Below are 57,671 nucleotides of genomic sequence, written 5' to 3'. Positions count from 1 at the left end.
TGATGCAAAATATTGGTCATCAACCGGATTACTAATGTTTGCTGCTTCAGGTGCAGAAGTTGCCGTTCCATACATTTCAAAGTTACGAAACCCCAATCGAGAATTACCTAAAGCAATGATTTTACTAGCAATCTTAACATCATGTTTGACTGTCCTTGGAACATTAGCATTATCAATGTTCTTTAATGCCAATCATCTTCCTCATGACTTAAAAATGAATGGATCGTATTATGCATTCCAATTACTAGGTCAACGAATGGGATTAGGAAAAGTATTAATGTACATTTTTGCTGTTGTCCAATCGCTATATATGTTTGCTCAATTAGCCGTATTTTTAGATGCTGTAAGTTGGGTCTTAGCTGGTGATACAGACGAAAAATACATGCCAAAATGGATGCTTAAAAAAGATAAAAATGGACGTCCAATTCATAGTTATTATTTAACTTCTGGAGTTTGTTTATTCTTACTGCTAATGAGTGGGACTTTACCAGATATCAACAGTGTATTTAACTGGTTATTAAATCTTAATGGTATCGTAAATCCATTTAAAAACTGTTTCCTTTTTGTTGCATTTATTATGGTTCGACTTCATCAGGAAGAATTTAATTCAGGTTTTATATTTATAAAAAATCGAACGCGCTCACTAATGGTAGGTTGGTTCTGTTTAATCCTATCTTTCACTTGTGCTGTTATGGCATTTTTACCACAAGAAGTCCCATTTGGAACAAGTGCATGGAATAGTCAATTACTAATGAATATCTTTACTGTAGTAGTTCTGTTTGGTTTAGGATTAATCTTCCCATTACTAGCAAAAATCGAAAGAAAAAGACAAAGAAATTAATATAAAGAATCAAAAATAACCCCATAGTTAATAACTATGGGGTTATTTAGTCTCTAAATTACTTAATTAAGAGTTAACACAATTCAATTTTCCATCAGCACCCACTTCATATTCATAAGTTTTGCTTGCTTCTGGTTTAAGTCGTGAGTCTGAAACTGAATATCTATTACTATTTCCTTCAACATCATAAACAATAATTTTGCTTCCTGATTCCAAAGGAACATCTACATCCTGAGCCTTATAATTTTGATCACCATTAATAGCTGTGTCATATACAACTTGTCCATTAGGATTTACTACCTTAATTTCTATATATTTTTTCCCTTTAAACAAGTAATGAGGTTGTCCGCCGTAATATTTTATATGCAACATTTTGTCATTATTGTATGTAAGTGTTGCTACTTTTGAAATTGGACCAGATATATCAATTTCATCAATCATAGCAGCAGCTTTATCTAACAATTGTTCATTATATTTACGTTGCTTTTCATTTGTTAAACTTTCAATTTTCTTCTTTAAATCTTCTATTTGTTGATGAGTTGTACCATCCTTGACCTTTGTAAAAGTATCATCTTGGAAAATATTTTTAACATCAGACAAAACATAATTATTAATCACATTCAAGTTTACAGTACCATCGCTAGTTACTTTCAAATATGGATCGGTAAATGTCCAACCATCATTTCCACTAATAACTAATGTATACATTCCCATTGGAAGATTACCTAAACTTAGATTTGACTTTGTAATTCGTACTTTTTTAATTACCTTTTTGCCATCATAAACTGTAAGGTAGCGATTCTTTATTTTAGATACATCTTGAATATTTACTGTAATATTGCATTTATTTGTCTTGTTATTCAATTGACTATCAGTTACTAATGCCATGGAATTATCTAATGTTGTATTATCTTCCAAATTCCATCCTAATTTATTAGCAGCGGTAGTGATCTGATCTTCAGAAACCATATTACATAAAGAATTAATAATTGAATAATGTTGCTGTTCAATTTCATTAGCAACTATGCTATTTACAGGAATCCCAACCCAATTTAAGTATGGAATTACGTTTAAATTATAGTATTTAGCATATACAATCGCTATGACTGTACCAAATTGTCCTGCAAATTGACTCTTATTTACTGCAAATTCACGATTAAGCTCATTTAACCGAATCATGACATTCGCATTATCATAGCTTAATAAGTTATATAAAATAATCAAACGTGAATCATACCCTAATCCTTTAGAATAGGAACTTCCATTTTGGATTTGATCAATTGTCTTTTTAATTGATTCAGCTTTATGATTACCCCAAATCCAACCTTTTTGATTCTTAAAATCATCAGTGTATTTACTTTCAAATAATGTACAGTAAACATTATTAAATACATCCGTCAAAGTAATATCCTTTGTACTAAATTCATATCCGTGCCCTATTTCATGCCAAGGAAGCCAGTTCATTGATAAGTATGGCTTAATTGTATCTCCATTATTCGCTGTATGCTCATAACCATAATATGCTGAACCCACTCCATCTTTATTAGCTTTTACAAAATATCGTCCTTGGATATGATCAGAGTAACTCTTATTTGGATCTATTCCTGTTAAAGAATCATAAAGAGGGAATAATTTCTCATCATAATCTTTTAATAATTGATTTAAATCTGTATCTTGAATTAATTTAATATCTTTGATTGGTGCTAAAAGTTGAATGTTATAACCTTCAATTATTGCGTAGGCTGCTTGAGTATCATTCCATTGTTTTATGAAAGCTGCTTGATCTTGATTATATGTAAAATCTGGCAACTCTTTTGCTGTTCCTGAAATAACTTCATATTCTACAGTAGCTTGTCCGTCTGTATCCCATGGAGTATCAACAAAAACAGCTAAATCTGCTTTTTCCGCAGTTATAGTAGTCCAATCATCTTTAGAATTAACAATTGTTGCAGATAGCTCATTTTTGCCGTCATCCCCTAATAATTTAACCTTTAATTTACCCTTAAAGTTCTCATTAATCTGTCTAATATTAAGTGATGAACCCTTAGTTAAAATTATTCCTAGATTCTGTCTATCATGGTGTGTCCCCATTCTACGACCTTCAGCTTCAGTTTGCTTAATACTTTGTGTATTCAAATTATAAAGGCCTTTTTTATGAATCTCATTATTATTTATTACTCCACTCTTTTTCGCAGAATTTAATAATCCTTGTGAAATTGAAAGTAGATTTTTCAATTCATTTATTTGTTCTTTAGTTAAGTTTTTGGAAACTGAAGAAAGGTTCTTTGACAATTCATCTATACTATCTTGGGTAATACCCACTGCTAATTTAGTATTATTTGAATTTGTTTCAAATAGTGCATTTATTTCATTTTTCAAAACAGTATAATCGGTTATATTTTTTAATTGTCCATTTTCAAATTGATAATAAAAATCTTTTGAATTGAGTAAATCATCTTTTAGTTCTGTTTTATTAACAATTAAGCGAGTTGGCTCCGCATGATAAATATGGATAATATCTCCATTATTTAAGGATATTGTTTGAGAAATTTTATAATTCTGATCACCAATAAAGTTTTGACGATATTTTTCACTACCATCAGCGGTTGTAATATCTATCTCAGCATAATCTTTCCCCTGATAATATACATGCGGTGTACCATTAATATTTATAATAAGTTCATTAGATCCATCATTATGAAAACTAATATCTCCAAACTTATTTTCACCTAAGCCATTTAATTGCCAGTCATATAGCATTTCCTCTGCTTTTTTTACTAAGTTTGATTCTTCGTTATATAACACAGTATTAGAATTGATTAATTCCAAACTTTTTTTAGTTTTATCCAATAATTGTTTATTTACATCTTCTGCCAATTGAGTGTGAGTATCATCTTTAAAAAGCTTATCAACTGAACTGACTACCTTTTTTTCTGTTGGAGTATAGTCATCATGTGAAGCTTGACTACTATTATTTGAACTTGAATGATGATCAATCACTGGTTTAGTAGATACTGCACTGCTAGAAGATGAGACTTTTTTACTTGTACTCTGACTTCTATATCCGCTTGATTGTTCCGCAATTATATTTTTATTGCTTGAAACTACTGAGCTCGAGCTACTCTTTTGTTTTGAAATAGATGATTTACTGTTAATACTAGAATTAGATATTTTTGATGACGCGTTTATATTGCTTGAACTGACTACCTTCGAACTAGTTTTAACACTAGACATTTCAGCAGAACTTGATTTTTGATTTGAATATATTGACAAAGTCTGTGAACTCGATGACATTAAATCACTGGCATTCTTGTTAAGATTATCAGCATGGATCTGTCCATATCCCCCTCCTAACAAAGAAAAACCTAAAATCGTCGAATAGAGAGACTTTTCCCACATACTACCAGAATTTGACTTACTCATTTTTTTCATATTCACTTACTCCTTAATTAGTTAGTCCTTTTAACAATTTTATTTTATCACTTATAATTTAATTTCCAAATCGTACTTTTTGATTATATATTCTATATATCTTTTTAGATTCTTTTCATAGTTTTTAGCATTTAGCATTTTAAAAATATTGAGTGCTTTTTGGATCTCCTCTAATCCTCTAACATCTCTTCCCTCAATTAAATTAATCACTCCAGAAAAATATAATTTTAGATTTTTTTCGAATAACATATCTTCCTTTAATTGATAATTATCAATTAATCCCCCAGTTATTCTGATATCTTTATACGCTTTATTATCTATAAAAATCATCAAAATATTAAGTAATACTCTAAAACTTTCATTCCCATATACTCTCAAACTTTGGTATCTTTCAATGTTATGAACTACTTTTGTTTGAAAAGCTCTTATTTGATCAGCAGAAAATATAAACATAGCATTATTAAATATCATAATTTCATAATGCGTCCATGTTTCACACTCTATCAAATACTTCATGATTATCTTTTTAGCTTCTTGATTCAAAGATTCATTTTTTAATTTATTTATTGTCAATTCAGTAATACAAGCCAAATGTACATACTTGTCATTATCTTCATAAATATAACAATTATTAATCACTCTTTTTAACAATTCAGAAAGTCCTTCTATATCTCCAACAGAGATGCAATTTTGCAAATCATTAATAAATTTTTGCTCCTCATTAATTTCAAAATCATTGGAAATATATTGAAACTCAGTAAAACTGACATGTAATTTATCTAACAGTTTCATAAAAGTATCAATTGATGTACTATTTTTTCCTTTAACAAAATTTGAATATGCTGTTCTTCCACAAATTCCCGTCAATAACTCCTGAACAGGAATATTTTTTTCCACTCTAATCTTTGCAATTGTTTTGCCATAGTTACTATCCATAAGCTTACTTTCTCCTTTTGTGTTCACAATTGTGTCAAATATGACATTTTTGTGAACATTTTTCTTCTTTTATAAGAAAAACAACTATCCTAATAATACGTTGTTAGTAAATGAAGGGAGGTTGATAATATGATGTTCTTATTATTCTTCTTATAAAATTAAATTTCCATTATATATATATTAGCAAAAGTGAGGTTAATTATGAAAAAATCCAAGTTTTTTAGTTTATTTTCTACAACTTTAATTTGTTCTTCTTTAATGACAACTATTCCGGTATCAGCTGCAGATGCTAAAAACGGAAATGTTTCTGTAAACCCTCAAAATCAAGTTGAACAACAAGAAAAGAATGTTCCTAACACAACGACAAGTTTTGTTTTAACCAAAAATGATGATAAAAAAACTGTCGACAACACTGTTAACTACATTAAGAGTCAAGGTATTAAGGTTAAGTCTGTAATTCCTGAAATTGGTTGGATTGAAACTGATCGGACTAGCCAACAACAAGAAAAAAAGATTGAAAAAAATACTAATGCCGATGTTCAAACACCTGATAAAAAAGCAAATGATTCATATACACCAACAGCAATTCCTTCTAGCTCTGATCCAGATAATCCTATGAATAAATACTTATGGGATCGTCAATGGAACATGCATATGATGTCTAAAGATCCTGAAAAATATGTTAACGATAAAAATTCACATGTAAAAGTTGGTATTATCGATAGTGGGATTACAAGCGATTATCGTAATGAATTAGGTAGCAAAGTTAGATATACAGAAAACTTTGTTCCTCAAGGTGGATTTAATAATCAAGATAATGATGAAAATGGTAACGCCAATGATGTTGAAGATCGTATTGGACATGGTACATCTGTTACTAGTTTAATTATGGGAACAGACGAAATGGTTGGTGTTAATCCTAACGTAACAGTTGACGAATATCGTGTATTTTCTCAAAAAGGATGTAATCCATCTTGGGTACTAAAAGCATTAGTTAAAGCCGTAGACAATGGCGATGATGTTATTAACATGAGTTTAGGTCGATATGGAATTATTACTGGCGGTTACTATGGTCAAAATGGTTATAACGATTTAGCAGAATACCAAGCTTGGACTCGTGCTGTTGAATACGCAAAGCAACATGGTAGTACTGTAGTTGTAGCTGCCGGAAATGAAAGTCTTAACTTAGATGATTCTCAAGCAATTACTAATTACATCAACAAAAAGAATCCTCAAGTGCATGCACAAGGACAAGGTGCAAGTTTACCTGCTAGTGTCCCAGGTATTATCCAAGTAGCTGCTACTGGTAACCAAGGGGAACGTTCAGAATACTCATGCTACTCTAAAGATTCTGTTTATGCTCCTGGTGGTGACTCAAATCGAACAGGAATAGATAATCCTATTCAACAATACATCCCAACAGATTGGCTTTTAACATACAGCGGTCACAACGGTCAATATAGTTTTGGACTTGGAACATCATTCTCTGCACCTGAAGTAACTGGAATGATTGCTCACGAAATTTCTGAAAATAATTTATACAATAATCCAGATGGAGTTAAATCTAAACTTCAAAGTTCATTAGAAACTAATAAATATGGATTACCTTGTGTTACTCTAAACAAATTAGTAGGCAATAATAGTAATTCTAGTTCTAAGAATAACTCTAGCCATAATTCAAGTTCTAAAAAAGTAAATAATTCTAGTTCATCTGCAATTATTAATAATAGTTCTAGTTTGATTTCTTCTAATATCATTTCTTCAAACAGTTCTTCAAATAAGAGTTCTAAATCATCAAGCATCAGTAGTTCTTCAAGTCAATCATCATCTTCTGACGACGGCGACGATGACTGGTGGAACAGCAACTGGTGGTGGGGATACTAAAATTAATATAAAAGGATAAAAAATAGAAGAGGTAAGACTTAACGTCTTACCTCTTTTAAAAAGGAAAAAATATGAAAAAAAATCGTCATTATTTTACTACTGGAATTTTAATTATAGTTGCATTAATACTTATCTTTCATATTCAAATTACAAATTATATGATTAATAGTTTCCATCCTCATATCGATGAAACTGAAGTCTACGATGTTCCCTATAATTTAGATGATATAAAGTTAATTAATTTTTTTGATGTTATGAAAGCACGTATAAATCATCCTGAAATTCACGTGACAGGAATTGTTTACAATGAGAATTTAGGACTAAATGTACCTATTGCAAATGGCGTTGATAACACTATACTCTGCCTTTGTGCAGCAACACTTTCTCCTAATGAAAATATTGGAAAAGGCGATTATACATTGATGGCACATAATCCGCAATATAGTAAAACGACATTGTTTAGTCCGCTTTATCATAACGCTCACGTTGGAACAGAGATATACGTTACAGATTTCAAAAAGAATTATACTTTTCAAATTGTATCTCAAAAAACGATTTCCAAAGAAAAATATTCATGCCTATCATCTGATAAGCATCCAACACTCACGCTCATAACTAACAGTCATAAAAACAAGGAAAAAGAAATCTATATTGGAAAGTTAACGTCTGTAACCGATTTTGATAATCTTTCACAACATACAAAACGTTATTTAAAACAAAAAATATCTTACTAAATAAGTACAGGAGAAATTGTAAAATATGAAAACTAACAATATATTTAATCTCTTAAAAAATTCTGTAATATGGGTTCTGTCGATCTGTTTCGTTTTATATCTTATTTCTTTAAAAAGGCTTTTTTCAATCACTTTTTCATTCCTATATGTTTTGATATTAGGATTGCTTATTATTTGCATTAATATAATCAACAAAGATTGTAAAAAATTATCGAACCTTTTCAAAAGCATTTTTAAGTACTCACTTATTGGATTATTAATATATAATGCAGGAATATTTGTCCTTATAAAGTTTATAGAATTACTATCTCCGCAACAAAATTTTCATCCTACATCCATAAACTTAATAGGCAATACAATGAATTTAGTCCTTTGTTCTTTGTTTTTATATATTACAATGTGCTTTTGCTCAATTAAACTTAACGACAAAAATAAAAACACATATAAAGTAGCTACTGGTCATTTATTATTATCACTATTTTTATTTTTAATTTTACTCACAAGTATTATTGAACAAACTGATAATATGAAAATATATGGTATCAGTCAAACCGCTGATATTATCTTTATTGCTTCATTTCTATTGGCACTAGAAATAAATAATATATCTAATAAAGGATATATTTTATACCCAGTATTAATAAAAAAAGATATTATTTTACCTTTATTATCAATTATTTTATTAGTTCTTTCACTTTTCATGTGAAACAATTTGATTAATTTTCCAAATGGTTTAAATTTCCAAAAAAAATTTGATTTTTTATTTTGATTAGAGCATACTAAAAAATAGAGGAATAAAATTCCTCTATTTCACACACTCAATATTCCATTTATAGTCTGGTATTAATATATCAGACTATTTATATATTTTCTTTTATTAATTATTAATTTTTGTATTAAATTTCAAAAATTATATAACGAAATCATTGTTAATTTCCACAACTAATATTCATATAAACTGATTAAAAAATAACGTATCTGACATATAACTTCAATTAATAGGACATCTTTAAATTAAAATGACAAATAAAATGTATTTTTTATATATCTCGTGGAGAATAAGAGTATAATCTTTAAGATAACAAAAATAATGGAGTATAAAAAATCATGGAAAAAAGATTAACTAATAGCAGATATATTACTGGTTTTGATGGTATTCGAGCTTTAGCAGTCATTGCTGTTATTTCATATCATATTTTACCAGGAAGTATGCAAGGAGGCCTTTTAGGTGTCCCTATTTTCTTTGTTTTATCAGGGTATTTAATTACAGATCTATTATTACAAGAATGGGAACAAAATGAAGATATTAGCATTAAAAATTTCTATAATCGCAGAATCCACCGTCTATACCCTGGATTAGTGGTTATGCTTTTTAGCGTAACTGCTTGTATTACCCTTTTTCAACGTTCATTGTTGAAAGACATTAAATCAACAATCTTTTCTAATTTAGTGTATGTATACAATTGGGTCGAAATCGCACATCATCAATCATATTTCAATAATTTTGGTGTTAGTTCACCTTGGACTCATTTATGGTCACTGTCGATTGAAGGTCAATTCTATTTAATTTGGCCCATTATACTGTTAATTTTATTAAGATGTAATTTTAAATATAAAAATATCTGTATTGGAATTGCCACTACTGCTGTCATTTCAGGAATCTTAATGGCTCTTTTATATCGTTCTGGGCAAGATCCATCACGTGTTTACTATGGCACTGATACAAGATTATTCTCAATCTTATTTGGCGTTGGCCTTGCTTTTGTTTGGCCAAGCACAAAATTAAAAAAAGAATTGAAGATTCATAATAGAGTTATTCTAGACGCGATTGGTATTATTTCTCTTATTTTAATCATACTAATGTTCTTCAATATGAATGGAGAAACTGCATTTATGTATCGTGGTGGGATGTTTATTTTCTCCATTTTTTCAATGTTATTAGTAGCTGCCGTCGCTCATCCTGGTGCTGACTTAAATCGTCTTTTAACTAATAAATTATTTACATGGTTAGGTAAAAGAAGCTACGGTATTTATATTTATCAATATCCAGTAATGGTATTTTATGAATCAAGAGTCAATGTCGGCAATCATCCTCTAATGAGCGCTATAATCGAAATCGCACTTATTTTAATCATTAGTGAATTATCTTATCGTTTTGTTGAAAAACCACTACGTAGATTTAAATTCAAAAATACCTTCAAAGTGCTTAAAGCACGCTTACAAAATGGTATAAAACCACGCCAATTGCCATTATTTATTGTCTTAATTCTATTTTGTATTGCATCATATGGTATGTTCTTCTGCAAACCCACTGTTAATAGTGCTGACCAAAAAGATAAAGTTTCACTACAACATCAAATTGCAGATAACCAAAAGAAAACAGCTGCTCATAATAAGAAAGTTAAGTTTTCTACAAAACAAAAAATACAAAACAAGAAAGTTCTAATTAAAAATGGGCAGATCACTCCTGCTGGAAAAGATTTTGCTGCTAATTTACAAATCACTGGTGTGGGTGATTCTGTAATGGCTGATGCTTCTAATACATTACAACAAGAATTTCCTAAAATTGTAATTAATGCACAAGTCGGTAGACAAGCAAATGCTGCTCCAGATATTTTACAAACTATGAAAGATCAGCAACAACTTGCTTCTACTGTACTAATCAGCTTAGGAACTAACGGAACTGTTTCTCAAGATACTATCTCCAAGATTATGGATATTGTTGGTTCTGATAGAAATGTATTTTGGATAAACGTTCATGTCCCAACTAAGCCATGGCAAAATGATGTTAACGACACCCTTCAGAAAGCTCAGAAACAATATCATAATCTTCATATCATCGATTGGTATGATTATTCAAACAATAAATCTGATTGGTTCTATGCTGACAACGTGCATCCCAACGAAAATGGTTTGAAATACTATGGTGAATACATTTTAAAACAAATTCTAACATTCTATAATAATTAACAAAAAAGGTATTAGTTTAAAAACTAATACCTTTTTATTATTCAAATCTATATATTACAAATATAACTGTCATGTTTTGCTTGATCAAATTCATTTTCTGACTTTCCGATTACTAAAGTGGCTGTTACATTTCCAATTACATTTACTACAGTTCTCCCCATATCAACTAACCGATCTATTCCTGCTATTAATGCCAATCCAGAAACTGGCACACCAATCGCAGTTACTGAAGTCATTAATACAATAAATGAAGCTCCAGGCACTCCTGCCATTCCTTTAGAAGTTATCATCAACGTAACAAGTAATGTTAGTTGTTGTGCGATACTTAAATGAATATGATATGCCTGTGCCATAAATATGGCAGCTAAAGCTTGATAAATAGCAGATCCATCTAAGTTAAAAGTATATCCTGTTGGTATGACAAAAGAAGCAATAGATTTGGATACTCCTAATTTCTGCGTTTTCTGAATTAAACTTGGTAAAGTAACTTCGGAACTAGCAGTAGTAAAAGCCAAAACTAGCTCTTCTTTTACTGCTTTTAATTGATCAACAATTCGTAACTTAAAGATTCTAGAAGTAATCCCTAAAACTACAAAAATAAAAATCAACATCGTCAAATATGCTAAGGCAATAAATAGAATAAGAGGTTTTAAACTAGAAATTCCCAATTTAGCGATGGTCGAACCAATAAGTCCTGCAACACCGAATGGTGCAAAATGCATAACCCAATTTGTTATTTTAAACATTACAGCAGCTATTGCATTTAAGAAGTCAATAATTATTTGCCCTTTGTCGCCAATTGAAGCAATCCCTAACCCTAATAAAACACAGAAGAAAATGATTGGAAGCATTTCTCCCTTCGACAAGGCTGAGAAAATATTGGTTGGAACAATTGACATTAAAATTGTACCTAATCCAGAATTTTTATTTGCTTGAGCTGTATGTATATATTGTGAGATGTCTGCACCTTTTAATTTGCTAAGATCTACCATATAACCTAAATGTGCAACGTTGGATATAAAAAAGCCTAAAATAAAAGCAATTGTTGATAGAATCTCAAAATATATCAACGTTTTAAGCCCAATTCTTCCTAATTTTTTTATGTCACCCAAATTGGCAATCCCTACCGTTAAACTAGAAATAACGATTGGCAAAACAATCATTGAAATTAAATTAATAAATGTTGCACCTATCTCATTTGATAACTTAATAAATTGATTATTGTCATAGAAAATACATCCTAAAATAATCCCTACAACTAATCCAATTAAAATTTGCCATCCTAATGATAAACGCCAAACCTTCTTATTCATATTCAGTTACCCCCTAAATTAAAAAGCTTATTTCATCTAATTGTTTGGAAATCGACTTCCATGTTGATGGTTGTACTTCAGCAATATGTTGCTTTTCAAGCATAAACATACAAAGCCTTGACTGACCAATTCCACCACCAATGGAATATGGTAACTGCTTTTTAATAATTTTTTCATGAAACGGTAATTCTAAACGTTCTAAGCAGTTACATTCTTTTAGTTGTCGTTTCAATGATTCATCATCTACTCGAATTCCCATCGATGATAATTCTAAACTGCTATCTAATACAGGATCGTAAACTAAAATATCGCCATTTAATTCCCAATCATCATAATCAGGTGCCCGCAAATCATGTCTATTACCTGACTTTAGTTTTTTGCCGATTCCAATAATAAAAACGGCCTTCTTTTCTTTTGCAATTATATTTTCACGCTCTTTAGGAGTTAGGTTTGGATATCTATCTTCTAATTCTTGAGTGGTTATAAATGAAATTTCATCTGGAAGTTTACGTGATAGGTTTGGTACTTTTTTAAGTAAAATATCTTCGGTTGTCTTTAATGCTTGAAAAATTTCTGTTACCGTTTCTTTCAGAAAGGCTAATGAGCGCTGTTCCTTTGAAATCACTTTCTCCCAATCCCATTGATCAACATAATACGAATGAATCGCATCTAAGTCCTCATCTCGTCGAATTGCCCTCATATCTGTTACAATGCCATGTCCTGATTCAATTCCAAATTTATAAAGTGCATAACGTTTCCATTTAGCTAAAGAATGAATTACTTCTAAGTCTTCTCCTCCTTTGGTCATGAATTGTACTGGGCGTTCGACCCCATTTAAGTTATCATTTAAACCTGATTGTTTATCTACAAAAAGTGGAGCTGGTGTCGGAATCAACTTCAAATTTTTACTTAACTCTTCGCTAAAAGTTTGTCTTAAAATGTAAATGTCTTTGAGTATTTGATATTTATCATCCATAATATAATCCCTCCAAAAGAAAAAAGGTTATCTGCTTCTGCAGATAACCTTTGAATACAATCATCTAAATAATATGAAGATACAAAAGTATAGAATTATAAAACATGATTATCCGCAATAATATTAATAAAATATGTACGATTATTATTATTAACATTATTGTAATTAACCATTTTAACTCCTCCTTTATATCCCTTGATTGTATTATATTTTTTAATTTTTATATTGTCAATATTTAATATGATTAAATTTAAATTAAAAGCAAATTAAATTAATGACCAACCGCCTGAATATCATTTTCCACTATTGAAAACGCTTTCCTAACCTGTTAAAATATAGTTGTTCCCGGGGATAGTTAACAATTAAGGGGAGTCAATATTATGTTTTCATTTTTAAAACCTGCACCAGATTCTAAGAAAAAAGTGCCGGCAAATAAAATCAAATCTACATATATTTGGCGGCAAACAGGGGTATTATTAGCAATTTGTATTGGTTATATTGGATATTACATTATTCGGTTAATTTTTACGACCGAACAAACTCCAATTATGAAAGCATATCATTTTTCGACGGCACAAATCGGACTTATTTTGTCATGTTTCGGTATTGGATATGGTATTTCTAAGTTATTTATGGGTGCTTTAAGTGATAAAAGTAACCCTAATCATTATTTAGCAGCTGGTTTATTTATCTCAGCAGTCTTAAATATTTTTCTTGGGTCTACTCAAAATTTTTATGTGATGATGTTTTTAATGCTTGTAATATCAATAGCTCAAGGAATGGGAGCTGCAGCATGTCAACGTACAGTACAACTGTGGTGGGGAAAAAAACGACGTGGTGCAATTTATTCCATTTGGTCATCAGCACATAATGCAGGAGCGTTTGCGTGTGTAGCAATCGTTCAATTTGCAACTTTCTTATTCACTGATTCTATTCGTGATGTTTTTTATACTGCATCAGCGGTAGCAATTATTATTGGAATTTTCATTTTATTAGTTGGCAGTGATCGGCCAACAACAGTGGGTTTACCAAGTATTACTGAGTATACAGGGGATGTTATTCAGTTAGACACTGGTGAAGAAAATAATAAGGAAGTTTCGAGTTTAAGTCTACCCCAAATCTTTATGAAATATATTCTTAACAATAAAATGGTTTGGGCAATTACTTTAACTTCAATGTTTTTATATCTCGTTCGTTATGGCATTATGAGCTGGATTCCAAGTTATCTTGTGCAAAAAGGTTTTAGTCCCGATTTTGCCAAGTGGCTAGTGGGAATTTTTGAGCTATCAGCAGTTCCTGGCGTCATTTTAATTGGCGCAATTTCGGATTTATTAAAAAATTATCGTGCGATAGTATGTATCGGTTGTGTAGTAGGTTTGATTGCATGCTTAACAGCCTACTTTTTCAGTCAAAATCATGTTTTAATTGTGGTAATCCTACTTATTATGGGGAGTTTAATCTATGCTCCACTTACACTCGTAGGTCTAATGGTTAATGAAGCTGTTCCTAAATTTGCAGTTGGCTCATCTACTGGATTTATGGGATTTTTCCAATATATTTTTGGAGAAACACTTGCAACAGCCTTAATTGGCATTCTTGTATCAAAATTTGGTTGGGTTGCAAGTAATACAGTTTTGTATGCAGCAGCATTTATTGCATTATTCTTACTAATATATATTCTTATTCGCGAAAAAAAGGATATACAAGAAGAAGTTAAGGAAGCATAATTAAAAGACTTGCTTATTCAAGCAAGTCTTTTTTGTTAAGTAATCAACCTACTTTTGATTATAGGTTAAGCATCAAAATTATTTTCATTAGTATTAATTTGCAATAGAAAGAACTTGATTAATTCTCTTATCAAATAACATTATAACTGACACAAATAACATAATACTTCCAACTGCAAACACAGTTATTGAGTTTATATGATGAATTAAGCCACTTAATCCTGCTGCTATAGGATTCAAAGCACCAAACGCTGAAAATACAATTCCCAAGGTTGTGCCAAGTTTTGCTCTATCTACTAATTGTTGAATTTTAGTAATAAGAATCAGACTTGATAGAAAGTTAAAAATGCCATATATAAGCCAAGCACTAATTAATATTATTAATTTTTCAAATTCGTTTTCTAAAAAGATAAAAATAAGTGGCATCATTACAATCCCAACAGATTGTGCAATTAAGTAACTAGTGTATAATTTAGCTTTTTTTATAAAATAGTCTGAGAACTTGCTTAACAGTATGCCACAAATTAACGCTGCAATTGCAATTGTTAATTCTTGAATTGAATATGCAAACTTAATTTTTTTGAACTCTTGCCCTAAATAAATTGGCATTAGATAGTAAAACATCCAATAACTTAAATTAATCACACAAGCATATGGGAATAAAACCTTTATGACTGGAAACTTCCAGATACTTTTTAGATTGAAACTAATTTTTTGGCGACTTTCTTTTTTTAATAAATCCCTTATTGAAAAAGAATTTATTTTGCCTTGAACACTTTTTTCAAAAAATTTAACAACAAATAAACTTGATAAAAGAACTAAAAAAGCAATAATCAGATAAACAATTGATGGCTTAAATATTAAAATTAATAAGCTTCCAATTCCTGCACCAGCTACTGCGGCTAACTGTCCTGCTAGATTAAGATATGTGTTGTTTACAAACAATTCATTTTCATCAATAGATAATTCAGGAATAATAGATTCGGTAGCTGGTGTATAAAAAGCACTTAAAATACTCAATAGACCTGATATTAATATGACATTAAAATCGACATTTTTAGTAGCTAATACAATAATGAATAAGCCAACAAATAAAACTGATCTAATATAACTAATTACTTTAATTATTTGTTCTTTTGAGTAATTATCTGAAAAAATTCCTCCGATTGGTGACAATAAAATATCAAAAATGCCTACACTACCAAAAAGTGCAATTAGATGTTGATTTCCTGTAATATGTGCAATGTACCATATAGTATATATGTCAAATGCTTGAATTGCAGTTGTACTTAAAAAATCGTTTAATACTAATTTCCAAATTTTATTCAAATGAATACTCCCCCTACTACAATACTGTCTTTTTTATTTATATATCCTTTTCATTTTGCTGCTTTTTCTCCATAGTAGTAAAAAGCAACATCACTACTGCAATTAATGTTAATAAAGCAAATCCCATTTTTCCACCTAACTTTAATGCTTCATTTCCCGAAAACTTCCATGTGGATAAAATTGAAATAAAGGTTGCCATTAGAGTATTTCCAATTGATCCAGAATATTGTTGGAAAGTATTAAATAAAGCACTTAAAGTTGAACGATTATTCTTAGTAACATATTTACCTGCATCAGCCATCAAATTTCCAAATCCCATAGAATATCCAACTCTAAAGATAACGTAAATTAAAACTACTAATTCAATACTTAAATGTGGATAAAGTAATAAAAATAAAATCAAACTTATTACAATAAAAGTATTTGAAAAAAGAAATGTTTTAAAAGCTCCATATTTATCATAAAATTTACCGGTTAATGGCGAAATTAATGCCCCTACTAATGTAATAATCCAGCCAAAAATGGTGTCAAATGCAAAAGTTCCTCACAATAGATTGGCAAAAGAAACGCAATTGATAAATTAATAAATTGTAAACTGAAAAAATTAAATGCTCGTTTCTTTACAATCTTATTTTTTAAAACATTGAAATTTAAATATTTTTTTGAAGTATGTTGGTTATTATGGATAAATAGTATTCCTAAGCCGAGTAACATAACACTCATAAATACTAAATTTTTTAAATTTAATGTTCCTAATTGATTAACGAAAATACTAAAACTAACTAGCATCCCACCAAATAAAATTAAGCCTTTAAAGTTAAAAGTACTTAAAAATGATTGCCTATTTGAATCATTTTGATGAGGTAACGCATACATCCCAATAATAAACGCAATTACTAATAATGGAATTGTCCCCAGAAAAATTAATTTCCATGAAAATAAAGAAGTTAAAATGCCACCGTAAGTCGGACCAAATGCAGGACCAAAAGATTTAATCATCGTTACAATCCCATCATATTTACCATAATCTGCTTGATTAACGGTTGAAAATACAATTTGATACATTAATGGCGTTGCTAATCCTGTTGCAATTGCATTAATTAAACATCCAATTAGTAATATGATAAAATTTGATGCTAAAAAACTAGTAATCATTCCAATTAAGAATAAACATGAAGATAATATAAAAATCTTTTTTAATGAAAAGGAACGCATGACAACTGAAGTCGTGCTCATAATGATAGTTGCACAAAGATAATAACCTGAAGAAAGCCATTGAATAATATACAATGGCAAATTAAACTGCTTAATTAATGTTGGAAATGTAACAATCAACGATGTTCCAATCAAAATTCCAATAAATCCAAGACAACTACCAGCAATAACAGCTAATACAGTTTTATTTTTTGAATACATATTTTTCCGCCCTATAATCAAAATTAATCAACTAAATTGTAATTTATTTATCACTCAGACTGAAACAAAAAGATTATATTTTTTATTTTAATCAAATAGAAACATAAAAAATGCCCGAATAAGTTGACTAATCTTAAACGGACAAACTCTCTATATATAATACATATTAGTTAGCATTCTTTATGGTGCTTGATAAATAAAATACAACAAGTATACAGTAATTCACTCTGAAATAAAACAAATTCAAGCTCGATTTATCGCATCAAAATGTTTGATTACCTATGCTTTTTTCAAGAAAATGTTTAATATCTTTTTTACTGCCTTTTTAATTGGGCACCCTTCAAATTTTTCTTTCTCTTTAATATCAGCTAATTGATCACTAATTAATTTTAATTGTGCTTGTCTCTCTAATATCTCTTTGTTTTTTTGTTCTAAAATATCTTGTATATAATCTAAATTATCTGAAATATTAGAATGAATTTGTATAAAATTTAGTATTTCTTTTATTTCGCGTAAAGAGAATCCAAGATAAGTTAGTTTTTTTATTATTCTCAATAGAAAAAGCACATCTTCATCATAATCTCTATATCCATTAGATTTCCTCAAAGGAGATGGAATCAATTCAATTTTTTCATAATAACGTATTGTTGAAATTGGTAAGCCACTTTTTCTTGATATTTCTTTACTATTCATTTTTTTCTCCTTGACTATAAACTATACTTCATAGTATACACTTGAAAAGTATAATCCACTTTAAAAGAGATTCTAATCCTGTTCTTAAATCCACACAAAATTAAAATAATTATAGAAAGAATATAAATTATGAAAATAGCTACTGTTAATAAATATAACAAAAATAACATTCAACTTACTTTTAAAGAAGTTCCTATGCCCCAACCTAAAAAAAATCAAATATTAATTAAATCATTAACTGCTGGGGTTAATCCCGTTGATAATATGATTTCAAGAGGTCAATTAAAGCTTATATTACCGTATAAACTTCCTTTGATTTCTGGAAATGAGGTTGTAGGAAAAGTAATTAAAACTGGTTCAGATGTAAACGAGTTCCAACAAGGAGATCGTATTTTTGCTCGTCTTCCTTTAAATCATATTGGTGCTTTTGCTGAATACATCGCAATAGATAGTAATGCTGTTGCTAAAGTCCCTGATTATCTTTCTGATGAAGAAGCTGCTGCTATTCCTTTAACCGGACTAACTGCTATGCAAGCTTTCGATTTAATGAATATTCAAAAAGGAAAAAGAATATTCATTTCAGGAGGAACTGGCAGTTTTGGTGCAATAGCTATTCCACTTGCTAAATATTTTGGCTTATATGTTATTACAAATGGGAATGGTAACAATTCAAAACAAGTATTAAATCTAGGAGCAGATGAATTTATTGATTATAAAAAAGAAAATTATCTCAATGTTATCTCAAATAAAGTTGATTATATAATTGATACTCTTGGTGGCGAAGAAACCAAAAAACAATTTAAAATTTTAAAAAGTAATGGTAAATTAGTTTCATTAAAAAACATGCCAAATTATGAATTCGCTAAACAAATGCATTTGCCATTATCTAAACGTATTTTATTTGGACTTGCAGGTGCAAAGTTAGATAGACTAGCTGCTAAAAATAACCAAAAATACTATTTTCTTTTTGTGAAAGAAAATGGTCAACAACTTAAAAAAATTGCTACTATTTATAAAGAAAAACAAATGCATCCTCAGATTGATCAAGTTTTCCCATTTGAACAAATTAATAATGCTTTATCTAAAATCGATCAGGGACATTCTAAGGGTAAAACAATTATCAAATTTTGATTTTTGATAAATCAACTATTATAAATATTATTTGACATCTAATTATTGTTTACTATTTAAATCAATATAGATTTAAAAATCTAATAAAACAGGGAATAAAACTATTAAGTCTTGTTCCCTGTTTTTTCTATGAAGTAATTGTCGTTTCTAATAAGAAATAACATAATTTAGCCTTCTCTTTACACAACTATTTATAAATGTAATAATAGGCAACGATTAGATATTCTAACGAATATAAATGCCACAAATTAAAGAAAAGAGGACTATATTTTGTTATCTTTACAAAACGTTTCTAAAACTTTTGATAATCAAATAGCTGTTTCCAACCTCTCTTTTAATTTAAAAAAAGGTGAAACACTTGGACTTGTCGGACAAAATGGAGCTGGAAAATCTACAACTTTTAAAATGATTCTTAATTTTATCACCCCTGATTCAGGAAAAATTCTTTTTAATAAACATAAATTATCATATAAAGATTTAGATTTCGTTGGTTATATGCCAGAAGAACGTGGACTGTACTTAGATATGACAATTGAACAACAAGTTGTATATTTCGCTGAATTACATAACTATCCTAAAAGTAAAACCCTTCAAAATCTTAACTACTGGATGGATAAACTAAGCGTGAAAGGAAACAATAAAAGTAAAATTAAAACACTCTCTAAAGGCAATCAACAAAAAGTCCAATTAATTACTTCATTTATTCATCAGCCTCGTTTACTTATTCTTGATGAACCCTTTTCAGGATTAGACCCAGTTAATACTGAAAATTTAATTACAGCTATCATGGAGCTTAAAAAAAGAGGAACTACAATTATTTTTTCTTCACATAATATGCAAAACGTGGAACAAGTTTCAGATAAGGTACTTATGCTTGTTAATGGCATTACGAAACTAAATGGATCTGTTAATGAAATTAAAGATAGTTTTCCTAAAAATCGTATTTATTTAGAAGGTAATTTTAACAACGATATTATTAATTCATTTAATGGCATTAAAAATGTATCTCCATCATATCCAGGATTTATATTAAAATTTGATACCGAAAAAAATGCTCGCTTAGCAATTCAAAAATTAAAAAGTGATTACTATGACCAAACTAATGGATTTAAAATTTTACTTCCATCATTAGATAACATTTTCAAACATGTAATTACTCAGGAGGGGAAAAATTATGAAGAAAACATTGATTGTTGCTAAAAGTTTATTCACAAGAAGAATCAAAAAACCTAATTATTACTGGATGATCTTTGCTCCACTTTTATTAGTCATAATTGGGTTATTTTGTAATCATTTTATTCAAAAACAAATAGAAAATTCTAATCCATCAATTACAATCATTGCATCAAAAGATATAAAAAATGAAATTCTTCAGCAAAATAAACTAAGCAAATGTCATATTAATTTTACTGACTCCTCCCTTAACTCATTAAGCCAAGCTAAACTTTATTTAAATGATGGCAATTTAGATGGCATTTTATACGTTAAAAGCCACAATCTAAATAACATTAAATACTTTTATAAAAAACAAAATATGTCAGATTCATCTATTAAAAAACTTGAGCAACTTTTATATTCAGTTAAAACTCAAAATTTAGCTACAAAAATGGGACTCTCATTAAGTCAAATACAAGAAATTATTTCCCCGGTTAAAATTCAAACTTCATCAATTAATCATCATCAGACGAAGTCCAAACATTTTCAAAAAATGCAACAAATCAGTCAATTTATCGTAATTGGTGGATTTCTTATTTTAACCAGTTACATTAGTATTACAGGTTCAGAAATTGGAAGCGAAAAAGGAAATCATTTAATTGAAAGTGTTTTATCCTCAACATCAACTAATAGCTATTTTGCTGGAAAAATACTTGGCGTTCTATTTTTATTAATGTTTCAAGTAATGATATATGTATTATTAGTCGGAATCACCAATATTATCTTACCTATGTTTCATCAAAAATCATTGATTAATTTAGATTTCTTAAAAGGAGTTTCAATAAAATATATTGTCTTATCAGCACTGTTTATGATTGTTGCTGTAATTTTATATATTTTACTTGCAGCCATTATTGCTTCTTTTGTTTCAAGAATTGAAGATATTTCTCAAGCAACCAGTTCAGTTGCTTCATTAATATTGATTCCTTATACAATTGGATTAATTGCTTCATTACAACCAAATATTGAATTCATCAAAATATTTTCCTATATTCCATTTGCTAGCCAAAGTATTATGCCTGTAAGAATAGCAACTGGAACCGTTTCATATACACAGGGATGGATTTCATTATTTATTAGTATCCTTACATTGATTCCACTTTTCTTCACTGCAAGTACTATTTATAAACGGAATATTTTTAAATATAGCAATCATAATTTATTTTATAATTTAATCCACTAAGAATGAATAGTTGAATAAAAATAAAAACGGTAAAAAAGAGACTTGCTTTACGGTGGAGCAAGTCTCTTTTTTAGTACAATGTGCTTTTATTTCTCTAATAGGAGTAGAGCAATTCATTTAACTTAAAACAATATTTTTATCTGTTAAATTCTTTTATTTTTTTCAATTCCGTAAGTCTTTATTCATTTTCCCCTATCATTTAATATTAGAATTTTTTTGATTAATGATTTGATGATAAACGCAAGTTGTTAAAAGATAAATACTAATATAACTAAGGATAATTATCAAAATTACAATCCCACTAACTTTAAGAACTAGTGAAAAACTATAAATTGAGAATAGTTTTAAAATACTTTTAAGAGCTGGAAATGCAAATAAACTGTTAATTACAGCACCTATAATCGGTAATGCAAAAACCATCATTACTTGACTATGAATTGCTTTACTTGTTTCTTTATCAGTAAGTCCAACATTTTGCATCATTTGAAATCGTGATTGATCCTCATATCCCTCTGATAATTGTTTATAATAAATCATCATAACAGTAACAATTAGTAATATTAAACTTAAAATTGAAGCCAAGAAAAGAAATCCTCCATACATTTGATTTAGAATCACACTAAGCTCAGCCTTAGAAGAAATTTCCGTATTATCTAACTTTAATTTTTCCTGCATTTGTTTAATAAATTTAATTTGGTCTTTATTCTTTCCCTTACTATTAAAAAAATTAAGACTTAACATTGGTTGTCGAGTAATTTCTGTACAAAGTTGCTGATTTTTGACAATAATAAACACTGGTTGAAATATTGCATGCTGGTAATTAAAGTATAACTTGAAATTTTTTAACGATTTTGTTTTCAATTGAAATCCATTAATTGAAATTTTCCCTTCAACATTTTTATCTGGACTATAAATTAATGCCTCATGTTTTTTTAATTTTATATGATCATGTGTAACCCGATTATAATCACTCAAAGGAATTAATGATAATTGATATTTAGCTGTATTTAAATTGCTATAATCAAATTTTTGGTTAACAAATGAGCCATAAATGGGCGTTGACATTTTACTTTTTTGCCAATCTGTAATTTGTATATGATTTTTTTCAGCGGTTGTTTTTATTGTCTTAATTTGCTGATTATTAAATTGTTTAGGAGTTGAAATAATTACGTCATATGGATTCCATAATTTTAACAAATTACTTTTTCCAACAGCCATGCTTACTCCGCTAATCATAATAACAATTACTGAAGTACATAATAAACATATTGAAGCTAGACTAGCCCCATTTTCTCGCATTCGATGGAGCATTCCCGATATTGCAATAAAATGATTAGGTTGATAATAAAAATTTTTTCTTTTTTGAAGAAATTTCAATAATAAAATGCTAAACGAAGTAAATACAAGATATGTTCCACAAACCACTAAAAGAATTGCAAATGTAAATTTTATAATTGCGGCCATATTTGGCTTAGTATTTATTGCAATATAATAACCTAATCCTAAAAGAATAATTCCAATCACTCCGGAGATAATCGGAGTTCGTGGTTCCTTTTCATTTTTATTTGTTGAGTACCAAAGCTCAATTGGATTTACTTTTTTTAAATTTATAAAACGAATAATTATCATTATTCCAAAAATACTAGCAAAAAGAATACAAGTTTTTAAAATATCAGCAAACGAATTTTGATATACAAATTGACCAGTATTAAGAATTTTTTTCAAAACTAAAAAAGCAAAGTAATTAAAATTCATTCCAAGAATAATACCAATGATAATTGATGCAAAATAACAAATAACTTCTCGAATAAAAATCAGAATTCGTAAATTACTTTTAGTAAAACCAAGCATACTATACAATCCTAATTCTTGACCTTCATTCTTATTTAAAATTTTGTTGATATAGATGGAAAAAGCGAAAGTAATAATAATTGCAAAATAATCAACAATTCTTACTAATCCAATTAATTGTGTACCTAATTCAGCATGGACAATACTTGCATTATTTTTAATTGAAAGAATTATGTAATTAAACGCAACTAGAATTGAAGATGCAAATATAAATGGAAAATATTGTTTTTTATTATTCCAAATTCCACTTATTGCAAGCTTAAAATATGTCATATATTATTTTCCTCCTTATCTTAATAAAGCAGTCGTCGCTGTTGAAATTTTTGTTAGATAATCATCTTGTGATTGATCTCCACAGATCAAATCATGATAGATAATACCATCTTTAATAAAAAGCGTTCGTTGAGCATAACTTGCTGCAAGTGGACTATGCGTAACCATTAAAATCGTTTGTCCTGAATGATTGATTTTTTGAAAAAGTTTTAATAATTTTTCTGAATTAGTCGAATCAAGAGCTCCTGTTGGTTCATCGGCTAAAAGAAGTTCCGGAGAGGTAATTAAAGCACGTGCAGAAGCTACTCTTTGCTTTTGGCCTCCTGAAATTTCATAAGGAAAGCGATCCAGTAATCCAGTAATATTCAAGTTTTTGGCAATTGGTTCTAATTTCGTTTGCATTTCTTCCGGTTTCTTTTTTGCTAGAACTAATGGCAAAAAAATATTATCACGATTATTCAATGTATCTAAAAGATTGAATTGTTGAAAAATAAATCCTAAATGTTCGCGTCGAAATCTAGCACGATCTTTTTCATGGAGAGTCATTAAATTTGTACCATTAAGATTTATTTGCCCACTTGTTGCTTGCTCTAAAGTTGCAATTATGTTTAATAAAGTCGACTTTCCTGCTCCAGACTCACCCATGATAGCAATAAAATCTCCTCGTTTAACTTCAAAAGAAATATCTTTTAATGCTATAACTTGGTCTGGCTGGTGTTCATTATAAATTTTTTGAAGATGATTGATTTCAAGAATATTCATTTAATAAAGCCTCTTTCTTTATAATTCATAAATAAATTATAAAAAGGTTCATGTTAATTTTGTACTTACAGTATTAACATGAACCTTACAATTTGTTATTTTTATTCAATTAGTTGAGAATCTAAGCATAATTTAATAGTTGTTCCAAAATTAATTTTAGAAATAATTTGAATTTGAATATTTAGAATATCACATATTTGTTTGACAAGATATAATCCAAGACCACTTGAATTTTCATTATTACGAGAATTTTCGCCAATAAATCCCGCTTTAAAAACATTTGGAAGATCTGTAGCTAATATTCCAATTCCATTGTCAGTAATTGAAAGTACATGGTTTTGATAATTAATAACAATTTCTCCATTATTACCAGTATACTTAATTGCGTTTAGTAATAGCTGGTGAAAGATGACTTCAAACCATCTTTCATCAGTTAAATAAATCAGATTTCCAATATTATTATAAATTGAGATATTTTTGCTAATTGCTAGTTCCATTAATTTTTTAATAGATTGATTACATATATCTTTTAAATTTACTTTATTAAAATGTAAATCGTTATTAAAGTTATTTAGCCTTTCGTATGATAAAAGAGAATCTAGTTGGTTTTGAATTACTATAATCTGTTCATTTAGCTTATCTGATTGGACTAATGAAGAATTTTGCAACATTAATTTTATTCTTGTAAGTGGCGTTTTAATTTCATGCGACCATAGCTGAAAATAATTTTCACGTACCTGTTGTTTATGAATAATTTCATTACGTTCATTATTATATTTTTTCCAGTTTTTTTCTAATTCATTAAAAAAAAGATTATCTTGAAAAAATAAGTCATTTTTTCGATAATCATGATGCTTTAATTTATTTATTGTACTGTAATAATGAAATATGAAAATACAAATTATGCCTAAAGCAAATGGCCAAGTAAATTGAATAAAAGATAAAATTAATATTTTTTTTAGTTGATAAAGAAATACAAAACTAGCAAAAATCAAAATAATTATTGTATATATTATTAACCCTGGAAAAATTATTTTGATTATGTTTTTTAATTTTTCCATTGATATCCTTTCCCCCGAATTGTAATAATATGATCCTTAGTATCAAGTTGTGATAATTTGCGACGTAAACGACTGATATTAACATCAAGGATATTTTCACTAATAAATTGTTCACTATCCTATAATTGTTTAATAATTTCTTTTCTTGAAATAATCTTTTCCGAAGAATTAAAAAGTATTCTCAAAATAATCGTTTCAGTAGTTGTTAAGTGAAGTGTATTATCTTTTAATTTTAATGTATTTGTTAAGAAATTTAAATGAAAATCTCCTACAACAAACCTTGAATTAGTTAAATCATCTTTTTCTTTTACTAATAAGTTGATTTTAGCAATTAAATAATCCATTGAAAATGGTTTTTCAATAAAATCATTTGCTCCCACTGCTAAAGCACGTGTTCCTTCGCTATTTATATTTTGAGCGGTTAAAAAAATAATTGGAATATTACTAACTTGCCGAATGCGTTGTGTCCAATAAAAACCATCAAAACTAGGTAAAGTGACATCCATTGTAATTAAATCTGGGTCATTTTCAATAATTTCATTATCAATATTCTGCCAGTCACTAACTATTTCAGTTTTATAATTCCATTTTTTCAATGCCTGTGAAATTTCATTTAAGATAAATTCATCGTCTTCAATTAAAAATACTTTTATCATAATTTTTCTTCCCCATAATTAACATTCATTAACATTATTCTAACAAAGCATTATTTTTTCACAATCCATATATTTCGACAAAATTTAATATGTTTTATTGTCAATAATATATATTTACTTCTTTTTTTAAATCCATTAATAAATCATTTTCATCAAAATTAGATAAAATACTTATTCCTTTATCTACTATTATATTTTTATTTTTTATAACTATCCCATGTCTTACTAAAAAAATCGCAATATAATCAAATCTCTTTGTAGAATATATCAAATCACTATATTGTTCTAATATATGGTTACACCCTTCTAGATCATCATTATACAAATAAATAGTTGATAAATTAATGATCAGTCTACATATTATATCCTTTGAATCTTTATAATTATCATATTTTTCCAACTGGTCTAACAACTTGCTTGTTAATTCATTAATAACTGGAAATGGAAAGATAAATAAAATATTATTTAATAACAAAATATCATTAAAGTACCACTCTTCCGATTTTTTTATTTTTTTCCAGATAGATTTAGCTAATTCTTTAGACAACTCATCAAAATCCCTACTTTTTTTCAATCGTTTATCAATTAGTAAAACGTTTAACATTTCTTCGAGATAAAGATCATTATTTGTTTTTAAATATTTTATACAATCATTGATTAATGAATTTAATTCCCCTTCATCATAATTTTGCAAAACATTTTCGATACGATGAATTAATTTATCTCTCAAATTTGGACTATATTCATTACATAAATAGTTAAATTCATCAAAAGTCATGTTTATTTGTTTTAATAAATAATCCATAGTTTGATAACTTGGCATTAGTTTACAATTTTCTATTTTAGATAATGTTGATCTAGACAATTCATCTGAACATATCTCAGATTGAGAAATATTTTTTGATTTTCTTATTTTTTTATATATTTTCCCAAAATTCCACTTCATATTATTGTCTCCCAAATGTGCGTATAATCATCAAATTTATATATATTAAAAATATTAGTATATGATTAGAATGTTAACAAGGGAGAGTTACATATAAAAAAATATTTTTTATTTATATATCTATGTTTAACGCTGTATTCTTAAAATGTGCGTATAATCATCAAATTTATATATATTAAAATATTAGTATATGATTAGAATGTTAACATGAGAAAGTTACATATAAAAAAATAAATTTATTATCAATATGTTCTATAGTTTTATGGTTATTTGTAAACTAATTTCTTTAGAAATGGATAGTAGAGAGGGTGTTCATAGATGACTAAAGAAAAATATTTAAATAGAAATACTTATTTACTAAGTTTATTTATATATAATTTAGCTAGAGTTCTTCCTCATGCCATTTTAACAGTTATCCTATTGAATAAAGGAATGTCAATTTCTGATATTGCTGTCATTCAAAGTTTTTTTATGTTAGCAGCAATCATTTTTGAATTTCCTTCTGGATTTCTAACTGATATTTGGTCAGAAAAATTCATGTATCAATTATCATTGATATTACTAGGAATATCTTACTTTATTACAATGGTTTCAAACAAATTCCCCATCCTGTGTATCTCATGGTTTATATATGGAATGAGTTCTGCTTCCATGAGTGGATCTCTTGATTCATATTTTATACGTAGAGCCAAAAGTGATGAAGAAATTAAACACATCAATGTATTAATTAATCACTCTACATTATATAGTGGTTTAATCGGTGGTGGAATTGGATCATTTATTTATAAGGAAATTAACATTAAAATTTATATTATTTCACTAGTACTAATTTTCTTTTCACTAATATTAATAACTTTTATATTTCATCCCCAAAAAAATATCGAAAAGCCAAGTAATAATTTCGAAAATTTTCATAATATTATCAATGATTTAAAACAAATTACTAAACAACATCGATTAATAATATCAATAGCATTATATGGTGTTTTTGAAATAATTACCCAATTATTTTTTCAATTTTGGCAAATTAATTTTTTAAAACAACATTTTACAAAAGCCTACTTCGGACTTTTATATATTCTTTTTCAAGTTATTGCAATTTTAGGTAATTCATTATTTAGTAAATTCGATTTTTCTAAAAAATTACCATTTCTAGTAGTAAATATTTTTATTTTCTATTTTTCTTCACTATTAATCAAAAATAAAATACTTTTTTTATTTTTAATAATCCTATTTTTACTACCATTCAATTTATACAATAATCAATTAGTAGTAAATATTCAAAAAGAATCTTCAAATAAAATTGTTGCATCAGTCATTTCATTGTCAGAAACCATATCTAGTATAGTTTCTGTAATTATCTTATGGATAATCGGAATTTTAAATAATCATTTAAACTTTTTACTTATTGAAAAAATAATGATATTAATCTTTACATTACTTTCTTTAATGTTAATCAAATTTTATTCCTCCAACGAGAGAAAAAATTAATTTTTTTCAAGCAAATGTGATTTTTTGTCGAAATATAATTAAAGAGAATCATCCTTTTTTCTAGAGTTCTTTTAGTAAATTTTGCATAACAAATCGCCTGATAAAATACCTAATTCTATCAGGCGATTTGTTACTTGTTAACCCATTTACCTAAAGACCGACAAGCGATGACATATATTTTTCAACAAGAAACTAATGCAAATAAATTTATATTATCACTAACATTCTTATGACATATTTTTTAAATAAACTTATAAAAATCTGTTTTATTCATTTTTTCTCCTCTTATCTGTACCTAATCCAAATGGAATAAATAATGCTACTATCCCTGCACAAAGTAAATAAACCTTAGAAAATGCCAATGCAATTTGCTTATTCATTACTGATTTAATTTTTTTAATTACTTTTTGAATTCCATAAAGTTGAGAAAGCATTCCAATTTTACTCAAAATAATCTTTTGAGACTGTGTTAATTTTTCCACTGATAATGAAAATGGCGATTTTTCTTTGATTAAAGTATTAGTTATATTCTCTTCAGCTTTTAAAAGTTGTTCATTGCTACTATAAAGCTTAAAGAAAATTGATTTCGATGTTGGTTTATTTGATTTTTTTATTACCTTTCTTAAAGCATTATCCTTTGTTATCTTACTGTGCGATATTTTTTCAGTCCCATTTTTTGTATATTTTCTTAATTGCGAATTAAGTTCTTTTTTTACATCAATACTTACCGTACTATTTTTAATCTCTGATTTTCCTTTATCATAAATATTTGTCTTAGCTATTGAAACATTTGAACTCAAAAATGTCATTAATATGGCAACTCCTAAGCATGTTCCAAATTGTCGTGCCGTATTCACCATACCTGACCCTAATCCATTTTTTGATACTGGCAAATACTTTACGGATGAAACTAAAGATTGTGATGTAAATCCAAAACCAAAGCCATTAATTATTAAAAATAAAATTGTATTTTCAATTGGTGTACTTATTCTCACTGTCGAAAGTAAAATCAAACTTGTTACTATTAAAACCAATCCTAAACAATTAACAAGATTAGCATTGACTTTTCCTGCAATTTTAGTACCCAATGGCATTGAAATTATCACTGTAAGTGAAACAACTACTGTGATTAATGAAGCTTTTAAGGCTGAATATCGTAAGGCATCTTGTAAAAAATAATTTAAAACTAATGTTGGACAAACTAGACTAAATCCAGTAATTCCATAAACAATACATGAATTAGTAAAGGTTTTTTCTTTAAAAAGCTTAAAGTTAAACATTGGATGATCTGAATGCTCTTCAATTAAACAATATATTATAAAAATAAAGAGTCCTGTAATAAGACTGGTAATTATAACTGCTGAACGCCAACCATAGTCATTACTTTTTAATAATGCAAACACAATTAGTAACATTGAAATTGAAAGTGTGATTATTCCTAAATAATCAATTTTTTTACTAGTCGTTTCGTCATAAGACTCATTTACAAAAAATAAAATAAATAAAAACGAAATAATCGCAAATGGGATATTAATTCCAAAAACCCATCGCCAATTTAAATAATGTAAAATCACCCCTCCAATTGGCGGGCCTCCTGCAGCAGCAAGTGCTGAAATCGCTCCGCCAACGCTTGCAACCATTGGAAGACGTTCTTTTCCAAAAATATTAACCCCAATTGGTAAAATTAATGGTGTAATTATTGCACCACCGATTCCTTGGATAAATCGAAAAATAATCAACTGTCCTAAAGTCTTAGATAATGCACTAGCTAGCGAAAATCCACCAAATAAAATAAGACCAAATAAAATTAATTTCTTTCTTCCATGTTGATCAGCAATTTTCGAACTGGGTAACATAAAAACTGTTACGGATAATAAATAGCTTGTAGAAACCCAAGTAGCATTACTCATTGTTGCTCCAAAATAATTTTGAATACTTGGTAACGTCACATTAATTACTGTACTATCTAAAATCCCCATAAACATTGCAATAACAAGACCAATAAAGCTCAGATATTTTACACTTTTCTTCAAAATATCACTCCTCGTTTGTATATATAGTATTCATTTGTTAACTATGTTTACGTTTGTAGTATAATACATTTGACAGCAGTTTATTCATGCTTAAAGAAAGTTATACAATCAGAGTTATTTTGTTTAGTAAGGAGAAGATTACATGAATGGAAAAGAAAGAATTGCAGAGCAATCAAGAACATGGCTTTGGGAATCTTTGGAAGAATTATTACATCAAAAAAAGTTTTCTCAAATTACTATTACAGAAATTTGTAGTAATGCTGACTTAACAAGAAAAACATTTTATAATTCTTTTAAAAACAAAGAAGATCTTGTTGTATATCAATGTAGAAAAGTTGTAAATCAATATTTTAAAGAATTGCAAAATATTCCTAGTAATAAAAGAACATTAGAGGAAACACTAAAGACATTTTTATATTTTTGGTGGGATAATCGCAATTGGTTATTACTTTTAAAAAGTCAGAATCTTTTTTCAGTATTAGTTGATACATGGTTAGCTACTGCCTCAACCAGATATAATTGTTTTGAGGCTTCTTGGCATATGCCATCTAATAATAAGGAGGAGACTAAATATTTAATGAGTTTTATTCTAGGAGGGTTAGCCAATGTATTATCTGTATGGTTTTCTAATAAACACCCTAAATCCCCTGATAAAATGTATATAATAATCAAGCATATTATAAGTAATCATTAATTAATTACTAAATAATATATCTATGAGAACAAAAAGTTTTCAATAAATGATTTTAAATTAATTTCTAAATAAGTTATCTAAATTAAAAATCTTATTTAAGATTTATTAATAACTGACAATCTTGAAAGAATTACGACTTTTGATCAAGATATCTTATTTAACAAATAAGATCCAAATTATCTTACCTCCTGATATCTTATAGATTAACTTTGTAATATATTTTAAACTCATAAAAATATACGAATAAACAAGCAAAAAATTTTTTATACAACTTACTTAAATAATATAAAGATGGTACACAAAGCTTAATTAGATAATTTCACAAAAAAATTATTCTTTTTCTTAAAGTGCTTTTAGTAGATTTTTCAAAAAAAACGCCCAATAGAGTGTCTAATTCTATCAGACGATTTCCTTATATACGGTTTAAGTGGCAGCAACTACTTGTGCTTGTTTAACCACCAACTAAATAAGGATGTTGTGCAACCTATAAACAAGGGCGCTACAACTGTTGGAAAAATTAAAGAAGATAAAAAATGAAAGTTGGATATGCTCGTGTTTCAACTACAGATCAAAATTTAGATCGTCAATTCGAACAACTTCAATAAGCAAATTGTCAAAAGATTGTTCAAGAAAAGATTTCAGGTAAGAATACTAACCACCCTGAATTACAAAAATGCTTAATTTCATTCGTGAAAATAATGAGATTGTCGTAATCATTATAAGTAGATTAGGACGTAATAGTCGTGATATTTTTAATATTATTGAACACAAATTGCTAATCAAGTTGATACTACGAGAAATACAATTTATCGTATAAAAAAGAACTTTAAATATAACGAAAAGGAAAGAGAAAACTCTTTCCTTTTCGTTATACTGGCCTTCATACTGAACGGTAACTTTCCTTGTTTAATGAGCTACTTTAAAAATAATTTAATAAATTATGAGATACAATCGGTTTTGTTTATTAAGTACTTGATACATCAATAAAAATTAACTAATTACTTTCATTCATTTACATTAGAAGTAATTCTCACATATCCCACTAGTCCAACCAATGCAATTATAAATAGAATACTTCCTAGCATACCTATAATACTAGTTAAACTATACATTCGGCTAAATATGCTAATTACCCATGAACCAATCGTCATTAATAAAGATTCGCCAAAATAGACAACGGACATTGCGGTTGCTCGTATTCCTTCATAAGATAAACGCTGAATCTCTGCTTCAAAAATTGTATTCCAGAGTTCAAAAGCGATGTTAATAAATGTTAATCCTAATAATACAAATGACAAGTGATGCCAAAGAAAGCTTCCAAAACATATACAACATCCCAATTGCAACACAAATGACAAAAACATTGGCCGAATGAATTTTGTGATTTTATAAAGAAAAGCTACAATAATTCCAGCCACTAACGCTATTATTCCGAAAACAAAACCTGCCTGGACAACAGAAAGTCCTTCTTTAGTCAACATTAATGGTCCATATTGATAACTAATCGTAACGGCCGCTGATGAAGTACACATTAGCAATAGTAACCATCGAAAAGCTCGACTTTCTCGTATAAATGCTTCGAAACGATGCCAAATTTGCTTAAATGACTGCAAGTTTTCAGCTTCATCACCGCCAAAATCAACGGGATTAATGCTTAATGCCACTAAGAAAGCTAGTGCTCGTATTAAAATACAACATATAAATAATGCCGTCCATGAGTATTTCGCAATTTGTCCACCTAAAGCATTACTAATTGCCATTCCAAAAATTGCTACCATATTGAAGTAGCCGGAATATTTTAAAAATTTCTTTTTCTCAATTTCTGAGACTGTTTCATACATCAATGAAACGTCTGTTCCAGAAATAAACGCTAACCCAAGAGCAAATAAAATAAAACCGACATATAGCAACCAGTGTTGTGCTGGAAAGAAAAATGTAATTAAATATAAAATACTTAATATTTCACCTAGTAACAACGTATTTTTATGGCCTAAACGATCGGAGATAATGCCTGTTGGAAATTCAAAAATAAATTGACATATAGTGAATATACTTTCTAGTAGTGCAATTTCACCAACAGACCATCCCATCTGTTTTAAATAAATCATCCACATAGCCAACTCTAACATAATATTAGATAGACCATTATAAAGTATTACTTTCTTCATTATTTTTTCTCCTTTCAACGTCATTTAAATATCTGCACTATAATTACCAAAATCTAACGACTGAATATTTCCCTTTTATATATGATTTCCCCCATAGGCATTTGTAGGATAATTTTGCATATACTTTCTCGATTTGATAATTAATCAATTTTATTATAAAAAAATTTATTTTTCAATGATATTTTTAATCTAAATTTAATCTTTTGAACTTGATTTTCTATAAATAAAAAAGATATTAATTTCTAGTCTTTTTTAACTTTATTTATTTCTTCTTCAAATTTTGATAGTACTGCAAAAGGAAACATTACTTTTAAGAGAACTAAAGCTTATGATCATATTTTTTCTGATAACAAAGGACGTAATTTATTGTTTAAAAATATTACCAACTTTATAAAAATGAATCTATTAAACTAATCTGCTTATCCCTATAAATTGTTAGGTCAGTTACTAAATGATTAGGATGACAGTATTTCTAGCAAATTAAAATAAAAAATACAACCAATAGACTAAAATAATAGCCTATCGGTTGTATTTTTATAGCTAAATGTAAACTTACTTTTTTTAATTTAACTGTTGAAAAATTTCTTTTATATTCGCTTTATTTAAAGCATCAACCATCTTAATACTATTACGTTGATAATCGAGTTTTTGATAATGATTTAACACATGTATTTTGGCCAATTCTCGTTTCCTTCGCGAAAAGGATGAAAAACTCACCCTTATGTCCCTTTTAATACACTACTTTAAAGATAAGGAAAATTACCTTTATATTTACTTGCAATTTTGTTTGCTAATTTATATAGCCTATCTATATATTCACTTTGTTTTGTTCCAACATGTCTCATGAAGTAGTAACTCAAGCGATAAATTAACATAGTCGCAACATAACTTGGCAAATCATCCTTTTTTAATTGTTTAACTGCTGTAACTAAAATGCTCTCTAAATAGTCATCTAATTTAACATTTTGATGAACCAATTTAATAGCATCTAACATTTTAGTCTTATCTTCTTCTTTAGACATTAAATGCTAGAGCTCCATTCCAAAATCCATGGTAAGTAATATCACTAATACCATTTTGATTCCAATCAACATAGCAACGATATGTATTGCAATGTATGTCATTGCCACAGTAATTGTCAGCATGTACTCTTGACACACTTCCGTTTAATACACATGTTACAAGCGAAGCTGTCAACACCATCCCTATTTTTTTCATAATTGTCATAAGTAATATTTCCTTCCCCTAAAAAAACAATTTTGTAATTCCTTTCAAAAATTTTATCCTTATTGTACAACGTTTATCATATTTTACAACATTTTCTCTGAAAAAATATCAATCTACTTTTCACAAATTCAATATAAAATTACCATCACATACACCTGTTAATTGTAAAAAAGAAGTCTGTTCATTCAATACAATTGCTCAGTCCTTTTATACAATTAATATAGTTATAACTATTTGTATTTTGATGACAACAATGCTAACTTGTAGATAATTTAGAAGAATGGCTAAAAGAAGGAGGAATAATTATTATGTTACGTTGGTTTTCTGGTGGTCAAGAAAGAGGTAATAATGCTATTGATTTACTAACTAAATTAGCAAAAGTATTTGATAAGAACACACAATCATACAGAATTATAATCAAATTTATCAAAGAATTAGAATCACCCAATAAACCTGTACCTTATATTTTAAGTACCTTCAATTTAGAAATAGCCAAAGCAATACAACAAGATGATATTAACTTGAATAATACGCAAGCTCAACTTTTAAAAAAAATACGTGAAATATCTAACATTAGATATGGGGGCAATATTTAATAACTACTATGAAATATAATAAAGATAAACTACACCAATTGTTATATAATGCAATTGCAGTCATGAAATACCAAGATACTAATACTGCTATCAAATTGGCTCAATTAGATCAGCAAGTTATTAAAGGCAACAATAAAAAAATTATCAGTGCTAAAATTGCCAATATTTTAAGTACATACTTAATGGTGCACCGTTACAAGGCGCCTAAAAGTGTTATTGATTTGCAACAGTATGTCGAAAAAATCGCACAAGTATACAATGGGAACTTTGATCCTATCATGTGGTTTCAATAAAAAAAGAAGATGTCTTCCCCCCATCTTCTTTTTTTATTCTCCTAATATTTCCGGAGAAATAACATAAAATTTTTTAATGGAAAATAGAACCTATTGTAGTTCCTATTCCCACCTGTCCTATATATCTTTGAGCAATTGTGTTAGATACATTATATAATTTTTTTGTTTTATCGTTTAAATGCAATTTCCCCATTGAACGTACATAAAGACTTGAAATATCTTGAGATAAATGCACTGCACTTACCACAAGATTTTTCTTACGTTCAAACTCTCTCGCTACTTCATAAATACTTTCTTTTACTTTTTTATTAAATTCATCTGTGTTTTCTGAAATGGAATTATACGCTTCACTTAACATTGAAAAATAACTTTTATCATCTATCATAAACACCCTTCTTTATTCATTTAACAGTGTTTTAAACATATAATAATCTAGTTATCTTTAATTTAATGTAAGTTTTTTGACAATTATAATCCAATAATATGATTAAATCTAACACGTCAAGTCATATTAAAGAAATAACACAATAATAATTAATGTTGGGAAAACTATCCACCAATATTTTGCAAGGAAATCCCAAAAATTCATTTTTCCATATCGCCGAACATATAAATTGGTCTTAGGATTTAATACAAATTCATCTGTATCAACACTCTTTTTTTGATCATCAACTCCTAGAATTAAATTATCTAAACTAACATTAAAAATCTTAGACATTTTAATGATCTTTTCAAGATCAGGAACAACATCTCCTGATTCCCACTTAGAAACTGACTGTCTAGTTACATATAACATTTCCGCCAACTTGTCTTGAGACATTCCCAATTTTTCTCGATATTTTTTGATTTGTTTGTTTAATAACATTTTTACCACACCTCATTTTTTATTTATATTTTTATTTTTATATAATTTAGCCTATTTAAAAAGCAAAATTTAGGATAATATGAATAACCGCAATTGATTTTAACGCAACTATTATTTTACAGTTTGTTAAATAGTGGTTGCTTTTATTGATATATCAAATTTATCAATAATTATTTTTAAATTTAAATTTTAAATTAATTAATCAAATTCCAAAAGAAAAAATTTAAACTTTATCATATGATAATAAAAATAGTTTTCTCATTTTATTACATAAATAAAATTATTAAATGGAGGATATAACATTGGAAATCAATTTTAAGAATATAAACACTGCAGGTCTTGAAACTTCGCCTTATGCAACTGAATTAGCTGGAGTACGTGCTCACGAAGCACGTTATTATTGGAATCATTTCAAAACTAAATTCGAAACATTTCCTGCACAAGAACATATGGAGATTGTTAGTAAAATTAATGAAATCTTAGCTGAACGTGATCTAAAATTTAACTATCAACCTCTTGAAATTGCTAATTTTATGACTGAAAATATGTATCACCTCTATGTTTTTTACCAAAATGGATTATCAATCAATGTAATGTATGATTTAAATGAACCTAAAAATCGTGCAGTAGGTTTTAAACTTTGTGAACATATGGAAATTCCATCAGAATTTGAAGGTAAATTTAAATTTGCAAAAATGCGATCAAAACTTGCAGGAACAATTCGAGGAACATACTTTAAAATAAAAAAAGAATATTCTTTTGATAAATAATAATAAATATTTATCAAAACTATACACAATAGATAATAGAAAGGGTAAAATATTTAGAGTATCATTGGGGGAATTTTATTTGGGAGAGTGTCTGCTATGAAAAAAAAGAATTTAGATGCACCATATCGTACTTGGGCAAATGTCCCTCTAAATGAAGATAAAGAAACACTTCAAAAAATAGAAGAAGAATATAACGAATTTGTAAACCGTGAACACTTCAAAAAAGTAGTAAAAAAAATACTAATTGGAAGCCTAATTTTAGTTGGTATTTTTTGTTTTGTTATTAATTTAGGTAATCCTACTTTTTTAGCAATTTTTGCAGCATCATTATTTCTAGATTCATTTTCAAATAAGAATTAATAAAGAGGTAGTTAAAATGACAAATAAAGATATAATATATTTGAGTGGCTCATTTTTTAATAGCTCTTATGTATTCACTAATAAACACAACGGTTTATTGTACTTAAAAAAAGATGGTAATTATTATCGTCAATTAAATAAAGATAATCCTCTTGTATATAAAAAAGATGATACTGTAAGTGAATTAAAAGATTTAGTGAATGAATACTGGTATGACCCCATTTCTCCATATAGTGAGACTGGATCTAAAAAGGTTCACCAGTACATTCGCATGACTCTCTCAGAGTTTAAAAAACCTAAAAATTGGTGTATTTATAGTTTTACTTACAAACAATTCGTTTCAGATCTAAGTGAACTGCCAGATTATTATTCCAATTTATCTACTCTTGTAACCATAAATGAAGGTTGTGTCAGGTTTAAATTTAATGACAATCTTTATGTTCCTAAAGAACTAATGGATTATGGTATAGAAAATGTCAGAATAGTTGTATGTAAAGATCAATTGTATTTAAATTTTAAAAGAGAACTATCTGATGGAAATTACTCTATTATTTATGATAAAAATTTCCATCCTGTTCAAGCTAAGGATTTGAATTTACCTGAATTTTACCTTGATTAAATAAAAAGCTCTAAGGGCTTTTTTTTAGTAAGATTCATCATGTTTTTTCATTACCTTTTTAATCTCCTCTTCAAATCCTGCTAAAGCAGAGAATGGTAAAAAAATCGCTGCTCGTTCATTAAGCGGCATTCGATACTGGTCTTTATGTTTGGCATAATCATAATTAATTAATTTTTGTGCATCATATTTCATGCCAAATGTCCTCCAATTTGTTGATTTCGACGTAATGTCATTGCTTTATCTTGTAAATCAGTTCCTCGAAAAAGTGCATTTTTCCCAAAACGTTCCTGAATTGCTAAAGTTGTTTGTTGTAATGTCATTTGTTTAGCTAAAGTTTCATCATCTTGAAAATCACAAAATAAATTTCCCTGTTCATAATTTAAAACTTTTTCATGACAATCTTTTAAATGTTGAGCTGTAAGTGTAACTCGTCGCAATAAATATTTTGGTTCAACAATTTCATTAAATAAATAAAGTAACTTTTCCTTAAGTTCATTTTCCAAGTTAGTATATTGTTTTAATCTAATACGACCATGCACTGATTTAGGTCGTATTCTTCCAAAACGATCTATTTCGATTTCATCAATATTATCAACAAAATTTAAAGTTTTACTATCATAATGAATACTCAAAGTTACTTGATCTGTAATTTGATAAGTTGTTGCCAATTTTAATGCTAATTCTTGACTCATTTCTTTAATAATCATCAGTCCTTCACTATAACTATAAGGTTCATTCAATAATTGCCCTACGCATAAGCAATGATTTTTAGGATGATAATTATTAATATCTGCAATCGTTAAATCTTCAAATCCCCAAGCATGATCAATCAAAATTTCTGCATTTACTCCAAACTCCCGATAAAGTAATCCTTTATTATATTTATCACTTAAACTTCCTACGGAACACGCTGCTACCTCACCCATTGTATATATTCCTAGTTTTGCTAATCGCTTGGCATAACCTTTGCCAACCCGCCAAAAATCTGTAATCGGTTGATGATTCCACAATAGTTGACGATAATGTTTTTCATCCAGTTTAGCAATCTTAATGCCTGACTTAGTAGGTGACATATGTTTAGCTACAATATCCATTGCCACTTTTGCTAAATATAAATTAGTTCCAATTCCCACAGTTGCTGTTATGCCTGTTTCCTGATAAATATCTGCAATAATTTTCTCTGCTAAATCTGATGCCTTACAATGATATAAAGTTAAATAAGATGTAATATCAATAAATGCTTCATCAATTGAATAAACATGAATATCTTCCGCTGCAATATATTTCAAATAAACACCATATATCTTTGCACTAATCTTCTCATATAATTTCATTTGAGGTTTAGCAATAACATATTCCAATTTTAATGCTTGATTATTTAATAATGCAGTTCTACTCGTAGAACTGCCACCAAAATGATGTCCTAGAATTTTCTTACGACGCTCATTATTAAACCGTTGTGCAAATTGTTTGACTTCAAATAACCGTGGCCTACCTGAAATCCCCCAACTTTTTAATGCTGGAGATACTGCTAAACAAATTGTTTTATCTGTTCGCGATTCATCAGCAACTATCAAATTAGTATCTAAAGGATCTAATCCTCTTTGATGACACTCTACTGAGGCATAAAAAGATTTTAAATCAATTGCTAAATATATTCTTTTCAACCTATTCGCCTCCATCAGAACATACGTTCGTTTAAATTATATCATATAATAAAAAAGATATTAGTTAACCTTTTAACTAATATCTTAAAAAAATCATATTATTTTTTCTGATGATTCAATCTAACTGCTAAAAAGTCACCCGTCAATTGAATAATTAAAACAAAAATCAAGATAATTAACGTTGCAATACAAGTCACATCATTATTAAAACGATCATATCCATATGTAATCGCAATATTTCCTAATCCACCAGCACCAATCGCACCGGCCATTGCAGTCAAACCAATTAAACTAATAAGTGTAACAGTTGATACTCTAATAATTTCTGCTCTTGCTTCTTTTAAGTACACATCAATAATAATATTCCATTTACTAACTCCTAATGCTTGAGCCGCTTCGATTTTATCAAAACTGACACTTTCTAATGTAGCTTGAATTTGACGTGCATAAAATGGAAAAACGCCTAGTGATAATGGTACAATAGCTGCAATCGTTCCAATCTGTGTTCCTACAATCCATTGGGTAAATGGTGCAATAAAAGCTAATAAAATAATAAATGGTACTGCTCGAAAAAGAGAAACAATTTTATCACAAACAGAATACCAAAAATGATTAGCCATGATTCCATCAGGTTTAGTAACAACTAATAAAACTCCAAAAATTAATCCTAAACAACCACCAATTATTGCTGGAAAATAAGTCATAATAAGTGTTTGACCAATTGCAGTTCCCCAACCTGCATCACCTGTCCAGCCCAAGTTGTATACATTTGGTAAATACTTAGCTATTAAATGTGTCATCCCAAACCCTCCGATCATCTATTTTAATAACTTCAACATTACGTTTTTTTAATAATGATGGAACTTCATCAAGTTTCATTTTTTCACCAGTAACTAAAACAATCATTGTTCCTACTGGTGCATTATCTAAAATTTCAATATTTCCATAAAGCATTGAAACATCTACCGCTAATTCTTTATAAAGATCAAGAATAATCGACTGTGTAATTGTAGCTGCCTTAAATACTAATTTATACAAACGCTCGTTAGTATTTAGTGGTTTTAAATTAAATGAACGTAATACTTGAAGTGCTGCTAATGAACCGCCAACAAATTGCTTCGTCAATTCTTCTCGTGGATGAAAATAAATTTCTTCTAGTTTTCCCTGTTCAATGATTTCTCCATGCTGCATAATTGCAATTTTATTTGCAATTTGTTTTACAACATCCATTTCATGTGTAATTAGTAAAATTGTTAACCCATACTGTTGATTTAATTTCCTTAGCAATTCTAAGATTTGTGTCGTATTTTGCGGATCAAGTGCAGAAGTTGACTCATCCGAAATCAGAATCGAAGGATCATTTGCTAATGCACGGGCAATTGCTACTCGCTGTTGTTCACCAACTGATAATTGCACTGGATAAAAATCAGCCTTATCTTCTAAATCCACTAATTTCAGTAAATTTTTTACTTTGTTAGTCAATGCTTGTGCCGAAAGTTTACTGTAATATAATGCAAATTCAATGTTTTCAGCAACCGTCATTTCATTTAATAAGTTAAAATGCTGAAAAATCATACCTATTTTTTGACGTTGTTGTTGTAGTTCTTTCGTTGAAATCTGTTGTTTTCCCTCATCAAAGAAAATTGTGTTATTTACCCTAACTGTTCCACTGGTAGGCTTTTGTAATAGATTAATCGTTCGCGATAACGTTGATTTCCCCGCTCCTGAATAACCGACAATTCCATAAATATCTCCCTTAGCAACTGATAAAGTAGCATTTTTTACTGCATCAGTCGGAGTATTTTTCGTTCCAAAACGAACACTAATATTTTTTAATTCGATTAAATTTTCCATTACTGATTCTCCTTCCCTTTTTTCCATACTGGAATATCAGTATTTCCATAGTAGTGTTTATATAATTTTCGTACGGCTGTTGTTTGATATGCCTTGACCACATCTTGATATACTCGCTTATTTTGATCTTGCTTCCGTGCCACAATAATATTGATCCATTGATGCGAATCTTGATTAACTGGTTCAATATAAATTGTCTGTTTAGGCCCAAGTCCTGCTGGTTTTACAAAATCGTTATTGACAATTGCTGCATCCACATCACTTAATGAGCGTGCAGTCTGATCAGCAGCTAATTCTTTAATTTTAATTCCTTTTGAACTTCCTTTTACATCTGCAATAGTTGCTAAGCTACCAGCTTTTTTATCTAATTTGATTAAGCCAGCATTTTTTTAAAAAAATAATGCCCGACTTTCATTAGAAGGATCATTAGGAATAGCTACTACTGCGTTATATGGCAGTTCATCTAAACTGTGATATTTTTTAGAATAAATTCTGATTGGTGAAATAATTGTTTCCCCAATCGCTACCAAATCACCATGATTCTTCTTATTCCAATCTTTTAAGAAAGCATAGTGTTGAAAAGCATTTAAATCGATATTTCCCTCCTTAACTGCTTTATTAAGTTGGTTATAATCTGTAAACACACGTGTTTGAACTGTAATTCCATACTTTTCTTTTGCAGTTTTCGCAACCTGTTGCCAAATCGCTTGTGTTCCCTTATCATTTCCAACAATACCAACAGTAATTGTTTTTGAATTATTGGCATTGTGTTGCTGTGCAAATAAAAATCCTGTTACAATTAATGTTCCAACAACAATAATAGTTGTCCAAATTAATCCCCAATGATGTTTTCTACTCATTAACGATCGCTCCCCTTGTCTATTAATTAAATATTTATCAAAAAAAATCGTCCTTTACCAAAATTGGTAAAGGACGATTCGTTATATCGTGTTGCCACCTTTTTTCGCTATTTCTTCACAGCAAATAGCCTCAACAAGTTGCTCCTAATGCTTCTAAATTAGGAATAACCTTGCATGATTAACGGATGCAACCCCGTCACTAACTAATAATTTATTAGTGCCATTCCAAGCCCATCTTCAAAAAATCTCAATTACTTCCTTGCACCATCCAGAAGCTCTCTGAAAATTTTAATTTTTTTACTCTGCTTTTCGATACGTTTTTGATTAATATTTATTTAATGATTATAATCACTTTTTAATTTTTGTCAATCATCAATTTATTTTTTTTAATCAAACTATATTTTAAATTTATTCATAAAAAAAGAGAAGCAAAATCCTTCTCCTTATACTTCAAAAATCATAATAATTTAATTGTCCTTTTTAAAATAGGAACTATAATCCATGCCACAATAATACCAGCAATTCCTTGGATACAGTTTATAGGAATTGCTAATGCTCCAACAGAAATGTTATACAAAATTGAATCGGCGCAAAAATATCCACTTACCATAATAATCACACCCATTATCATTGCACTAACAATTCTCCATTGGAACTTGATGTTTTCTTTTTGTGCAATTTTTCCTACAATCCAGCCTTCTAAACCATGAATAAGTAATGAAAAAAACATGTACTGGCTATATCCTGAAATTAAATCTAAAACAAAACCAGAAAGTGCTCCTGTAAAAAGTCCTGCCCAGGGTCCGTACAATAAAGCCACAATGAAAATTCCCGCATCACATAAATTGATATTTCCATGTGTAAATGGAATTGGAATAATCAAAATACGACTGATCACAATATTCAATGCTGTTAATAATGCCGTAATGACTGTTGTTTTAAGCTTACTATTTCCCATCCTAGTTCATTCCATGATCTATTTTATTTTCATCAGAAAAAGTATATAATGCACGATGTCCTCCGATTAATTTAGGACGCGTATATAATCCAGTTACATTTGCAGCACCAACCTTATGATGATTTAATCTTACTGGAACTTGTACAAATTTAACATGCATTCCAATATCAGTTCCGCCAATATCAATACCACCTTGAGCAACAATATGCTCTACTTCTACTGGATCTTGCATTGCTTCATAAGCAGCTACTTGCGTTCCACCACCAGCATGCATTGATGGCATTACTGACACAATTTCAAAATCATGCTTTTCTGCTACTTCACGCTCCATTAGCAAAGCTCGGTTAATATGTTCACATCCTTGAATTGCTAAGTCAATTTTACGTGGTTTAAGAAATTCTTGTAAAGTTTCATACACTGTTTTTCCAATTGATAAAGCTGAATCAGTTCCCATCCATTCTCCTCGAATCATGCTTGTACTGCATCCAACTACAAATAATGAACCTGGCTTCAATTCAAATTTATCGTTATTAAAATAATCAGTTAACACTGCTGTTAGATCTTGCTTAATCTTTGCTAAATCCATTTTATTCACCTCTATACTGATTGCATTGTAAAATTCTCGTTATATCTATTCCTAATTTTAAATCATTTTGATCTGAAAGAGTATCTTCAACCGCCATTTGTAAGCTCTTCATAACACTAGGAATAATTTCAGCTAAATTTTTCTGAGTAATCATCTCACTAAAAAGCATTGCCGCAAAGGCATCTCCTGTACCATAAAAATGTCCTGGAATTTTTTCTAAATAAAATGTTCCATGTGAAACAACATTGCTCCATAAACATCCAATTTGATTTACTTGTTCAATCCCAGTAACAATAATTGTAGCATCCTTTTTTGACATTCTGTGCAATTTTTGTACCTGTTGTTTAACTTGTGTCAGCGATGGCTGTTGAACATATCTTTCTCCTGTTAAGAATGCTAATTCAGTTAAATTAGGAGTTATAATATCTGCTCGTTTAACCAATTCCTTTAATTTTCCAAGATATCGCTCATTTAACATTGGATAATATTTCCCCTCATCAGCCATTACTGGATCAACCAAAAGAAGATCTAAATCATCCAATAATCTTGTATGTAAAATTTCCGTTATAATTTCTTCTTTTCCTAAATATCCGACTAAACCATAATTTAATTGCTTTTTAAATTGTCGATGAGCACTTTCTAATGTTTTATGTAACCATTCAATTGAACTAACACATTGTATTTCTTCGTCTGATTCACTTTGAGTAGTAAATATTTGTACCGGAATAGGTAGTGCACGTAATCCAAAGCTTGCAACAATTGGAGTTGCAACATTTAACGAAATGCTATTTAAACTGGATAAATCTTCAATCAAAAAAACATTTTTGATGGCAATCACCCCGTTTCTAGTTTATTAACATATCATTATTCGTGTAGAACTTTTTGTACTTCTCCAGAATAATATGCCTTAACATCGCCTGTTTTGTTATCTTCAATAATCAATCCGCCTTGATCATTAATTCCTAAGACTTTCCCTTTAATTTTTTTATTTCCAACTTGTAAGGTAACTACATTATCAAGTAAATTAAGATGCATTCGATAAAAATCTAAATATTTTCCCGTTTTATAATCTGAATAAATTTTAATCAATCTTTGAATTAAATCTGCTGCAATTTCATTAATATCTGCAGGTAAAATTTTCCCTGCTGCTGCAACTTTATCTTTTAATTCAGCTGGGAATTTTTCCGTTGTCAAATTAATTCCAATGCCGATGACCACATCACTAGGTGAAAATGATTCAAGATCAGTTGTTGCTTCAGTCAATATTCCCACAATTTTTTTATTACCCTTGTAAATATCATTAACCCATTTAACAGAAAATGATTGTTTGGGAAAATATTTCTGTAACATTTGCATCACACCAACTGCAACACTAGTTGTCAACAATGATGGATCAATGTTTTGGTCTACTAGTGGTAATGATAGACTTAGATATAAACCACCGTGATCCGGAGAATAAAATTCACGCTTATATTTGCCATAACCAGCGGTTTGTTGCTCTGCAATGATTGCTAAAGGTCGATTAAGCACATTTTGACTCAAATAATTTTTTAAATATGTATTAGTTGAATCAATCGTCTTAAACGTTTGGACATCAACAGTATCATTCAAACGATTTTTTATCAAAGTTGCGTTTAAAGTATATCCCTTTACCAAACGATAGCCAGCACTTTTTTTACTTTCAATTTCAAAGCCATCCTCTTGTAATGCTTTAATATATTTCCAAATCATTGTACGACTCATATGCAATTTTTGTGCTAACTGATCACCAGAAAAATATTGATTCTGATGTTCAAATAATTCATTTAAAATCGTTTGTTTTTTATCCATTATATTTACTCCCAAAATAGTAATTATTATTATTATACAAGGTCGAAGAACTATTGCCAAAATCAAACTATAATAATTATCGATTTTTATTTTTATTATTGTTAACTGTAAATTTGATTATTGGTTAACAATATACTATAATACATAGCATCAAAGGATGTGAAATAAATGAAATTACATACTATACAATTGACACACATTGCTATTATGACTGCTATAATCATTGTTTTGGGATTTATTCCACCTATTCCAATTGGTATCATCCCCGTTCCTATTGTATTGCAAAATCTAGGAGTTATGCTTGCTGCTATTGTTTTAGGAACTAAGCAAGGAACATTTAGCGTGGGCCTTTTTTTACTAATGGTCTTATTAGGCATGCCCTTCCTAACTGGTCAAACAGGTGGAATTAGTTCTTTCTGTTCTCCTTCAGGTGGATACTTGATTGCTTGGCTTTTTGTTCCATTATTAATTGGAATTACACTATCTCATTTTAAAAATCATCAAACATTTTTCGTAACATTTTTAATTACATGGATCTTTGGAGTAGCCTTTGTTGATGCTTTTGGTGCATTCTTTTTAGCATGGTTCACTCATATTTCAATTAAATCTGCATTAATTGCCGGTTTAGCCTTTATTCCAGGTGATACTTTAAAAGCAATTCTAGCTACTTGGATTGGCTTGAGAGTCCATAAACATCTTACATTAGTAAATCAAAATTAAAATAAAAAAAGTGACCTCACAATTAGGCCACTTTTTTACTATACTAAATCAAGAATTACGTACTATAATAAAAATATTACAGTTCTTGCCAAGTATTATTCCCTTTACTATATTGAATCCTTCCCTAAATTCAACATAAGGGAGTAATTCCGTTCTTCCGAAACATTAATTAGGCTCTCTCCTTAAACCTAATACTTTCATTACTCATAAGAGTCCCCAAATTAATACAAATAATATAATATACCCCTTATTATTTATCATGTTTAATTGGTTATCTCCTATGTCTATTATTATAATTCAATTTTATGAATACAGGTTCAAAAGTTGCATAATTGGTATTAAATTACCACATTTGCATATTTGACTATTCTTAGTTATTATTTAATTAAATATTATATTTATATCAAAAAAAACTTATAAAGGTGTTAAAAATGAGTTTTGGTAAAACAATTTCAAATATTCGAAAAAGTAAACATTTATCAATTGATCAAGTAACTAGCTCAACTATTACTAAGTCATCATACTCTCGTTTCATCGAAGGAAAAACTCAACCTTCTGTCAATAATTTTTTAACTATCCTAGACAATTTGCATGTTAATTTTGAAGAATTTTTATTTATCGAACGTGGATTTTGCCCTAACTTTTTTAATAAAGTTAATACAGAAATTCATCTTGCCTCAATTAAACAAGACATTCATAAACTTGAAGATCTCAAGCATACTTTGCAGGTCTATCATCAAGAAGATCCTAATGCAACTGAATATTACCATCTAGAATGTGTTGTCACATTAATTCTAAATAATTTAAAAGGACAAGAATATGATCCTACTAGCAAAAAAGTAATCTACAATTATTTAATGAGTTGTGATTTATGGACTCATTATGAACATACTCTTTTTAAAAATACTATTTTTATTTTTAATGTAAATACTGTTAAAGCAATGGAAAAAAGTATTATTAAAAACCTTGATAATTACCAATTATTCCATGAATATGGTAATGAAAGTTTTCGTACCATGGCAATCATGTTAGGCTTTTACATTCATAATAAAGATTTGATGGCTGCTATCCGAATTATCACAAAATTAACTAATGTTCATTTAGAACCTTCAATGGTATTTGAAAAGAACGTTTACCAGTTGTGTACAGGTATCGTATTTATGTTGTCAAATCAAAAAAACGGTTTTGAAAAAATTAAAACAGCTCTTAAAGTTTTCGAATTTACAGATGCCAAAGAATATTTATATGCTTCTATAACATATTTAAAACAGATTTCTAATATATATAATTTCCATCATCCTAAATTAGATGAAATTTTTAATGATTTTACCTGCAAGTAAATTAATATCTAATAAAAACATCCTATCTTATAATGAAAGTAACTTATAAGAAAGGATGTTTTTTTATGAATCAAAAAGAAGTAAAAGAAATTGCAAAACAACTTCATGCTGGTTGCTCAAGTATTGCTTGGGATACTCTTGACGGTAAACATCTTTGGGGACGTAATTATGATTTTAATCAAATCGCTGCCTCTGCAGTAACAATAATTCCTAAAAATTATAAATATTATACAGCAGGAACACCATTTGATCATAATCTTGAACTAACTAATATAAGTTATTCCAAATATGCTTCAGTTGGTGTCGGAACCAATGCAATGGAGGTTACTCCTGTTTTATATGAGGGAATTAATGAAAAAGGATTAATGGGTGGACAATTATTTTATGCTGGCTTTGCTTCCTTTCCAGATGAAACTAAAAATCATCATACACCAGTAAATCCAGGATATGTCATTACACATATTTTAAGTCAATGTGCCTCTGTTGCTGAAGTAATTGATTTAATAACTAATAAAATAACAATCATTAACCAAGCACTTGCTGGCTCACTTGCTACTGTTCACTGGGTATTTAGTGATCGTACCGGAGAAACTATTATTTTAGAGCCTGATCATCAACAAATTACGATTTATCGTCATACAGCTGGGGTATTAACAAATAGTCCTAATTATAGTTGGCATAAGCAAAATTTACTTTCATATATTAATGTTCGCAATAATGAATTTCCAGACCGTGATATGAATGGTATTAAAGTTCAAAAGCCATTCAAAGGAACTGGTGCATTAGGTTTACCAGGAGATTTCACTTCTCAATCTCGTTTCATTCGTGCTTCATTTCTAAAATATTATGGCATTAAAGGGAAAAATGAAGACCAAGGTATTCAATATCTATTTCATTTTCTTGATAATGTTGCTATGCCTTTAGGAATTGTTAAAGTTGAAAATCAAGATGAATTGTCAGCATATGATCAATCCATATATTCAGCTTGTATGTGTGCCGAATCATTGAATTTCTATTGGAAATCATATGAGAATTCTACAATCCATTGTCTTAATCTTAAACGTGAGTTAAAAAATCAAAATATTAAAACCTACCCTCTTGAAAATCGTGCACCTGAATATAAATTAGTTAATTAACAGAAAAAAGCGATTAACTTTTGTTAATCGCTTTTTCTGTTTCACATGTAACATTGACTACTTATTAGTAGTTTCTTCTGCTTCTGCAATTTGTTTTTCTTTTCGTCCCGCTAATGTTTTCATTATTGTTAACAAAATAACGAATATATTTAATACTCCAATTAGTATTCCTAATTTATCACTCTTTTTCATAATAGGCATCTCCATTTCTTTATATATAAAAGTATATCATTAATGAAAATTAAAAACTAATTAATTCAAAAGTTTTGCTATGAAAACGCTTATTTATTATAATGGAATAAGAGGTATCTAATATGCATAAATCTACCTCTACCTAGAAAGGGGATGAAGCCTTATGCCAGAAGATGTTTACCCTGATAAGGAAGTTTGGCAATATGTTCAAACAGAATTTAAAAAACGAGACATCTCTGCAAAAGAGATCGCCTATCACGCGTGGGAACATCAAAAGCAATTTAACGATGACCTAACTGTTGAGGAAGCAGAAATGGCTGTTCATAAAGTATTAGAGAAGCGTGAAGTACGTAATGCTCTAATGGTTGCATTAGCAATTGACAATTTGGCAAGCGCACATCAGCTTCCTGAACCGTTGCAGACAATTATTGCAGAAGATAACCCTTGCTTTGGGGTCGACGAAATGCTTGCAATTAACGGAATCGCACAACTGTACGGTTCCATTGCCGTTTCAAATTTTGGTTACTTAGATGTCCATAAATCTAATGCAGCTAAAAAACTAGATTCCGCTCAAAAAAACGGTGGTAGAATCGCAACTATGTTTGATGATTGCGTTTCAGCGATTCAGGCGTGCGCTGAGGGCTATTTAGCACATAACTTAACAAAGAATGACCTAGACTAAGGGAGGTTAATAATGAAATTTAATAAAGTATTTGTTCTAGGTGGAACCGGTTTTCTTGGTTACTATACTATCCAAGAGTTGATAAAGCATGACATTAAAGTAAAGACTCTCTCTTTGCCACCAAAGGATGATACTGTAATTAATTCATCAAATCCGCTAGCTGATTTTGAAAATGTAGAATGTCTAGTTGGTGACATAAATAAAATGAGCGATGATGAAATCGTTGATATGCTTGCTGACTGTGATGGCTTTATTTATGCCGCTGGGGCTGACGAGCGTGTCCAAGCGGAAATTCCTGCAAAAAAAATTCTACTATGAGGCAAATGTACTTCCTACTCAAAAATTAGTGCGTTTAGCTTGCAAGGCTAATTTACAAAAATTCGTTGTATTTGGATCATACTTCTCGGAAATGGCGGAAAAATATCCAAATACAGATTTAAAAAATTCACCATATATCAATACACGGTTACTGCAAGAACAAGTAGCATTTGCAGAAGGTGAAGGAAAAATCGAAGTTTGTGGGTTACGTTTGCCATATATTTTCGGAACAATGAAAGAACGTATGCCTTTATGGAAAATGTTTGTTGATCGAATTAGAGATAATGACACATACCCAGTTTTTAAGGGTGGAACTGCATGCGTTACAGCTAGTCAAGTCGGTCAAGCAGCTGTTGGTGCCCTTCTTTACGGTCATCATCGTGAAACATTTGCAATTGGCGATATTAATATGACATATGAAGAGTTTGCAAACATTATTAAAGATGAATTGCATACTGACACTAAAATCCCCGTTTTAACACTTGAAGAAGGATTACCAATTTATCAGCAATTAGATGAGAAATTAGCGAAATCTGGACGTGAGAGTGGGATTCACATGGAAATGATTGCCCATGTTCAACAAGAATTTTGTTATTTAAATTGGGCAGACACATTCCCTAAGCTACACGTGAAACGCGAAGACATTCGCAAAGAATTACGTAATACAATTCGCTATATAATCAAATTAGAGAATCAAAAATAATTTTGTTACACGTGAAACACTGCTAAAAATTATTTAATTTTTGGTCAATAAAAGAGGCTATGTTATATAACATAGCCTTTTTTATTACCAATTTATTTTTTCTATATTTTGAAGTGCTTGTGTTAAATAATCTTTTTTTAGATTCTCTGTCATTACTTTTTCCTGATTAAATGTAAATTTCCCAGTTTTAAGTAATTCTGCATATAAATCATAATATGGAATTTCTCGTTTACGAGCAATAGCTAATTCCTTATCCAAATCATATGGAATATTTTTCTGTTGCCAACCTAAAATACTATTCCCTTCAATAGTAATAATGCCATAACTTGCTTTTCCACTAATATCTGTCTTATCAGAAACCGGCATACCTACACTTCCTGGATTGAAAAGATAGCGACCATCACTTGTCATTCTTAAAATATAACGATGAGTATGTCCATAAATACCTACATCTGCGTCACTATCACTCATTAATGCATCAAAATTAGTTTGCTTATTTGTTGGGAAACTAAAATGTCCACGACATTCAGTTGGAGTTGAATGGAAAATATTAAATTTTAAATCTTCGATTTCAATTTCTTCTTGAATTGGACGTTCTGCTAACCATTCAAAATGATCTCTACCTAATTGTTGATAATCAAAAGTTGAGGTAATAATTGCCATAATCGCCTTTGGATTATCTTCAAAGTTAGTAAATGTATGAGTAATTAAATTATGATAAACTGCTTCATGATTTCCAATAATCCAAACTAAAGGATTCACCGCTTGTAATGCTTGAACACATTCATTTGGTTCTGGTCCCCGATTTGTAATGTCACCTAGAACAATATAGTCAGTTACGCGCTCTCTTTGAGCATCTTCTAAAACTGCTTTTAACGCTTCAAAATTTCCATGACTATCACCAATAACTGCTAATTTTCTCATCTTTAATTCTTCTTTCAACTATCCATTTTTACTAAGTATAACATGATACATTCTTACTCCAAATATTTTTCATTCTATTTAAAAGTATTTAAATATAAGTAAGTGGATTTTTGCGGTATAATCTTCCAAGTAAACATATTTCAGAAAAGGTGATTTTAAATGAAAAAAGAAATTATTCCTATTTTTTATGGTATCGATGATTACTACGCTCCCCTTCTCTCTGTAAGTTTAGGTTCAATCATCGCTAATGCCAGCAAAGACTATGATTATCAAATTACAATTTTATATCAAACATTATCAGCAGAAAATCAAGCTAAAATTAAAGAACTTGAAAATGACAATTTCTCAATTACTTTTACTCAAATTGATAAGGACTTTAAAACTCGATTTGGCGGCGATAACAATTCATTACGTTGCGATTATGTCACTCTTACTATCTATTATCGTCTTTTTATTGCAGATCTATTCCCTCAATATGATAAAGGAATCTATTTAGATGCTGATACTGTTGTTACTGGTGATATTTCTGAATTTTATCAAATCGATTTAAAAGACAATCTTGTTGCCGGCTGCTCAGATACTTTTGTTGAGAGTGATCCAATTTTAATTAATTATGCTGAAAAATGTGCCGGTGTTGCAGTTGAAACATATATTAATTCTGGTGTTTTATTAATGAATCTTAAAAAATTCCGCGAATTAAACTTTACCGATCACTTCCTTAAAATTCTTAATACATATCATCCTAAAACAGTTGCTCCTGACCAAGACTATCTAAATGCAATTGCTAATAATCATGTTTTAAAAATTTCACAAAACTGGAATGCTATGCCTGCTAAAAAAGAAAGTAATCCAAAACTTATCCACTATAATTTATACTTAAAGCCTTGGCACTATGACGATGTTTTATATGGTGACGTTTTCTGGAAATATGCTAAAAATTCCAATTACTACGATCAATTATTAGATATTCAAAAAAATTACTCTGACGATAAAAAAGCTTCTGACAAAGAAAAAATGGATATGCTAATGGAGCAAGTCCAAGAAATTCCTGCTAAAGAATTAACCTTATACCAACTATATAAACAAGGAAAAAATATTCGCATTTAAATAGGAGGTGTTATCATTGACTAAGCAATTTAAAACACTTGACGATTTTCTAGGCACTCACTTTATTTATAATTATGATAATGGTTGGCAATATGAATGGTATGCCAAAAATGATCATACAGTTGATTATCGTATCCATGGTGGTATGGTTGCTGGACGTTGGGTTAAAGACCAAGAAGCAAACATTGTAATGTTAACTGAAGGCATTTATAAAATCACCTGGACTGAACCAACTGGTACAGATGTTGCCTTAGATTTTATGCCTAATGAAAAAAAGTTACATGGAACTATTTTCTTCCCTAAGTGGGTTGAAGACCATCCAGAAATTACCGTGACTTACCAAAATGAACATCTTGAAGAAATGTTAGCCGCACGTGCTAAATACCCTACCTATCCTAAAACATTAATACCGGAATTTGCTCATATATTTTATATTGGAAATGCTGGTATCAATAATGAAGATGTCATTTCTGAAGCACCATATGATGGTATTGTTGATGATATTTGCAATGGACACTATTTTGATAAAAACTATCACCGTATTAAAAAATAATAAAAAAGACGTAGTTATTAACTACGTCTTTTTTATATCATCATTATTGATTTGCTTTTTCGCAAGCCGCCATCGCAACTTTATTCAACCAGTTTAAAGGTTGATCAAAATTAGGTTGGAAGAACATATCTACGCCTGCTAAATCTTCAATTGTCATTTTATTTTGAATTGCTAATGACAATACATTTGCAGATTGAGAAACATCATGTTTACTGTAAACAGCTCCACCTAAGATTCGATGAGTTTGAGGATCCCAAACTAAACGACATGCAACTGGTGTTGTTGATACCATAAACTCTGGGCGATAATTTTCTTCAATTGTCACCGCATCAACATCCATTCCACGTTGCTTAGCTCCTTCAACTGTTAAACCAGAAGCTGCCATGCAAGTTTCAAATAATTCAACTGCTGATGTTGCTTGTGTTCCCATATATTTTACAGTTGGTTTATCGATATTTTTACCAATTAATATTCCTTGGTGAATAGCATTTGTAGCTAATGGGATATAATCATCTTTGCCTGTAGGATTATAATGAACATTTGTAGCGTCACCTGCTGCAAAAATATCAGGATCACTTGTTTGCATATATTCATTTGTCTTGATTGCTTTGTTTGGAAGCATTTCTAACTTGCCTTCAAATAAATCTGTAAATGGACGGAATCCAGCACACCATACAGCCATATCAGCTTCATAAGCACCTTTATCGGTTCTTACAATAACTTGATCTCCTGCCTGCTCAAAAGCTTGTACCTTTTCACCTAAAGCTAGAGTCACATCATGATCACGATATTCTGCTTCAATTTTATCAGTTAATTCTTTATCAAAGTTTTTATATAGAACACGTGGAAAAGCATCAACTAATGTAACATCTTTATTATTAACTGCTGCTTGTTCTGACAATTCAGCTCCAATATAACCAGCACCAATAATTACCGCTTTATCAATTCCAGCAAATTTTTCTTTTAAAACTTTAGCATCAGAATAATCTTTACATAAGTAAACATTTGGCCCATCAATTCCTTCAATTGGTGGAATTACTGGACGTGATCCGGTTGTAATAATTAATTTATCATATTCTTGAACAAATTCATTACCACTAATTAAATCTTTAACTTCTAATGTTTTAGCCTTTGGATCTACACTTAATACTTCATGTTGCATGCGCATTTTTGCACCAATTTTTGCTAATTCTGTTGGGTTAGAATAAAACATTTTATTAGGATCAGCAATATGATCTCCTACCCATAATGCAATTCCACATGATAAAAATGACAAATTATCATTTTTTTCGAAAACAGTTACTTCATAGTCAGGGTGATTTTTCAAAATCTCCATTGCTGCGAATGTTCCAGCATGAGTTGCCCCAATAATACTAATTTTCACTATTAACACACCTCTTTATTATGTACTGAACTACTTTAAGATTATTAAATTTACAAACCAGTTGCAATAATCTATGCTTTCTTTTAAAAATGCTTAATAACTTTGCATGGAATTCCTGCTGCAACTACATTTGCTGGGATATTTTTAGTTACTACACTAGCAGCTTTAATAATTGTATTTTCGCCAATTGTTATCCCTGGTAAAATTGTAACACCATCTTCAATAAAAACGTTATTATTTAATGTAATAGCTTGTTCGCTACACCAATGAGTTGCACGTTTTTCAGGATCCATTGCATGATTAGACGTATATATTCCCACTTGATTTCCAATTGTTACATTCTCACCAATTTTAATAGTATTACAATCAATCATTTTTAAATCTTGTCCAATCACTACATTATTTTCAATATATGTATTGAAACCAAATTCTGTAATAAAACCATTATCAATTTGAACATTTTGCCCTATTTTTCCAAATAACGACCTTAGGAGTGTTAAATCTCCTTTGCCATCATTTATAAAGCTTTGGTTATATTGACGACAAACATAAAACGCATAGTTTCTAGCTTTTTCAATAAGAGGATCATAGTCATAATATAAATTCCCACTGTTAGTTATATGTTTAACATGCTCAATTTCATCATTAGTTAAAGCCTGATGTGTATTCAAATCCATTTTTTCACATCCAATACGTTATAATAGAATTATTATATCTCAATCAACTAGGAGTGTTTCATGTGAAACAAGAAATTAATAATTTAATCACAAATCAAAAAATTTTTGATGAAACATCTTCAATCATAATAACTGCTCATCAACATGCTTTAAAAATTTGTGCACAATATAATTCCTTGGTTTTAGAAAATCAAGGCTATGACGATCAGCTATTAAGAAATCTTTTTCATCATGTTGGAACTGATCTTTATATTGAACCTAATTTCAACTGTCAATTTGGTTTCAATATTGATTTAGGTAATGAGGTATTTCTAAATCATGATTGCACATTACAAGATTTTGCTCCAATTATAATTGGTAATCAAGCTAACATTGCTCCTCGTGTTGGTTTTTATACTGCTAGTGCTGTACCACAAAAAAATCGATCGCAGCATGCAATGATTGCTAAACCTATTATTTTACAAGACAATGTTTGGATTGGTGGTAATGCAGTAATTTTAGGTGGGGTAACGATAGGCAAAAATTCAATTATTGGAGCTGGAAGTGTTGTAAATACTGATATTCCTGCCAATTCAATTGCAGTTGGCAATCCAGCTAAAGTAATTCGAACTATTTAGCAAGCTTTATCTTTGCAATCAGTAGTCAATGGAATTACTATATAGATGTTGAGAAGAGGTCTTTCGTTCTAGTAGGAGAGTGAAAGCAAGTATCAACATGCTTCGTTCCCGATAAGTGGAGCGAAGTTTTTTTATTAAAAATTAAAAAGCCTTGGTTATATAACCAAGGCTTCTATTTACTATTCACGAACCACTAAAACTGAAATTGGGGCGTATTTTGCCATATATGCTGCTTGCGAACCAAAATATTTTTCAATTCCCTTTTTAGCTAATGCTCCAATAATCAACAAATCTGGATTTACCTGCGGAATAATTTGTTTCACAATTGTTTCTCCAGCATCTCCCTGACCTGTGATTGTATGTACATCTTTTACCCCTGCTTCTTCTGCAATTTTTTTATATTCTTCAATATGTTTATTCAGTTTATTTACCTGACTATGAATATAATCAGCACTCAATACTTGATAAACATTCATTTCATCTTTTTCAAGAATTGAAGTAATGTAGAGTGATGCATCTAATTCAATTGCTCGTTTCATTGCAACCCGAAATGCCAATTGTGCATCCTCTGAATCATCAACTCCAACCAATATTCGTTTAATATTTTTGATTTTCTCAGTGTCCATATCTCTCACCCTGCCCTTTTTAGTTAGCCATTAATTTAAGTATAATGGAAAAATTTAAAAAATTAAATTAGAAGCAATTATTTATGATATGGTGCGCCAGAATTAATCATAAATGCACGATAAATTTGTTCAGTTAATACTAATCTCATTAATTGATGTGGCATTGTAAATTTTCCAAATGAGATTTGAGTATCTGCTCGTTTTAATACTGCAGGTGATAAGCCTAAAGATCCACCAATTACAAAGGTAATATCACTTTTACCATATGTCATTAAGTCTTTTACCTCTTTTGCTAGCGCTTCAGATGTACGTTCTTTCCCTAAAATCGCTAGTGCATACACATATTCCTTATCTTTAATTTTAGATAAAATCCGTTCACCTTCAATTATCTTAACTTTCTCCATTTCTGCATCACTTAATTTTTCAGCAGCCTTTTCATCTGGAACTTCAATAATTTGAAACTTACAAAATTTACTTAATCTTTTAGCATAC

The 57,671-nt window shown here is 29.3% G+C and carries 59 protein-coding genes, 2 pseudogenes and 1 other annotated feature (2 of these 62 cut by a window edge); of the genes and pseudogenes, 26 read left to right on the top strand and 35 right to left on the bottom strand.

Annotated elements, in window-relative coordinates:
- On the top strand, positions 1–841 hold the 3' portion of the coding sequence (locus QPK35_RS07440; protein ID WP_290034271.1) for an APC family permease. Its footprint begins 575 nt before the window's first position; 841 of the gene's 1,416 nt are visible here — the last part of the coding sequence; its start codon lies off the left edge, out of view; it ends in the stop codon at positions 839–841.
- Positions 842–907: 66 nt separating this feature from the next.
- Here the strand turns inward: QPK35_RS07440 and QPK35_RS07435 are convergent, their stop codons facing one another.
- Together QPK35_RS07435 and QPK35_RS07430 are read right to left on the bottom strand one after the other, a co-directional pair.
- On the bottom strand, positions 908–4,273 hold the full coding sequence (locus QPK35_RS07435; RefSeq protein ID WP_290033317.1) for a putative mucin/carbohydrate-binding domain-containing protein: 3,366 nt from the start codon (positions 4,271–4,273) through the stop codon (positions 908–910).
- 51 nt (positions 4,274–4,324) lie between these two features.
- A complete protein-coding gene (locus QPK35_RS07430) occupies positions 4,325–5,209 on the bottom strand; it encodes an Rgg/GadR/MutR family transcriptional regulator (protein WP_290033316.1) in 885 nt (294 codons plus the stop codon).
- A gap of 201 nt (positions 5,210–5,410) precedes the next feature.
- Between QPK35_RS07430 and QPK35_RS07425 the strand changes: the two genes are divergently transcribed.
- The 4 genes from QPK35_RS07425 to QPK35_RS07410 all read left to right on the top strand — a co-directional run bounded on the left by QPK35_RS07425 (position 5,411) and on the right by QPK35_RS07410 (position 10,797).
- Entirely contained in the window at positions 5,411–7,093 is a 1,683-nt protein-coding gene (locus QPK35_RS07425; RefSeq protein ID WP_290033315.1) for a S8 family serine peptidase, read from the top strand.
- Between the two features lie 71 nt (positions 7,094–7,164).
- On the top strand, positions 7,165–7,827 hold the full coding sequence (locus QPK35_RS07420; protein ID WP_290033314.1) for a class A sortase: 663 nt from the start codon (positions 7,165–7,167) through the stop codon (positions 7,825–7,827).
- Positions 7,828–8,185: 358 nt separating this feature from the next.
- The gene (locus tag QPK35_RS07415; RefSeq protein WP_290033313.1) at positions 8,186–8,533 is read left to right on the top strand and encodes a hypothetical protein; all 348 of its coding nucleotides are present in this window, start codon (positions 8,186–8,188) and stop codon (positions 8,531–8,533) included.
- 401 nt (positions 8,534–8,934) lie between these two features.
- On the top strand, positions 8,935–10,797 hold the full coding sequence (locus tag QPK35_RS07410) for an acyltransferase family protein (RefSeq protein WP_290033312.1): 1,863 nt from the start codon (positions 8,935–8,937) through the stop codon (positions 10,795–10,797).
- A gap of 47 nt (positions 10,798–10,844) precedes the next feature.
- Here the strand turns inward: QPK35_RS07410 and QPK35_RS07405 are convergent, their stop codons facing one another.
- Positions 10,845–12,110 carry a dicarboxylate/amino acid:cation symporter gene (locus QPK35_RS07405; RefSeq protein ID WP_290033311.1) on the bottom strand — a complete coding sequence of 422 codons (1,266 nt, stop codon included), beginning with the start codon at positions 12,108–12,110 and terminating at the stop codon, positions 10,845–10,847.
- Positions 12,111–12,123: 13 nt separating this feature from the next.
- Positions 12,124–13,086 (bottom strand): aspartate--ammonia ligase, encoded by a 963-nt coding sequence (gene asnA, locus QPK35_RS07400; protein ID WP_290033310.1) that lies wholly within the window; start codon positions 13,084–13,086, stop codon positions 12,124–12,126.
- A gap of 380 nt (positions 13,087–13,466) precedes the next feature.
- On the opposite strand from asnA, the gene QPK35_RS07395 reads away from it, so the two are divergent.
- Positions 13,467–14,813, top strand: a complete 1,347-nt coding sequence (locus tag QPK35_RS07395; protein ID WP_290033309.1) for an MFS transporter — start codon at positions 13,467–13,469, stop codon at positions 14,811–14,813.
- Positions 14,814–14,906: 93 nt separating this feature from the next.
- On the opposite strand, the gene QPK35_RS07390 is transcribed toward QPK35_RS07395, so the two are convergent.
- The 3 genes and pseudogenes from QPK35_RS07390 to QPK35_RS07380 form a co-directional block, all read right to left on the bottom strand.
- Positions 14,907–16,142, bottom strand: a complete 1,236-nt coding sequence (locus QPK35_RS07390; protein ID WP_290033308.1) for an MFS transporter — start codon at positions 16,140–16,142, stop codon at positions 14,907–14,909.
- 37 nt (positions 16,143–16,179) lie between these two features.
- Positions 16,180–17,558: pseudogene (locus tag QPK35_RS07385) on the bottom strand (MFS transporter).
- Between the two features lie 279 nt (positions 17,559–17,837).
- Positions 17,838–18,251 (bottom strand): MerR family transcriptional regulator, encoded by a 414-nt coding sequence (locus tag QPK35_RS07380; RefSeq protein ID WP_290033307.1) that lies wholly within the window; start codon positions 18,249–18,251, stop codon positions 17,838–17,840.
- Positions 18,252–18,380: 129 nt separating this feature from the next.
- Between QPK35_RS07380 and QPK35_RS07375 the strand changes: the two genes are divergently transcribed.
- The 3 genes from QPK35_RS07375 to QPK35_RS07365 all read left to right on the top strand — a co-directional run bounded on the left by QPK35_RS07375 (position 18,381) and on the right by QPK35_RS07365 (position 21,780).
- Entirely contained in the window at positions 18,381–19,382 is a 1,002-nt protein-coding gene (locus QPK35_RS07375; RefSeq protein WP_290033306.1) for an NADP-dependent oxidoreductase, read from the top strand.
- A gap of 270 nt (positions 19,383–19,652) precedes the next feature.
- The gene (locus QPK35_RS07370) at positions 19,653–20,582 is read left to right on the top strand and encodes an ABC transporter ATP-binding protein (RefSeq protein ID WP_290033305.1); all 930 of its coding nucleotides are present in this window, start codon (positions 19,653–19,655) and stop codon (positions 20,580–20,582) included.
- Complete coding sequence (locus QPK35_RS07365; protein ID WP_290033304.1) at positions 20,557–21,780, top strand: ABC transporter permease; 1,224 nt, start codon at positions 20,557–20,559, stop codon at positions 21,778–21,780. The genes QPK35_RS07370 and QPK35_RS07365 overlap by 26 nt, the downstream gene beginning before the upstream one ends.
- 195 nt (positions 21,781–21,975) lie before the next feature.
- Here QPK35_RS07365 and QPK35_RS07360 read toward each other — a convergent pair whose 3' ends face one another.
- The 6 genes from QPK35_RS07360 to QPK35_RS07340 all read right to left on the bottom strand — a co-directional run bounded on the left by QPK35_RS07360 (position 21,976) and on the right by QPK35_RS07340 (position 27,329).
- Positions 21,976–23,904, bottom strand: a complete 1,929-nt coding sequence (locus QPK35_RS07360) for an FtsX-like permease family protein (RefSeq protein WP_290033303.1) — start codon at positions 23,902–23,904, stop codon at positions 21,976–21,978.
- A 15-nt stretch (positions 23,905–23,919) separates the two neighbouring features.
- Complete coding sequence (locus tag QPK35_RS07355; protein WP_290033302.1) at positions 23,920–24,666, bottom strand: ABC transporter ATP-binding protein; 747 nt, start codon at positions 24,664–24,666, stop codon at positions 23,920–23,922.
- 101 nt (positions 24,667–24,767) lie between these two features.
- Complete coding sequence (locus QPK35_RS07350) at positions 24,768–25,727, bottom strand: sensor histidine kinase (protein WP_290033301.1); 960 nt, start codon at positions 25,725–25,727, stop codon at positions 24,768–24,770.
- Entirely contained in the window at positions 25,715–25,804 is a 90-nt protein-coding gene (locus QPK35_RS08055) for a hypothetical protein (RefSeq protein ID WP_353851771.1), read from the bottom strand. The genes QPK35_RS07350 and QPK35_RS08055 overlap by 13 nt, the downstream gene beginning before the upstream one ends.
- 42 nt (positions 25,805–25,846) lie before the next feature.
- Positions 25,847–26,383, bottom strand: coding sequence for a response regulator (locus QPK35_RS07345; protein WP_290033300.1), 537 nt, complete (start codon positions 26,381–26,383; stop codon positions 25,847–25,849).
- 100 nt (positions 26,384–26,483) lie between these two features.
- Positions 26,484–27,329, bottom strand: coding sequence for a helix-turn-helix domain-containing protein (locus QPK35_RS07340; RefSeq protein ID WP_290033299.1), 846 nt, complete (start codon positions 27,327–27,329; stop codon positions 26,484–26,486).
- 318 nt (positions 27,330–27,647) lie between these two features.
- Here QPK35_RS07340 and QPK35_RS07335 point away from each other — a divergent pair, with 318 nt between their 5' ends.
- Positions 27,648–28,820, top strand: a complete 1,173-nt coding sequence (locus tag QPK35_RS07335; RefSeq protein WP_290033298.1) for an MFS transporter — start codon at positions 27,648–27,650, stop codon at positions 28,818–28,820.
- 266 nt (positions 28,821–29,086) lie between these two features.
- Here the strand turns inward: QPK35_RS07335 and QPK35_RS07330 are convergent, their stop codons facing one another.
- Positions 29,087–30,853 carry an MFS transporter gene (locus tag QPK35_RS07330; protein WP_290033297.1) on the bottom strand — a complete coding sequence of 589 codons (1,767 nt, stop codon included), beginning with the start codon at positions 30,851–30,853 and terminating at the stop codon, positions 29,087–29,089.
- A 142-nt stretch (positions 30,854–30,995) separates the two neighbouring features.
- On the opposite strand from QPK35_RS07330, the gene QPK35_RS07325 reads away from it, so the two are divergent.
- A complete protein-coding gene (locus tag QPK35_RS07325) occupies positions 30,996–31,547 on the top strand; it encodes a TetR/AcrR family transcriptional regulator (RefSeq protein WP_290033296.1) in 552 nt (183 codons plus the stop codon).
- Between the two features lie 437 nt (positions 31,548–31,984).
- On the opposite strand, the gene QPK35_RS08050 is transcribed toward QPK35_RS07325, so the two are convergent.
- Positions 31,985–32,065: a type I toxin-antitoxin system Fst family toxin gene (locus tag QPK35_RS08050; RefSeq protein ID WP_353851770.1), complete on the bottom strand. Its 81-nt coding sequence runs from the start codon at positions 32,063–32,065 to the stop codon at positions 31,985–31,987.
- A 15-nt stretch (positions 32,066–32,080) separates the two neighbouring features.
- Between QPK35_RS08050 and QPK35_RS08075 the strand changes: the two genes are divergently transcribed.
- Positions 32,081–32,152, top strand: coding sequence for a recombinase family protein (locus QPK35_RS08075; RefSeq protein WP_353851769.1), 72 nt, complete (start codon positions 32,081–32,083; stop codon positions 32,150–32,152).
- Positions 32,153–32,551: 399 nt separating this feature from the next.
- Here QPK35_RS08075 and QPK35_RS07320 read toward each other — a convergent pair whose 3' ends face one another.
- From QPK35_RS07320 to QPK35_RS07310, 3 genes are all read right to left on the bottom strand, one after another.
- On the bottom strand, positions 32,552–33,715 hold the full coding sequence (locus QPK35_RS07320) for an MFS transporter (RefSeq protein WP_290033295.1): 1,164 nt from the start codon (positions 33,713–33,715) through the stop codon (positions 32,552–32,554).
- A 743-nt stretch (positions 33,716–34,458) separates the two neighbouring features.
- Positions 34,459–34,737 carry a hypothetical protein gene (locus tag QPK35_RS07315; protein WP_290033294.1) on the bottom strand — a complete coding sequence of 93 codons (279 nt, stop codon included), beginning with the start codon at positions 34,735–34,737 and terminating at the stop codon, positions 34,459–34,461.
- Entirely contained in the window at positions 34,730–34,942 is a 213-nt protein-coding gene (locus QPK35_RS07310) for a hypothetical protein (RefSeq protein WP_290033293.1), read from the bottom strand. Before QPK35_RS07310 ends, QPK35_RS07315 begins: the two co-directional genes overlap by 8 nt.
- 308 nt (positions 34,943–35,250) lie before the next feature.
- Between QPK35_RS07310 and QPK35_RS07305 the strand changes: the two genes are divergently transcribed.
- Both QPK35_RS07305 and QPK35_RS07300 read left to right on the top strand, forming a co-directional pair.
- Complete coding sequence (locus QPK35_RS07305) at positions 35,251–35,538, top strand: bacteriocin immunity protein (protein WP_290033292.1); 288 nt, start codon at positions 35,251–35,253, stop codon at positions 35,536–35,538.
- 8 nt (positions 35,539–35,546) lie between these two features.
- Positions 35,547–35,831 (top strand): bacteriocin immunity protein, encoded by a 285-nt coding sequence (locus QPK35_RS07300; RefSeq protein ID WP_290033291.1) that lies wholly within the window; start codon positions 35,547–35,549, stop codon positions 35,829–35,831.
- Between the two features lie 73 nt (positions 35,832–35,904).
- On the opposite strand, the gene QPK35_RS07295 is transcribed toward QPK35_RS07300, so the two are convergent.
- Positions 35,905–36,216: a bacteriocin immunity family protein gene (locus QPK35_RS07295; protein ID WP_290033290.1), complete on the bottom strand. Its 312-nt coding sequence runs from the start codon at positions 36,214–36,216 to the stop codon at positions 35,905–35,907.
- 126 nt (positions 36,217–36,342) lie between these two features.
- Positions 36,343–36,696 (bottom strand): helix-turn-helix domain-containing protein, encoded by a 354-nt coding sequence (locus QPK35_RS07290; RefSeq protein ID WP_290033289.1) that lies wholly within the window; start codon positions 36,694–36,696, stop codon positions 36,343–36,345.
- 296 nt (positions 36,697–36,992) lie between these two features.
- Here QPK35_RS07290 and QPK35_RS07285 point away from each other — a divergent pair, with 296 nt between their 5' ends.
- The 3 genes from QPK35_RS07285 to QPK35_RS07275 all read left to right on the top strand — a co-directional run bounded on the left by QPK35_RS07285 (position 36,993) and on the right by QPK35_RS07275 (position 38,445).
- The gene (locus QPK35_RS07285; protein WP_290034270.1) at positions 36,993–37,466 is read left to right on the top strand and encodes a DUF8821 family protein; all 474 of its coding nucleotides are present in this window, start codon (positions 36,993–36,995) and stop codon (positions 37,464–37,466) included.
- 96 nt (positions 37,467–37,562) lie between these two features.
- Positions 37,563–37,826: a hypothetical protein gene (locus tag QPK35_RS07280; protein ID WP_290033288.1), complete on the top strand. Its 264-nt coding sequence runs from the start codon at positions 37,563–37,565 to the stop codon at positions 37,824–37,826.
- 16 nt (positions 37,827–37,842) lie between these two features.
- Positions 37,843–38,445, top strand: coding sequence for a hypothetical protein (locus QPK35_RS07275; protein WP_290033287.1), 603 nt, complete (start codon positions 37,843–37,845; stop codon positions 38,443–38,445).
- 24 nt (positions 38,446–38,469) lie between these two features.
- Here the strand turns inward: QPK35_RS07275 and QPK35_RS07270 are convergent, their stop codons facing one another.
- From QPK35_RS07270 to QPK35_RS07230, 9 genes and pseudogenes are all read right to left on the bottom strand, one after another.
- Positions 38,470–38,637 (bottom strand): hypothetical protein, encoded by a 168-nt coding sequence (locus QPK35_RS07270; protein WP_290033286.1) that lies wholly within the window; start codon positions 38,635–38,637, stop codon positions 38,470–38,472.
- Positions 38,634–40,112, bottom strand: a complete 1,479-nt coding sequence (locus QPK35_RS07265; RefSeq protein ID WP_435302710.1) for a Y-family DNA polymerase — start codon at positions 40,110–40,112, stop codon at positions 38,634–38,636. The genes QPK35_RS07270 and QPK35_RS07265 overlap by 4 nt, the downstream gene beginning before the upstream one ends.
- A gap of 98 nt (positions 40,113–40,210) precedes the next feature.
- Complete coding sequence (locus QPK35_RS07260) at positions 40,211–40,912, bottom strand: methionine ABC transporter permease (protein WP_290033284.1); 702 nt, start codon at positions 40,910–40,912, stop codon at positions 40,211–40,213.
- A complete protein-coding gene (locus QPK35_RS07255; protein WP_290033283.1) occupies positions 40,893–41,966 on the bottom strand; it encodes a methionine ABC transporter ATP-binding protein in 1,074 nt (357 codons plus the stop codon). Before QPK35_RS07255 ends, QPK35_RS07260 begins: the two co-directional genes overlap by 20 nt.
- Positions 41,966–42,826 (bottom strand): annotated as a pseudogene (locus tag QPK35_RS07250) (MetQ/NlpA family ABC transporter substrate-binding protein). The gene QPK35_RS07255 and the pseudogene QPK35_RS07250 overlap by 1 nt, the downstream one beginning before the upstream one ends.
- Positions 42,827–42,892: 66 nt before the next feature.
- Positions 42,893–43,148: a binding site (T-box leader), on the bottom strand.
- A 135-nt stretch (positions 43,149–43,283) separates the two neighbouring features.
- On the bottom strand, positions 43,284–43,784 hold the full coding sequence (locus QPK35_RS07245) for an ECF transporter S component (protein WP_290033282.1): 501 nt from the start codon (positions 43,782–43,784) through the stop codon (positions 43,284–43,286).
- A 1-nt stretch (position 43,785) separates the two neighbouring features.
- Positions 43,786–44,370 (bottom strand): TIGR01440 family protein, encoded by a 585-nt coding sequence (locus QPK35_RS07240; protein ID WP_290033281.1) that lies wholly within the window; start codon positions 44,368–44,370, stop codon positions 43,786–43,788.
- Between the two features lies 1 nt (position 44,371).
- The gene (locus QPK35_RS07235; RefSeq protein WP_290033280.1) at positions 44,372–45,184 is read right to left on the bottom strand and encodes a PfkB family carbohydrate kinase; all 813 of its coding nucleotides are present in this window, start codon (positions 45,182–45,184) and stop codon (positions 44,372–44,374) included.
- 50 nt (positions 45,185–45,234) lie between these two features.
- The gene (locus tag QPK35_RS07230) at positions 45,235–46,200 is read right to left on the bottom strand and encodes a biotin--[acetyl-CoA-carboxylase] ligase (protein ID WP_290033279.1); all 966 of its coding nucleotides are present in this window, start codon (positions 46,198–46,200) and stop codon (positions 45,235–45,237) included.
- Between the two features lie 168 nt (positions 46,201–46,368).
- On the opposite strand from QPK35_RS07230, the gene QPK35_RS07225 reads away from it, so the two are divergent.
- The 3 genes from QPK35_RS07225 to QPK35_RS07215 all read left to right on the top strand — a co-directional run bounded on the left by QPK35_RS07225 (position 46,369) and on the right by QPK35_RS07215 (position 49,396).
- The gene (locus QPK35_RS07225) at positions 46,369–46,920 is read left to right on the top strand and encodes a biotin transporter BioY (protein WP_290033278.1); all 552 of its coding nucleotides are present in this window, start codon (positions 46,369–46,371) and stop codon (positions 46,918–46,920) included.
- A 431-nt stretch (positions 46,921–47,351) separates the two neighbouring features.
- Entirely contained in the window at positions 47,352–48,260 is a 909-nt protein-coding gene (locus QPK35_RS07220; RefSeq protein ID WP_290033277.1) for an Rgg/GadR/MutR family transcriptional regulator, read from the top strand.
- A gap of 65 nt (positions 48,261–48,325) precedes the next feature.
- Complete coding sequence (locus QPK35_RS07215) at positions 48,326–49,396, top strand: linear amide C-N hydrolase (RefSeq protein ID WP_290033276.1); 1,071 nt, start codon at positions 48,326–48,328, stop codon at positions 49,394–49,396.
- Positions 49,397–49,453: 57 nt separating this feature from the next.
- Here the strand turns inward: QPK35_RS07215 and QPK35_RS07210 are convergent, their stop codons facing one another.
- Entirely contained in the window at positions 49,454–49,588 is a 135-nt protein-coding gene (locus QPK35_RS07210) for a hypothetical protein (protein ID WP_290033275.1), read from the bottom strand.
- A 163-nt stretch (positions 49,589–49,751) separates the two neighbouring features.
- On the opposite strand from QPK35_RS07210, the gene QPK35_RS07205 reads away from it, so the two are divergent.
- The 3 genes from QPK35_RS07205 to QPK35_RS07195 are packed head-to-tail and all read left to right on the top strand — an operon-like array spanning position 49,752 to position 51,291.
- Positions 49,752–50,270: a phosphatidylglycerophosphatase A family protein gene (locus tag QPK35_RS07205; protein ID WP_290033274.1), complete on the top strand. Its 519-nt coding sequence runs from the start codon at positions 49,752–49,754 to the stop codon at positions 50,268–50,270.
- Between the two features lie 12 nt (positions 50,271–50,282).
- The gene (locus tag QPK35_RS07200; RefSeq protein WP_290033273.1) at positions 50,283–50,588 is read left to right on the top strand and encodes an NAD-dependent epimerase/dehydratase family protein; all 306 of its coding nucleotides are present in this window, start codon (positions 50,283–50,285) and stop codon (positions 50,586–50,588) included.
- Entirely contained in the window at positions 50,548–51,291 is a 744-nt protein-coding gene (locus tag QPK35_RS07195) for an NAD-dependent epimerase/dehydratase family protein (protein WP_290033272.1), read from the top strand. The genes QPK35_RS07200 and QPK35_RS07195 overlap by 41 nt, the downstream gene beginning before the upstream one ends.
- 84 nt (positions 51,292–51,375) lie before the next feature.
- Here the strand turns inward: QPK35_RS07195 and QPK35_RS07190 are convergent, their stop codons facing one another.
- Positions 51,376–52,215, bottom strand: coding sequence for a metallophosphoesterase family protein (locus tag QPK35_RS07190; protein WP_290033271.1), 840 nt, complete (start codon positions 52,213–52,215; stop codon positions 51,376–51,378).
- A 159-nt stretch (positions 52,216–52,374) separates the two neighbouring features.
- Between QPK35_RS07190 and QPK35_RS07185 the strand changes: the two genes are divergently transcribed.
- Together QPK35_RS07185 and QPK35_RS07180 are read left to right on the top strand one after the other, a co-directional pair.
- Positions 52,375–53,322, top strand: coding sequence for a glycosyltransferase family 8 protein (locus QPK35_RS07185; protein WP_290033270.1), 948 nt, complete (start codon positions 52,375–52,377; stop codon positions 53,320–53,322).
- Positions 53,323–53,338: 16 nt separating this feature from the next.
- A complete protein-coding gene (locus QPK35_RS07180) occupies positions 53,339–53,875 on the top strand; it encodes a phenolic acid decarboxylase (protein ID WP_290033269.1) in 537 nt (178 codons plus the stop codon).
- Positions 53,876–53,918: 43 nt separating this feature from the next.
- Here QPK35_RS07180 and QPK35_RS07175 read toward each other — a convergent pair whose 3' ends face one another.
- Both QPK35_RS07175 and QPK35_RS07170 read right to left on the bottom strand, forming a co-directional pair.
- A complete protein-coding gene (locus QPK35_RS07175; RefSeq protein WP_290033268.1) occupies positions 53,919–55,259 on the bottom strand; it encodes an FAD-dependent oxidoreductase in 1,341 nt (446 codons plus the stop codon).
- An 83-nt stretch (positions 55,260–55,342) separates the two neighbouring features.
- On the bottom strand, positions 55,343–55,936 hold the full coding sequence (locus QPK35_RS07170) for a sugar O-acetyltransferase (protein WP_290033267.1): 594 nt from the start codon (positions 55,934–55,936) through the stop codon (positions 55,343–55,345).
- Positions 55,937–55,998: 62 nt separating this feature from the next.
- Between QPK35_RS07170 and QPK35_RS07165 the strand changes: the two genes are divergently transcribed.
- Positions 55,999–56,553, top strand: a complete 555-nt coding sequence (locus tag QPK35_RS07165; protein WP_435302709.1) for a sugar O-acetyltransferase — start codon at positions 55,999–56,001, stop codon at positions 56,551–56,553.
- Between the two features lie 179 nt (positions 56,554–56,732).
- Here QPK35_RS07165 and QPK35_RS07160 read toward each other — a convergent pair whose 3' ends face one another.
- Complete coding sequence (locus QPK35_RS07160) at positions 56,733–57,179, bottom strand: universal stress protein (RefSeq protein ID WP_290033266.1); 447 nt, start codon at positions 57,177–57,179, stop codon at positions 56,733–56,735.
- A gap of 77 nt (positions 57,180–57,256) precedes the next feature.
- Positions 57,257–57,671: the 3' portion of a 23S rRNA (pseudouridine(1915)-N(3))-methyltransferase RlmH gene (gene rlmH / locus QPK35_RS07155; protein ID WP_290033265.1), read on the bottom strand. The gene runs 65 nt beyond the window's last position; the window shows 415 of its 480 coding nt (coding positions 66–480); its start codon lies beyond the right edge, outside the window; its stop codon occupies positions 57,257–57,259.

It is taken from the genome of Ligilactobacillus cholophilus (genome assembly GCF_030389495.1).
GTDB lineage: Bacteria > Bacillota > Bacilli > Lactobacillales > Lactobacillaceae > Ligilactobacillus > Ligilactobacillus cholophilus.
This window is presented reverse-complemented; position numbering and strand designations above follow the sequence as displayed.

Excerpts from the sequence above, each read along its gene's own strand:
- QPK35_RS07360 (WP_290033303.1), bottom strand. The coding sequence starts at position 23,904 with ATGACATATTTTAAGCTTGCAATAAGTGGAATTTGGAATAATAAAAAA.
- QPK35_RS07415 (WP_290033313.1), top strand. The coding sequence starts at position 8,186 with ATGAATTTAGTCCTTTGTTCTTTGTTTTTATATATTACAATGTGCTTT.
- QPK35_RS07365 (WP_290033304.1), top strand. The coding sequence starts at position 20,557 with ATGAAGAAAACATTGATTGTTGCTAAAAGTTTATTCACAAGAAGAATC.
- QPK35_RS07395 (WP_290033309.1), top strand. The coding sequence starts at position 13,467 with ATGTTTTCATTTTTAAAACCTGCACCAGATTCTAAGAAAAAAGTGCCG.
- QPK35_RS07205 (WP_290033274.1), top strand. The coding sequence starts at position 49,752 with ATGCCAGAAGATGTTTACCCTGATAAGGAAGTTTGGCAATATGTTCAA.
- QPK35_RS07380 (WP_290033307.1), bottom strand. The coding sequence starts at position 18,251 with ATGAATAGTAAAGAAATATCAAGAAAAAGTGGCTTACCAATTTCAACA.
- QPK35_RS07170 (WP_290033267.1), bottom strand. The coding sequence starts at position 55,936 with ATGGATTTGAATACACATCAGGCTTTAACTAATGATGAAATTGAGCAT.
- QPK35_RS07425 (WP_290033315.1), top strand. The coding sequence starts at position 5,411 with ATGAAAAAATCCAAGTTTTTTAGTTTATTTTCTACAACTTTAATTTGT.
- QPK35_RS07405 (WP_290033311.1), bottom strand. The coding sequence starts at position 12,110 with ATGAATAAGAAGGTTTGGCGTTTATCATTAGGATGGCAAATTTTAATT.
- QPK35_RS07430 (WP_290033316.1), bottom strand. The coding sequence starts at position 5,209 with ATGGATAGTAACTATGGCAAAACAATTGCAAAGATTAGAGTGGAAAAA.
- QPK35_RS07160 (WP_290033266.1), bottom strand. The coding sequence starts at position 57,179 with ATGGACACTGAGAAAATCAAAAATATTAAACGAATATTGGTTGGAGTT.
- QPK35_RS07300 (WP_290033291.1), top strand. The coding sequence starts at position 35,547 with ATGAAATATAATAAAGATAAACTACACCAATTGTTATATAATGCAATT.
- QPK35_RS07245 (WP_290033282.1), bottom strand. The coding sequence starts at position 43,784 with ATGGGAAATAGTAAGCTTAAAACAACAGTCATTACGGCATTATTAACA.
- QPK35_RS07350 (WP_290033301.1), bottom strand. The coding sequence starts at position 25,727 with ATGGAAAAATTAAAAAACATAATCAAAATAATTTTTCCAGGGTTAATA.
- QPK35_RS07320 (WP_290033295.1), bottom strand. The coding sequence starts at position 33,715 with ATGAAGAAAGTAATACTTTATAATGGTCTATCTAATATTATGTTAGAG.
- QPK35_RS07240 (WP_290033281.1), bottom strand. The coding sequence starts at position 44,370 with ATGGATTTAGCAAAGATTAAGCAAGATCTAACAGCAGTGTTAACTGAT.
- QPK35_RS07295 (WP_290033290.1), bottom strand. The coding sequence starts at position 36,216 with ATGATAGATGATAAAAGTTATTTTTCAATGTTAAGTGAAGCGTATAAT.
- QPK35_RS07255 (WP_290033283.1), bottom strand. The coding sequence starts at position 41,966 with ATGGAAAATTTAATCGAATTAAAAAATATTAGTGTTCGTTTTGGAACG.
- QPK35_RS07190 (WP_290033271.1), bottom strand. The coding sequence starts at position 52,215 with ATGAGAAAATTAGCAGTTATTGGTGATAGTCATGGAAATTTTGAAGCG.
- QPK35_RS07275 (WP_290033287.1), top strand. The coding sequence starts at position 37,843 with ATGACAAATAAAGATATAATATATTTGAGTGGCTCATTTTTTAATAGC.
- QPK35_RS07305 (WP_290033292.1), top strand. The coding sequence starts at position 35,251 with ATGTTACGTTGGTTTTCTGGTGGTCAAGAAAGAGGTAATAATGCTATT.
- QPK35_RS07280 (WP_290033288.1), top strand. The coding sequence starts at position 37,563 with ATGAAAAAAAAGAATTTAGATGCACCATATCGTACTTGGGCAAATGTC.
- QPK35_RS07420 (WP_290033314.1), top strand. The coding sequence starts at position 7,165 with ATGAAAAAAAATCGTCATTATTTTACTACTGGAATTTTAATTATAGTT.
- QPK35_RS07230 (WP_290033279.1), bottom strand. The coding sequence starts at position 46,200 with ATGGATAAAAAACAAACGATTTTAAATGAATTATTTGAACATCAGAAT.
- QPK35_RS07220 (WP_290033277.1), top strand. The coding sequence starts at position 47,352 with ATGAGTTTTGGTAAAACAATTTCAAATATTCGAAAAAGTAAACATTTA.
- QPK35_RS07260 (WP_290033284.1), bottom strand. The coding sequence starts at position 40,912 with ATGACACATTTAATAGCTAAGTATTTACCAAATGTATACAACTTGGGC.
- QPK35_RS07290 (WP_290033289.1), bottom strand. The coding sequence starts at position 36,696 with ATGTTATTAAACAAACAAATCAAAAAATATCGAGAAAAATTGGGAATG.
- QPK35_RS07435 (WP_290033317.1), bottom strand. The coding sequence starts at position 4,273 with ATGAAAAAAATGAGTAAGTCAAATTCTGGTAGTATGTGGGAAAAGTCT.
- QPK35_RS07335 (WP_290033298.1), top strand. The coding sequence starts at position 27,648 with ATGACTAAAGAAAAATATTTAAATAGAAATACTTATTTACTAAGTTTA.
- QPK35_RS07215 (WP_290033276.1), top strand. The coding sequence starts at position 48,326 with ATGAATCAAAAAGAAGTAAAAGAAATTGCAAAACAACTTCATGCTGGT.
- QPK35_RS07345 (WP_290033300.1), bottom strand. The coding sequence starts at position 26,383 with ATGATAAAAGTATTTTTAATTGAAGACGATGAATTTATCTTAAATGAA.
- QPK35_RS07310 (WP_290033293.1), bottom strand. The coding sequence starts at position 34,942 with ATGACAATTATGAAAAAAATAGGGATGGTGTTGACAGCTTCGCTTGTA.
- QPK35_RS07315 (WP_290033294.1), bottom strand. The coding sequence starts at position 34,737 with ATGTCTAAAGAAGAAGATAAGACTAAAATGTTAGATGCTATTAAATTG.
- QPK35_RS07340 (WP_290033299.1), bottom strand. The coding sequence starts at position 27,329 with ATGAAGTGGAATTTTGGGAAAATATATAAAAAAATAAGAAAATCAAAA.
- QPK35_RS07210 (WP_290033275.1), bottom strand. The coding sequence starts at position 49,588 with ATGAAAAAGAGTGATAAATTAGGAATACTAATTGGAGTATTAAATATA.
- QPK35_RS07375 (WP_290033306.1), top strand. The coding sequence starts at position 18,381 with ATGAAAATAGCTACTGTTAATAAATATAACAAAAATAACATTCAACTT.
- QPK35_RS07200 (WP_290033273.1), top strand. The coding sequence starts at position 50,283 with ATGAAATTTAATAAAGTATTTGTTCTAGGTGGAACCGGTTTTCTTGGT.
- QPK35_RS07185 (WP_290033270.1), top strand. The coding sequence starts at position 52,375 with ATGAAAAAAGAAATTATTCCTATTTTTTATGGTATCGATGATTACTAC.
- QPK35_RS07225 (WP_290033278.1), top strand. The coding sequence starts at position 46,369 with ATGAAATTACATACTATACAATTGACACACATTGCTATTATGACTGCT.
- QPK35_RS07270 (WP_290033286.1), bottom strand. The coding sequence starts at position 38,637 with ATGAAATATGATGCACAAAAATTAATTAATTATGATTATGCCAAACAT.
- asnA (WP_290033310.1), bottom strand. The coding sequence starts at position 13,086 with ATGGATGATAAATATCAAATACTCAAAGACATTTACATTTTAAGACAA.
- QPK35_RS07410 (WP_290033312.1), top strand. The coding sequence starts at position 8,935 with ATGGAAAAAAGATTAACTAATAGCAGATATATTACTGGTTTTGATGGT.
- QPK35_RS07355 (WP_290033302.1), bottom strand. The coding sequence starts at position 24,666 with ATGAATATTCTTGAAATCAATCATCTTCAAAAAATTTATAATGAACAC.
- QPK35_RS07325 (WP_290033296.1), top strand. The coding sequence starts at position 30,996 with ATGAATGGAAAAGAAAGAATTGCAGAGCAATCAAGAACATGGCTTTGG.